At 68.1% G+C, this 57,671-nt stretch carries 50 protein-coding genes and 3 pseudogenes (1 of these 53 running past the window's edge); 27 read left to right on the forward strand and 26 right to left on the reverse strand.

What is annotated here, in order from left to right; all coding sequences use genetic code 11:
* The first annotated feature begins 353 nt into the window (after positions 1-353).
* Entirely contained in the window at positions 354-1,175 is an 822-nt protein-coding gene (locus RB628_RS22345; protein WP_318322284.1) for a peptidoglycan-binding protein, read from the forward strand.
* Positions 1,172-2,032 carry a helix-turn-helix domain-containing protein gene (locus tag RB628_RS22350; protein ID WP_318322285.1) on the forward strand — a complete coding sequence of 287 codons (861 nt, stop codon included), beginning with the start codon at positions 1,172-1,174 and terminating at the stop codon, positions 2,030-2,032. Before RB628_RS22345 ends, RB628_RS22350 begins: the two co-directional genes overlap by 4 nt.
* Positions 2,033-2,106: 74 nt before the next feature.
* Here RB628_RS22350 and RB628_RS22355 read toward each other — a convergent pair whose 3' ends face one another.
* From RB628_RS22355 to RB628_RS22365, 3 genes are all read right to left on the reverse strand, one after another.
* Positions 2,107-2,673: a hypothetical protein gene (locus tag RB628_RS22355; RefSeq protein ID WP_318322286.1), complete on the reverse strand. Its 567-nt coding sequence runs from the start codon at positions 2,671-2,673 to the stop codon at positions 2,107-2,109.
* A gap of 34 nt (positions 2,674-2,707) precedes the next feature.
* Complete coding sequence (locus RB628_RS22360; RefSeq protein ID WP_318322287.1) at positions 2,708-3,154, reverse strand: hypothetical protein; 447 nt, start codon at positions 3,152-3,154, stop codon at positions 2,708-2,710.
* 119 nt (positions 3,155-3,273) lie between these two features.
* Positions 3,274-3,429 carry a hypothetical protein gene (locus RB628_RS22365; protein ID WP_318322288.1) on the reverse strand — a complete coding sequence of 52 codons (156 nt, stop codon included), beginning with the start codon at positions 3,427-3,429 and terminating at the stop codon, positions 3,274-3,276.
* A 410-nt stretch (positions 3,430-3,839) separates the two neighbouring features.
* On the opposite strand from RB628_RS22365, the gene RB628_RS22370 reads away from it, so the two are divergent.
* On the forward strand, positions 3,840-4,046 hold the full coding sequence (locus tag RB628_RS22370; RefSeq protein WP_318322289.1) for a DUF397 domain-containing protein: 207 nt from the start codon (positions 3,840-3,842) through the stop codon (positions 4,044-4,046).
* Between the two features lie 898 nt (positions 4,047-4,944).
* Here RB628_RS22370 and RB628_RS22375 read toward each other — a convergent pair.
* Positions 4,945-5,859, reverse strand: coding sequence for a helix-turn-helix transcriptional regulator (locus RB628_RS22375; RefSeq protein WP_318322290.1), 915 nt, complete (start codon positions 5,857-5,859; stop codon positions 4,945-4,947).
* A gap of 552 nt (positions 5,860-6,411) precedes the next feature.
* Here RB628_RS22375 and RB628_RS22380 point away from each other — a divergent pair.
* The 9 genes and pseudogenes from RB628_RS22380 (at position 6,412) to tgmC (ending at position 11,903) form a co-directional block, all read left to right on the forward strand.
* A complete protein-coding gene (locus tag RB628_RS22380) occupies positions 6,412-6,564 on the forward strand; it encodes a hypothetical protein (RefSeq protein ID WP_318322291.1) in 153 nt (50 codons plus the stop codon).
* A 176-nt stretch (positions 6,565-6,740) separates the two neighbouring features.
* A pseudogene (locus RB628_RS22385) lies at positions 6,741-7,064 on the forward strand (aminoacyl--tRNA ligase-related protein); the annotation flags it as partial.
* Positions 7,065-7,306: 242 nt separating this feature from the next.
* Positions 7,307-7,498 (forward strand): hypothetical protein, encoded by a 192-nt coding sequence (locus RB628_RS22390; protein ID WP_318322292.1) that lies wholly within the window; start codon positions 7,307-7,309, stop codon positions 7,496-7,498.
* Positions 7,482-8,006 (forward strand): DUF6879 family protein, encoded by a 525-nt coding sequence (locus RB628_RS22395; protein ID WP_318322293.1) that lies wholly within the window; start codon positions 7,482-7,484, stop codon positions 8,004-8,006. The genes RB628_RS22390 and RB628_RS22395 overlap by 17 nt, the downstream gene beginning before the upstream one ends.
* On the forward strand, positions 8,003-8,833 hold the full coding sequence (locus RB628_RS22400; RefSeq protein WP_318322294.1) for a helix-turn-helix transcriptional regulator: 831 nt from the start codon (positions 8,003-8,005) through the stop codon (positions 8,831-8,833). Before RB628_RS22395 ends, RB628_RS22400 begins: the two co-directional genes overlap by 4 nt.
* 367 nt (positions 8,834-9,200) lie before the next feature.
* A pseudogene (locus RB628_RS22405) lies at positions 9,201-9,467 on the forward strand (hypothetical protein); the annotation flags it as partial.
* The gene (gene tgmA / locus RB628_RS22410; protein ID WP_318322331.1) at positions 9,462-9,728 is read left to right on the forward strand and encodes a putative ATP-grasp-modified RiPP; all 267 of its coding nucleotides are present in this window, start codon (positions 9,462-9,464) and stop codon (positions 9,726-9,728) included. The pseudogene RB628_RS22405 and the gene tgmA, both read left to right, overlap by 6 nt.
* 5 nt (positions 9,729-9,733) lie before the next feature.
* Positions 9,734-10,705 (forward strand): ATP-grasp ribosomal peptide maturase, encoded by a 972-nt coding sequence (gene tgmB / locus RB628_RS22415; RefSeq protein ID WP_318322295.1) that lies wholly within the window; start codon positions 9,734-9,736, stop codon positions 10,703-10,705.
* A complete protein-coding gene (gene tgmC / locus RB628_RS22420) occupies positions 10,689-11,903 on the forward strand; it encodes an ATP-grasp peptide maturase system methyltransferase (protein WP_318322296.1) in 1,215 nt (404 codons plus the stop codon). The genes tgmB and tgmC overlap by 17 nt, the downstream gene beginning before the upstream one ends.
* A gap of 134 nt (positions 11,904-12,037) precedes the next feature.
* Here the strand turns inward: tgmC and RB628_RS22425 are convergent, their stop codons facing one another.
* From RB628_RS22425 to RB628_RS22435, 3 genes are all read right to left on the reverse strand, one after another.
* The gene (locus RB628_RS22425; RefSeq protein ID WP_318322297.1) at positions 12,038-12,799 is read right to left on the reverse strand and encodes a PIG-L deacetylase family protein; all 762 of its coding nucleotides are present in this window, start codon (positions 12,797-12,799) and stop codon (positions 12,038-12,040) included.
* A gap of 84 nt (positions 12,800-12,883) precedes the next feature.
* Complete coding sequence (locus RB628_RS22430) at positions 12,884-13,099, reverse strand: DUF397 domain-containing protein (protein WP_318322298.1); 216 nt, start codon at positions 13,097-13,099, stop codon at positions 12,884-12,886.
* Positions 13,096-13,944, reverse strand: a complete 849-nt coding sequence (locus tag RB628_RS22435; RefSeq protein ID WP_318322299.1) for a helix-turn-helix transcriptional regulator — start codon at positions 13,942-13,944, stop codon at positions 13,096-13,098. Before RB628_RS22435 ends, RB628_RS22430 begins: the two co-directional genes overlap by 4 nt.
* Positions 13,945-14,169: 225 nt before the next feature.
* Between RB628_RS22435 and RB628_RS22440 the strand changes: the two genes are divergently transcribed.
* Complete coding sequence (locus tag RB628_RS22440) at positions 14,170-14,796, forward strand: ATP-binding protein (RefSeq protein WP_318322332.1); 627 nt, start codon at positions 14,170-14,172, stop codon at positions 14,794-14,796.
* Positions 14,797-14,889: 93 nt separating this feature from the next.
* Here RB628_RS22440 and RB628_RS22445 read toward each other — a convergent pair whose 3' ends face one another.
* From RB628_RS22445 to RB628_RS22485, 9 genes are all read right to left on the reverse strand, one after another.
* Positions 14,890-16,248: a DNA cytosine methyltransferase gene (locus tag RB628_RS22445; RefSeq protein ID WP_318322300.1), complete on the reverse strand. Its 1,359-nt coding sequence runs from the start codon at positions 16,246-16,248 to the stop codon at positions 14,890-14,892.
* Between the two features lie 9 nt (positions 16,249-16,257).
* Positions 16,258-18,087, reverse strand: coding sequence for a DNA cytosine methyltransferase (locus RB628_RS22450; RefSeq protein ID WP_318322301.1), 1,830 nt, complete (start codon positions 18,085-18,087; stop codon positions 16,258-16,260).
* Positions 18,084-18,773 (reverse strand): hypothetical protein, encoded by a 690-nt coding sequence (locus RB628_RS22455; protein ID WP_318322302.1) that lies wholly within the window; start codon positions 18,771-18,773, stop codon positions 18,084-18,086. The genes RB628_RS22450 and RB628_RS22455 overlap by 4 nt, the downstream gene beginning before the upstream one ends.
* Positions 18,774-18,979: 206 nt before the next feature.
* Positions 18,980-20,974, reverse strand: a complete 1,995-nt coding sequence (locus RB628_RS22460; protein WP_318322303.1) for a hypothetical protein — start codon at positions 20,972-20,974, stop codon at positions 18,980-18,982.
* Complete coding sequence (locus tag RB628_RS22465; RefSeq protein WP_318322304.1) at positions 20,971-21,996, reverse strand: PD-(D/E)XK motif protein; 1,026 nt, start codon at positions 21,994-21,996, stop codon at positions 20,971-20,973. The genes RB628_RS22460 and RB628_RS22465 overlap by 4 nt, the downstream gene beginning before the upstream one ends.
* The gene (locus RB628_RS22470) at positions 21,993-24,545 is read right to left on the reverse strand and encodes a Z1 domain-containing protein (RefSeq protein WP_318322305.1); all 2,553 of its coding nucleotides are present in this window, start codon (positions 24,543-24,545) and stop codon (positions 21,993-21,995) included. The genes RB628_RS22465 and RB628_RS22470 overlap by 4 nt, the downstream gene beginning before the upstream one ends.
* 275 nt (positions 24,546-24,820) lie before the next feature.
* On the reverse strand, positions 24,821-25,213 hold the full coding sequence (locus tag RB628_RS22475; RefSeq protein WP_318322306.1) for a very short patch repair endonuclease: 393 nt from the start codon (positions 25,211-25,213) through the stop codon (positions 24,821-24,823).
* Between the two features lie 232 nt (positions 25,214-25,445).
* Positions 25,446-28,076, reverse strand: a complete 2,631-nt coding sequence (locus RB628_RS22480; RefSeq protein WP_318322307.1) for a valine--tRNA ligase — start codon at positions 28,074-28,076, stop codon at positions 25,446-25,448.
* A gap of 259 nt (positions 28,077-28,335) precedes the next feature.
* The gene (locus RB628_RS22485) at positions 28,336-29,535 is read right to left on the reverse strand and encodes a serine hydrolase domain-containing protein (RefSeq protein WP_318322308.1); all 1,200 of its coding nucleotides are present in this window, start codon (positions 29,533-29,535) and stop codon (positions 28,336-28,338) included.
* Positions 29,536-29,961: 426 nt separating this feature from the next.
* On the opposite strand from RB628_RS22485, the gene RB628_RS22490 reads away from it, so the two are divergent.
* Together RB628_RS22490 and RB628_RS42675 are read left to right on the forward strand one after the other, a co-directional pair.
* Positions 29,962-31,602, forward strand: coding sequence for a serine hydrolase (locus RB628_RS22490; RefSeq protein WP_318322309.1), 1,641 nt, complete (start codon positions 29,962-29,964; stop codon positions 31,600-31,602).
* A gap of 33 nt (positions 31,603-31,635) precedes the next feature.
* Positions 31,636-31,779, forward strand: a pseudogene (locus RB628_RS42675) (DUF6228 family protein); the annotation flags it as partial.
* A gap of 39 nt (positions 31,780-31,818) precedes the next feature.
* Here RB628_RS42675 and RB628_RS22495 read toward each other — a convergent pair.
* The gene (locus RB628_RS22495) at positions 31,819-32,367 is read right to left on the reverse strand and encodes a hypothetical protein (RefSeq protein ID WP_318322310.1); all 549 of its coding nucleotides are present in this window, start codon (positions 32,365-32,367) and stop codon (positions 31,819-31,821) included.
* A gap of 77 nt (positions 32,368-32,444) precedes the next feature.
* Complete coding sequence (locus tag RB628_RS22500; RefSeq protein ID WP_318322311.1) at positions 32,445-35,963, reverse strand: ALF repeat-containing protein; 3,519 nt, start codon at positions 35,961-35,963, stop codon at positions 32,445-32,447.
* Positions 35,964-36,405: 442 nt separating this feature from the next.
* Here RB628_RS22500 and RB628_RS22505 point away from each other — a divergent pair, with 442 nt between their 5' ends.
* Together RB628_RS22505 and RB628_RS22510 are read left to right on the forward strand one after the other, a co-directional pair.
* Positions 36,406-36,873 (forward strand): hypothetical protein, encoded by a 468-nt coding sequence (locus RB628_RS22505; protein WP_318322312.1) that lies wholly within the window; start codon positions 36,406-36,408, stop codon positions 36,871-36,873.
* 173 nt (positions 36,874-37,046) lie between these two features.
* Positions 37,047-39,170, forward strand: coding sequence for an FG-GAP-like repeat-containing protein (locus RB628_RS22510; protein WP_318322313.1), 2,124 nt, complete (start codon positions 37,047-37,049; stop codon positions 39,168-39,170).
* A gap of 160 nt (positions 39,171-39,330) precedes the next feature.
* Here the strand turns inward: RB628_RS22510 and RB628_RS22515 are convergent, their stop codons facing one another.
* Together RB628_RS22515 and RB628_RS22520 are read right to left on the reverse strand one after the other, a co-directional pair.
* Entirely contained in the window at positions 39,331-40,350 is a 1,020-nt protein-coding gene (locus RB628_RS22515) for an SEC-C domain-containing protein (protein WP_318322314.1), read from the reverse strand.
* A gap of 147 nt (positions 40,351-40,497) precedes the next feature.
* Positions 40,498-41,973, reverse strand: a complete 1,476-nt coding sequence (locus RB628_RS22520) for a beta-1,6-galactanase (RefSeq protein ID WP_318322315.1) — start codon at positions 41,971-41,973, stop codon at positions 40,498-40,500.
* Between the two features lie 573 nt (positions 41,974-42,546).
* Here RB628_RS22520 and RB628_RS22525 point away from each other — a divergent pair.
* The 4 genes from RB628_RS22525 (at position 42,547) to RB628_RS22540 (ending at position 45,601) form a co-directional block, all read left to right on the forward strand.
* Positions 42,547-43,353 carry a class E sortase gene (locus RB628_RS22525; protein WP_318322316.1) on the forward strand — a complete coding sequence of 269 codons (807 nt, stop codon included), beginning with the start codon at positions 42,547-42,549 and terminating at the stop codon, positions 43,351-43,353.
* 66 nt (positions 43,354-43,419) lie between these two features.
* Positions 43,420-43,743 carry a DUF6412 domain-containing protein gene (locus RB628_RS22530; protein WP_318322317.1) on the forward strand — a complete coding sequence of 108 codons (324 nt, stop codon included), beginning with the start codon at positions 43,420-43,422 and terminating at the stop codon, positions 43,741-43,743.
* 122 nt (positions 43,744-43,865) lie between these two features.
* Positions 43,866-44,651, forward strand: a complete 786-nt coding sequence (locus RB628_RS22535; protein WP_318322333.1) for a YidC/Oxa1 family membrane protein insertase — start codon at positions 43,866-43,868, stop codon at positions 44,649-44,651.
* Between the two features lie 92 nt (positions 44,652-44,743).
* Entirely contained in the window at positions 44,744-45,601 is an 858-nt protein-coding gene (locus RB628_RS22540) for a fumarylacetoacetate hydrolase family protein (RefSeq protein ID WP_318322318.1), read from the forward strand.
* Here RB628_RS22540 and RB628_RS22545 read toward each other — a convergent pair.
* The 4 genes from RB628_RS22545 to RB628_RS22560 form a co-directional block, all read right to left on the reverse strand.
* Positions 45,588-47,123 carry a condensation domain-containing protein gene (locus RB628_RS22545; RefSeq protein WP_318322319.1) on the reverse strand — a complete coding sequence of 512 codons (1,536 nt, stop codon included), beginning with the start codon at positions 47,121-47,123 and terminating at the stop codon, positions 45,588-45,590. The genes RB628_RS22540 and RB628_RS22545 overlap by 14 nt on opposite strands.
* Positions 47,124-47,239: 116 nt before the next feature.
* The gene (locus RB628_RS22550) at positions 47,240-48,127 is read right to left on the reverse strand and encodes an LLM class F420-dependent oxidoreductase (RefSeq protein WP_318322320.1); all 888 of its coding nucleotides are present in this window, start codon (positions 48,125-48,127) and stop codon (positions 47,240-47,242) included.
* 112 nt (positions 48,128-48,239) lie between these two features.
* Complete coding sequence (locus RB628_RS22555; RefSeq protein WP_318322321.1) at positions 48,240-48,770, reverse strand: heme-degrading domain-containing protein; 531 nt, start codon at positions 48,768-48,770, stop codon at positions 48,240-48,242.
* Positions 48,767-49,867 (reverse strand): Gfo/Idh/MocA family oxidoreductase, encoded by a 1,101-nt coding sequence (locus RB628_RS22560; protein WP_318322322.1) that lies wholly within the window; start codon positions 49,865-49,867, stop codon positions 48,767-48,769. The genes RB628_RS22555 and RB628_RS22560 overlap by 4 nt, the downstream gene beginning before the upstream one ends.
* A 109-nt stretch (positions 49,868-49,976) precedes the next feature.
* On the opposite strand from RB628_RS22560, the gene RB628_RS22565 reads away from it, so the two are divergent.
* The 6 genes from RB628_RS22565 to RB628_RS22590 all read left to right on the forward strand — a co-directional run bounded on the left by RB628_RS22565 (position 49,977) and on the right by RB628_RS22590 (position 55,035).
* On the forward strand, positions 49,977-50,285 hold the full coding sequence (locus RB628_RS22565; RefSeq protein WP_318322323.1) for a hypothetical protein: 309 nt from the start codon (positions 49,977-49,979) through the stop codon (positions 50,283-50,285).
* A 239-nt stretch (positions 50,286-50,524) separates the two neighbouring features.
* Entirely contained in the window at positions 50,525-51,268 is a 744-nt protein-coding gene (locus RB628_RS22570) for a hypothetical protein (protein ID WP_318322324.1), read from the forward strand.
* Positions 51,269-51,372: 104 nt separating this feature from the next.
* Positions 51,373-52,152, forward strand: a complete 780-nt coding sequence (locus RB628_RS22575; protein ID WP_318322325.1) for an HAD-IIA family hydrolase — start codon at positions 51,373-51,375, stop codon at positions 52,150-52,152.
* A gap of 116 nt (positions 52,153-52,268) precedes the next feature.
* A complete protein-coding gene (locus RB628_RS22580; protein WP_318322326.1) occupies positions 52,269-52,850 on the forward strand; it encodes a hypothetical protein in 582 nt (193 codons plus the stop codon).
* A 5-nt stretch (positions 52,851-52,855) separates the two neighbouring features.
* Positions 52,856-53,527, forward strand: coding sequence for a class F sortase (locus tag RB628_RS22585; protein WP_318322327.1), 672 nt, complete (start codon positions 52,856-52,858; stop codon positions 53,525-53,527).
* A 476-nt stretch (positions 53,528-54,003) separates the two neighbouring features.
* Positions 54,004-55,035: a glycoside hydrolase family 6 protein gene (locus tag RB628_RS22590; protein WP_318322328.1), complete on the forward strand. Its 1,032-nt coding sequence runs from the start codon at positions 54,004-54,006 to the stop codon at positions 55,033-55,035.
* A 125-nt stretch (positions 55,036-55,160) separates the two neighbouring features.
* Here RB628_RS22590 and RB628_RS22595 read toward each other — a convergent pair whose 3' ends face one another.
* Complete coding sequence (locus tag RB628_RS22595) at positions 55,161-57,098, reverse strand: kelch motif-containing protein (RefSeq protein ID WP_318322329.1); 1,938 nt, start codon at positions 57,096-57,098, stop codon at positions 55,161-55,163.
* Positions 57,095-57,671, reverse strand: the 3' end of a protein-coding gene (locus tag RB628_RS22600) for a glycosyltransferase family 2 protein (RefSeq protein ID WP_318322330.1). It continues 1,457 nt past the right edge of the window; 577 of the gene's 2,034 nt are visible here — the last part of the coding sequence; its start codon lies beyond the right edge, outside the window; it ends in the stop codon at positions 57,095-57,097. The genes RB628_RS22595 and RB628_RS22600 overlap by 4 nt, the downstream gene beginning before the upstream one ends.

A 57,671-nucleotide genomic window follows, 5' to 3' on the forward strand; every position in this document is an offset into this window, starting at 1 on the left:
TCCCGACCGCGGCGGTGGCACTGACGAGTGCCTTCGTGAGAGCTCGCATGCTGTTCTCCTCAGTTGACGTGCGATGAGCGGAGCCGACCGCACCGGCCGGCTCCGGAACGAGACTGCGGGTTCGGCGTGACGTCCGGCCACAGTTGACGCGGAAGTGGCGTCATCCCGGGGCGCCCCATGCCCTGACCTGCGGGGATGTCGCCCGCCGAGTCGGTACGGCGGGACGACCGTGAGCGGGGACGGCCGATTCTGCACGGGAGTGGTGGCCGTTCCGTGAGCGCCGTGACGGCTGATGCAGAATGAGACCGGGATACGGGGGCCGGACCAGCGGTCCCTGACGGGAGCGGGGGAACATGTCGCGTTGGAAAGAGCTGCCTGCTGAACTGCATCCACACGTCCGCCAGTTGATCGTGCCTTTGCGCAAACTGAAGGACCGCAGCGAACTGAGCACGCGTCAACTGGCCGCACGGACCGGGTACAGCGCGAGGTCGTGGCAGCGGTATCTGAACGGCAGGTCACTGCCGCCCCGGGAGGCCGTCGAGGCGGTGGCCCGCATCGGCGGTGACGATCCGGCCCGGCTGCTGGTGCTGCACGAGATCGCCGCCGAACGCTGGGCGGAGGGACGCGTGGTCACCACCGATGCCCCGGAGAGCGCCCCGGAGGGCACCCCGGAGAGCGCCCCGGTGACGCCGCACGACGCTCCCACGGAGCAGCAGCCGTACGGGCGTTACCTGCGCGCCGCGGTCACGGCGGGAGCGGTGGCCCTGGTGCTGTCCGTCTCCGCGGCGCTCCTGCTGGCGGTGCGGCTCGCCGACGCCCGCACCCAGCTCGCGCACGACCGCGCCGATACGGTCGCGGCGACCCCGGCCGTCGTGTCGGAGTCCATGGTGCCGGTCATCTACACCTGCCGACTGGAGCAGCGTGACGGCCGCTGGTACGCGGGCCTCAGCCGTACCACGAACACCATCCTGGCTTACACCCACATCGGGCTGGAAGTGGCCGAGGCGCAGTGCCTGCTGCGCCGGGCGGGCTTCTCCCCGGGAGACATCGACGGCGTCTTCGGCCCGAAGACACATCGCGCGGTCAAGCGCGTCCAGACACGGGACGGGCTGGTCGTGGACGGTGTCATCGGCCCGCGCACCTGGAAGGCCCTACGGGAGGCGGCACCGAAGTGACCGCGGAACGCACCCGGCTGACCGTCGCACTGCGGGAGCTGCGGGCCCGTACGGGTCTGAGCCTGGCGGCGCTGTCGGAACGCACGGCGTACAGCAAGTCCTCCTGGGAGCGCTACCTCAACGGCAAGAGCCTGCCCCCTCGTCAGGCCGTACAGGACCTGTGCCGGGTCGCGAACGAGCCGGGCGGGCGGCTGCTGGCCCTGTGGGAGATCGCCGAGTCGGACTGGAGCGGACGCGCGGCGGTCCCCGCCCCTGCCGCCGACGAGCCCCGGCCGCCGCGGCCGCAGGAGCCGCCCCGGCCCCTCGAAACCAGGCGGCCGCGCGGGCGCGGGGGCAGACTCATGGTGGTGCTGGCGTCGGCGTACACCGTGATCGTCGGTGGTGTGGCACTGGTGCTCGTCCTGCCACCGGACAGGGAGGCCCCGGAGGACGAACCGCTGTCGGCCTCCGCCCCGTTCTCTCTCGCCCCCCAATGCCACGGAACCGCCTGCGAGGGCCGGGACCCGATGCGCTTGATCTGCGGCATCAGCCCCGAGTCCCTCACCACGTACCGCACCGCCACCGGCGCCCGCGTGGAGCTGCGCTACAGCGAGAAGTGCGGCGCGAGCTGGGCCCGGACCTGGGGGACCCGGATCGGCGACCGGGTGGAGGTCACCGCGGGCGGCCCGACCCACGACGTGCGCGTCGAGGACAGGACCGACACGGAAACCTACGTCTTCACCGAGATGACCGCGGCCCACCCCGGCAGCACGGTCCGCGCCTGCTTCATGCCCGCGTCGGCCGACGGCGAACGGGAGTGCGTCGAGGCCCGCGTGGGCGGGACCACCACCACGCCCCGGCCGCCCTCACCACCTTGAGTCAGAGATGTGCCTTCTCGCAATCCTTCGTGCGGTCACGGGGGCCGGAACTCTTCCAACCGGCCTCCGACCGCTCAGGGTTGCTTCTCGACGTCCTTCACCGAGGTCGGCCCCAACTGCCTGGCACTGGCGTACTCCGGCATCGTCATGGGTTTGTCGAACAGGAAGAACGACTGGTTCGTGCCGACCGTGAACTCCATGTACGCGCCTGTCGTGGCGTCGAATCCGTAGTAGGCGTTGCAGGTGGAACCCGTCGTGTAGGCGCCGTCCATGCCGGGCTGTGAGAGGACCGCGACGCCCTCGGTGTAGGACTCCACCCTCTCTGTCGGAGTGAGCATCTTGCAGCGTGGCACCGGCAGACCCTTCATGATGAAGTACCCGTACTCGCCCTTGGCGTTCTGGATGTAGACGTACGAGAGTTTGCCCCGCTGCCCCCACGTCCTGACCCACTGGTTGATCGCTTCGCGGGTCGGCGAGTACTCCATGCGGCCCGCCGGCTGCAGAGCCACGAGGCGGTCGTAGCTGTCCTGCTTGGCCTTGTTCTCCTTGTCCTGGCTGGAGTCGTCGGTGCAGGACGTCAGGGCGAGGCCCACAACGAGCGCGACAACGACGGCCAGGGCCATGCGTGCGAGATTCTTCATGCCGTTCTGCCCTCTTCCCGGGATGAGACGGGGATCAGTTGGTGCATGTCGTGCGCTCGGCGCCGGCATCCAGCCGGTACGGCAGATCCTTGTCATGGAAGGGCGCGCGGTGCTCCTGGGCGGCCTTCGAGTTGTAGGCGTTGACCGACTCGATCCGCGTTACCTTCAGCGCGGTGACCGACTGGTCGATCTGCGTCGTGCGAGTCTCCGAAGCGGCCTTCCGCTCCTCCTGGAGCACCTGGATCGTCCCCTCGGCGTTCTGCACGGCCTCGCACAGATCGAAGAACTCCTCGTACGTGGTCTGCCGGAACTCGCCCGAGGCGACGGTGTTCTCACGCTTGTCCACCTCACCGCGGAACGGCGCGGTGATCCACATCGCGCCGCCGAAGGCGAACGCCCCTATCCCGTACAACACCGCCAGGCCGATGACCCCGACGACAGCCCAAGCCCCTAACCGTGCCCCCTCGCGTACTTGCCCCATAGCCATCCCCCTTAAGGGTGGTTCCGTGGCGTGGAACCACCTGTGATGGAGGACACAGCACCCGCTGAAACGGTTCCGCAGGCGCGACCGGCAGGAAGGTGTCTCCCTGTCAGACGTACTCAGACCATGAGTTCTGTCTGTGCTGCCGCCGCGGGCACGGGGTCGTGGCGGATGAACCACTCGGTGGAGAGCAGCCGTTCCCGTTCGGCGCCGGAGAGCCCGGCGACCAGCCCGGGGGCGGCTCCCCGCGCCACCTCGGTGCGATGGGCCAGCACGGCGGCGACCTTCCAACTGCCAGACAGTCGCTGGGCGTTCGGTAGTGCTGACGGTCGTCAAGCCGAGCCGCCACGAGGAGCCTCCGCAGGAGTTCCATTTGAACCGCTCACGGGTGCTGACGACGTCAAGTGGGCGCCCGATGACTCCATGGACACTCATGCAGGATGGAACGAAGGCGGCCATCACGTACTCGATACGGACGATCTTTCGCTGATGACTGCGCGAGGCAGGGCGCGACGGTAACCTCTCAACGCCGTGTGGAGTTTCTCCTGATGCGGCGAGTGTGTGGGAGCCGTTTGTGAGGGAAAGCGCCGATCATATAGGCTCATATCGCCTCGGAGCAGGCAAATCGGGCGATTGGGTGGTCACGCACAATGCCGTGTGGTGACTGTGAGAGTTAGGCGCGTGCATGGGTCCCTCGTGGTCGTGGCGGAAGTCCTCCTACAGCGACATGCAAGGCAATCAGTGTGTTGAGATCGCACGGATCGAGGGTGGCGATGTCCTGGTGCGCGACACGAAGGACACGTCCAGGGGGCGGCTGGCCTTCACGGTCCAGTCGTGGAGTCTCTTCCTGGCCGCACCGAGTGAACAGGGGCGCGCCACGGCTGGCAGGTGAGGGAGACACAAAGTCGCTGCGGGTGCCGGTGATGTGGCGCCGGTTCCCGCAGCGTCCGAGTTTGGTGCGGGTGGGTCAGCGGGGCGGGCTCCCCAGTCGTCCGGCGAGGGCCAGTCCCGCGGTGGCGACGGCTCCTGCCGCTGTCGGGCCGGACTCGCCAGGCACCATGACGAGAATGATGATGGCCGCGGCCAGTGTTGCCACTGCGACAATTGCGGCCGCGATGACGTGGGCGCGTGGTAGATCGGTTATGCGGTGGGTGTCTTCTGAGGAATTCTCCGGAAGGTATTCGTGGTCGGACACGGGTGCACTCCAGATGGCCCGGGACTTTATGGGACACAGTTGCACCGCTTGCAGGCGGTGAACTGCCTGCAAGGCCAATGCCCGGCCCGTTGCTTGATCATTCATGCGCCTATGGTTGCCACCGACGCGGAATAAGGAAATCCGGCACGGCCGAGAAGAAATACCTGAATCATTCGGATGTGCTGCTGATGGCGATCTGGCCAGATGCTACCTATCAGATTGATGGTTTATGAACCGGCCGGGCTGAGCACACCCTGTACATACGGTTCGCCGGTCGGCCAGTTGGGGCGTTGTTCACCAGCAACGATTGCCAACGCGCCGGGGATGCGCGACCGTGGTACACACGCTGGTCTCCGGTGGCCCGGGCGATCAGCATGGGGGCGCATCCCGTTGCAGCGGTTCTGCCCCCGCTGTGGCTTCGCTGAAGCGGAGCCACAGTCATGTCCGGCCATGATGGCTGATGAGCCCCATCCTGCTTCCATGCGCCCCCTCCTGACTGCTGGGCGCCGGGGAGTGTCACCCGCTCGCCTGTACGCGGATCCCGTACGAAGCCGGCTCGGGGCACGGCCGTGTCCTGGCGGGCAGGGGTGTGATGTCAGACGTCCTGCGACGGTGCTGTGGGGGGTGGGAGCACCAGGTCGTGCGGCTCTGTTTCGATGTGTTCGGCCATCTGCAGCAGAATCGGGGGCACGTCGTCACCCCTGATGGAACGTTCCTCCAGTTCCCAGAACACTTCCAGATGTTTGACGAATTCCTCGGTGGCCGTGCTGACGTCAGCGGGACCGCGCAGGTTCTCCAGGTAGACGAACGGCTGCATACCCTCTTCGAACTCGAAGAGGGTGAAGGGACCTTGAGACGCGGGGGTTCCGCTACCGAAAGGAAAGATCATGATCTGGCGACGCGGATGCGCAGCGAGCTCCGCGAGTCGGCGAAGCTGCATGCGCATCACTCTCGGCCCACCGACCTGTCGACGCAGTACCGCCTCGTCCAGGATGAAGTAGGACTCGCCGTCATCGCGTTCCAGCGTTTCCTGGCGCAGCATGCGGCCTTCGAGCATGCGCTGCAGTTGGGGTGCGGAAAACTCGTCCGAGCTGTACGCCCGGATCATCTCCGCGGCGTACTCTTCCGTCTGCAGCAGGCCGGGCACTGTGAGCGGCTGAAATGCCCGTGCCACGAAGGCCGATGATTCCATGGCCAAGAAGCTCAGGAACTGCGGTCCGTAGATGTCCCGGTACTCGGTGAACGGCATCTTCCGACTGCCGCGCGCCAAGCCGAGAAGTCGCTCGACGGTCCCGTTGTCGCTGATCCGGTACAGGCTCAGTAGCGGACGAAGATCATGGATGGATATGCCTACTTCGCCTGCCTCGATACGCAACAACTTGCTCGGTGACCACTCCATGGCCCCAGCCACCTGCCGTTGCGTGAGCCCAAGTTCCTTGCGGGCTCTTCGCAACTCGGTGCGCAGTTGCAGGCGCTGAATCGCCGGCCTTCCTGGACGGGGTGTTGCCATGTGTCGTCCCCCTGTCTGCTACACCGCTGATTGTGGCATCACCGACTGGGAAATGTCTGATCGCCAGAGAGCATAAAGCTGGCCGTCTTTATGCGGGATCACCTCTGACTCTCTGCTGGATTTCCGTCTCATGTCCCCCATGGCCACCCTCGGCACAAAGCCGCCCTGCAGCATGAGGTGCGAGCGTGCCCTGGTTCCCCTCTCCCTGCCACCGAGAGGCCCCTCGGACATCTCCATCGGCCGTCTCGAATAGGCGCTACGCACAGACTGCGGACCGTGCTACGGGCTGTCCCAGGCGTGGACTGCGGTGCGTCCGGGCAGCGGTGCCCCGCGCGGCGCGGCGTCGAGGACACGGGGGGCGAGCAGCATGGAGCAGAGCGGTAGTGCACTCAAGCGATGTCCCCGCCCATATTGGACAACCGGCAGCAGAGCTGGCGGACCAGGGGCCGGGTCTCCTCTTCCACACCCCCCCTGCGCGACTCGGGTATGTCGAGGCCATCGCGCTCGAGAAGCTTTGCGGGAACTACGAGTTCGAGGTGTACGGGCCGACAGTTGCCGGCCACGCTGGTACGGGTTCCGGAGGTCGACGGCGCGTTCCTTGAGGTCGAGACGCTCGGCGAGGAGGGCGACGAGTCCGAGGTGAACGCGGCCTTGACGGCATCCGCGCGACTTTCTCTGGCCTTGGCGTCGGACCGGACGACCTGACGCGAGAGACGTGCGCGGGTGCGGTCGCCGCCCAGCGACGTTGAGAGCGCAGTCGATCCGCTCGGGCTCGCTGAGACGGTTGCTTCCTCGCCTCAGAGCTTTGGCTCGACAGCGACGGGCAGTTTGTCCGCCCAGCTGGCCAGAGCCTTAGCCGCGGTTTCCCGGGCTTCTCCACCGCCGGTGACACCGGCTTCTCCGCACAGCTCACGTACGACCTGGAGGTCTGGCTGCCCAGCCAGAACACCTACCGAGAGATCTCGTCGGTCTCCGACTTCGGCACCTTCCAGGGCCGTCGCGCCGGCATCCGCACCCGCGACGAGAACGGCAAGCCCACCCCGGCTGCCACGGTCAACGGCTCGGGGCTGCCTATCGGTCGCACCCTGGCCGCCGTACTCGAACAGCACCAGCAGGCCGACGGCTCCGTCTTGCTGCCCGAAACCCTCGTCAAGTACCTCGGCTTCCGCCGGATCAAGGCGGACGGAACGCCCTCGGAGGCATAGGTGACAGTCGGCGTCTGCGACTTCCCCAGCAGCTACGCATTCCCCCGGCCGGACACGGCGGGATCGAACGATGGCTCTGGGCGGTCGCGGAAGGCGCCCGAGCCGCAGGCGGCGCCGACGTAGGGCGGGTTACGCGGTTTCCCGTTCCGTCAAGCGTGATCGCTTGACCCGTGTGCCTCGGCCTCGGGAGCATCGAGTCAACGCGGAGAACTGGCAGCGGCATGGAGAGGGGAACCCGGACGTTGAAGGTCACCAAGCTGGTCAGCACGTGCGACCTCAAGGACTGCCCGACGATCTACGCCACGGATCGCGGCACCCTGTTGGTGCAGGGCGAGACGCCGACCGACCACGGGCTTCAGATTCCCGCTCACGAAACCCTCGTCGAGATTCCGGTGGAACTGATTCAGAAGGCCATCCGTGACAACCTCATCTAGGACTCTCGGGGACCTTTTCGACACGTTCGAGCGGGAGGCATTCCGTCTGGAAACGCTCGACGACTACAGTAAGTCCGGGAACGTGGAGGCCTATCACGCGTTCCTGGCCGGAGAGCCACAGCCGGACGACTACAACGCGGGCTGGGTCGAGGAACTGCGCTCCAACACCGAAAAAGGGAAGCGGATCTATCGGGTACACGTTCTGTCGCGCCCGCTGACGGACTACCTCAGGTTCGAACTCGGGTGGGGATACCAGAAGAACATGTCTGGGGGCGAGGAGTTCTTCATCCTCGACACCACCGAAAGGCCCAACCCCCTCGAGAACGTGCCGGACTTCTGGTCCTTCGACTCCGAGTCCGTAGCCCTGATGAACTACGACGGAGCCGGAAAGTTCGTGGGCGCGGAAGTCCTGTCGCCGGAAAGAACAGCCGAGTTCATCCGCCACCGTGAGACGGCACTCGCACACGCGGAGCCGTTCATTGATTGGTGGGCCAAGTACAGGACGTGAACAGAGCACAGCTTGGATCCGCGCTGCGGGCCTTGCGAGTGGCGTCCGGCAAGGAAGCCAAAGCAGTGGCCCGCAGCGCCCTCATGTCCCCGTCCAAGTTGTCGAAGATCGAAAATGCAAGGCTCGCAGCCAGCGCGACGGACGTTGAGCGCATCCTGACCGCCCTCGGTGTCTCTGCCGAGGTCAAAGCGGAGTACACAGAGGCCGCACGAGCGTCAGCAACGGAAGCAACCGCGTGGCGCCTCCTGAAGCGGATCGGCATCCATAAAGGCCAGCAAGCAGCCAAGGCCCTTGAGGCTCAGATGTCGATGCTGAGGTTGTTCCAACCGGCGCTGGTACCCGGCCTGCTTCAGACGCCGGAGTACATTCGGGCCGTTCTCCGTCGCCATGACCTGAGTGAAGACGCTCTCACGCGGACAATCAACGGAAGGCTTGAACGTCAAGCGGTCCTGTACGAAAACTCCAAGTCGCTGCGGTTCATCATCACGGAACCCGTCCTGCGGTGGCGAATCGTCCCACCTCAGATGATGGCCGCACAACTCGATCGCATCGTTTCCATGTCGCGGCTCCCTCATGTGGACATACGCGTGGTCCCTCTACGGATTCAGCAGCACGACATCGCGAATCACGCGTTCGTCATCCGAGACGACCGAATGGTCACGATAGAAACGGTCCATGCTGAAGTGGTCGTAACGGACCCCAGGGATGTAGGAATCTACGTCGAAAAGTTCGACGGGTTCGTACAGGTGGCGCTGTCCGGTGATGACATGCGGAGTCTGGTCGAGGGTATCCGTGACGACTTCTTGCGGAAACAGGAAACAGGCTAGAGACGCTTATTCGACCCGTCGAAGATGGTGTCATGGAGAGCGAAGAGAGAACTTCGGATCCTGAGGCCAAGTCCACGACAAGGAGGCAGTTTTCCGAGCTGCCGCGCGAACCGTCACCCAGACCCGGCTGCTCCGACTGCCTGTCGCTGTCGGTGGCCCGAGGCAACGCGCGGTCCACAGGCGACTTCAGCGCCGTATCCGACATGAACGTGAAGCTGCGTCACCATCACACACAGGCACACGAGTCATGAGCAAGAGAACAGACGCGGAGCTCTCCGCCGACCGGTCCGTGATGACGATGCGGGTCTCGCGTGACTTCGGACAGTCCTGGGAGCGTCGACGAGCCGTTTTTGGCGATGATCACCTGCCGGAACTGATCCAGCGATACCGCGAGATGGCCGCAGAGTTCCCTGTGGTGGATCTGCCACCGCTGGAGGCGTCTTACTGGCTGGTGAAATCCCGAACGCTGGTCCGCGGCACATGGGATGAGCCGAAGGAGGCAGCGGCGTGGATCGGGGAACGGCTGGCGGAGTACGCGCCCCGGTTCGCCTCGGAGACAGAGCGCGACACAACCCACCTGTCACTACTGGTCAACGCTGTTGCTGAGCGGCTGGCTAAAGGAGGAACCATGACCGTCCACCCCACTGCCGATCAGCTCCGCCCCGCCCGCCCGTGGGGTGTTGGCCGCTTGGCCCCGTATCCGACAACGTTGAAGCTGCCGTTCACCACCGTCACCATCGATCCCACCACACAGACTGGTGTGTTCCGCGATCGCTTCGGACAGGTCGTGGAGATGGGCAAGCACGGCACCAGTTCCGCCACGGCCACGTCCACCGCCACCAACCTCGACTCGCAGTCCGACCAGGGCCACGACCAGGACAGTCAGCAGGACTGACGACCATGGCAGAGGAAGAGCCCGTACTGGTGCTCACCGAAGCGGCCGATGTCACCGCCGACATGGTGATCACTCACCTGAACCGCCGGGGCGTGCCCGTGGTTCGCTTCAACGCGGCAGACATCGGAACGGACCTGACGATCTCGGCACGGTTCGGCGTCGGCTCGACCCCGATGACCGGGCAACTCCGCACCTCGTCGAGGACCGTAGACCTTGAACGCGTACGAGCCGTGTACTGGCGTCGGCCCGCCTGGCCCGGGTTCGGGCATCTTCCGGATGCCGACGCGGGGTGGGCAGCCGCCCAGGTTCGATACGGACTCGGCGGCACCCTCCACGCCATACGAAACTGCCTGTGGGTCAACCACCCGCTCAGAAACGCCGCCGCCGACTACAAGCCCGCGCAACTCGCACTCGCCCACCGGACGGGCCTCACGGTGCCGCCGACACTCGTGACGAACGACCCCGGCGAGGCGCGCCGTTTCATCCGGGACCACGGCCAGGTGATCTGCAAGACGCTCCGATGGACCCCGTACCAACGAGACGGCGTCAGCCTCACGTCATGGGCGGAGCCGGTCCAGGCCGACGAACTGGACGACACCCTCAGAGTCACCCCACACCTGTTCCAGGCACGCGTGGACAAGGCGGCGGACCTGCGCGTGCTGATCGTCGGACGGCGTGTGTTCGCCGTCTGGATCGACTCCGACCTCCTGGACTGGCGCCGGGACTACAGTGCGCTTACCTACAGCGTGGTGGATCTGCCGGACCGCCTGGAGAAAAGTCTGTGCGCCTACCTCGATCACTTCGGACTCGCCTCAGGCTCCTTCGATCTCGCCGTCGACCACGCAGGCGAACTCCACTGGCTGGAGCTGAACCCCAACGGTCAGTGGGGATGGCTGGAGGAGAGAACGGGGCTGGAGATGGCAGCCGCGTTCGCCGATCTGCTCGTTCAAGGAGACGTCGATGTCCTTGCCCCATAGCGCCCCTCAGCGACGGACGCTCGCCGATCGGCTGGAGACGGCCGGAGCTCTCAAGAGCCCGGAATGGCGAGCAGCGGCCGAAGCCGTCCCCCGTGAACTGTTCCTCAATCCTGGAGTGTTCCTCCCGTCCGAGGCCGGGCACTGGCGCCCGGTGACCGCACTCGGCGCAGACCTGCAGGAGTGGTTGGAGATCGCCTACGACGATCAGTCGCTCGCTACCCAACTCGACGGCCATGTGACCGCTGACCAGGCAGCCGGGCCCGTCACCGGGGTCCCCACGTCCTCCTCCACCACACCCGTGACCGTGGTCGGCATGCTTGAGGACCTGAAAGTGGACGACGGACACATGGTTCTGGAGATCGGCACCGGCACCGGCTACTCCACCGCATTGATGTGCCACCGTCTCGGCGAGGACAACGTCACCACGGTCGAGGTCGACCCGCAGGTCGCCTCCCGCGCGGACGCGGCCCTCGAAGAGGCCGGCTACTCCACCTGGACGGTGACCGGCGACGGCCTCCTCGGCCACCCGGCCCGTGCTCCGTACGACCGGATCATCGCGACCTGCGCCGTACGCCGCATCCCGTACACCTGGGTCCGCCAGACCAAGCCCGGCGGAATCATCCTCGCCACGGTCGGATCCTGGCCTTACGGAACAGGCCTGGCCAAGGTCACCGTGAACGAGGACGGCTCGGCGACGGGACGCATCATCGGCCGCTCATCCTTCATGCAGGCCCGCTCACAGGCCACCACACCGCTGGCGGGGGACTTGTCGGCCCGTACGGCATACCCGGACACCGAACGTCCTACGAAGGTGGCTCCCCGTCTGCTGGACGAGTGGATGCCGGCCTTCCTTGCCCAACTCGCGGCGTCTGGAGCCCAGTTCGTTGGAGCCACGGGCAATGATGGCGCTCAGTTGCTGTACCTCTTCGACCCCGAACGGGAGTCCTTCGCGGCCTTCACGGAGGAGGCCTCGGGCTGGACGGTTCGTCAGGGAGGTCCGGTTGCCCTCTGGGACGACGTTGAGCAGACCCTCACGGCTTGGCAGGACGCCGGCCGACCCGACATCAGCACGGTACGGGTCCACATCACCGAGCGCGCCCACACGTACTGGATCGGTGGCGAGAAGGTCACCGCCGAGGGCCACTCGGCTTGGACCGGGGAGAAACCTCTGTTGCGGTGGGAGCACTGTCTGACCTGAGGCCGGGGCGCTGGATCGACGGAATCCGGGGCGCCCCGGCCTCACCACACGGTCTCTTGCCCTTCCTATGGGCCTACGGGTGCATCTGTCCTCGGCGCTGGTCGTCCGTTCCCCGGTGCTGTCGGCTGCCACGCTCAGGCCGTGAGCTCTGTCTGCGCGGCCACCGTGGAGACGAGGATGTGGCGGATGTACCACTCGGTGGAGAGCAGCCGTTCTCGCTCGGAGGCGGACAGGCCGGCGATCAGCCCCGGTGCGGCTCCCCGCTCCACTTCGGTGTGGTGGGCCAGCACGGCGGCGACCTTCTGTTCCAGCCAGGGGCTGACATCGACGGTCGCGGTGACCAGCTCGTCCGGGACGCTGCGCATCGCCTTTCCCGTAGGCGCCAGCTGTCCGCCCCACACCGGGATGGCCGAGTGCGGGTGCGTGGCCAGGTACAGGGCGCTCGGCTGCCAGGGCTCACCGGCGTCCGGGTAGAGCCGTTCAAGCCCGGCCGCCTGGGCCGCGAGCAGGGTCACCCGGTGCGTGTGCAGATGGTCTTCGTGGCCGGTCAGCCCGCCGTACGCGTCATGGGTGACCACGGTCTCCGGGCGGAACTCCCGGATGTGCGCGACCAGTTGACCTACTGCTTCGTCGAGCGGGGCGTCGAGGAACCGCATCCTGCCCGGGGCCGACTGCGGCACACGGGCGTCGGCGTAGCCGAGCATCCGCGGCGCGCCGGCGCCGAGGATCCGCAGCGCCTCGGCCAGCTCTGCGGCGCGCTGGGTGTCTGCGGCCCAGGTCGCGGTGACAACTGCGGTACGGGCGCCAGAGGTTGCGTGCCGGGCGAGGGTGCCGCCTGCTGACAGGGACTCGTCGTCTGGGTGGGCGAAGACTGCGAGCAGGCTTGGGGCGGGCACAGCGGGCTGCCTTCCGGTGTGGGACATACGGATCACGCGGGCGTGGTTGCTGCGCAGCGCCGTTGACGTACGAGCCTTCCTTGGTCAGCCCTCCAAATTCCCCTGGAGCAGCGCTCGTACGAAGGTCTTCCAGCCCTGACTTTGAACGGCGATCACAGGTCCTCCGCCACTCTTGGAGTCACGGACAAGGGCGCCGTCACTAGTGAGCGCACACTCGACGCATTCGCCCCCCGCGCCGTTGCTGTACGACGAGGTGAACCACGTAGGGAGGTCGTCGACCTCGGATCCCGCAATGCTCATCTTGCGTATTCCTTCAGAACGGACTTGATCAGCTGACCGGAACGTTGAGGGCTCAAGGCGGCAGCCCTGAGCCCGTCGAAGGCCCGGGTGTACTCACGGACATGATGCTCGCCCTCAAGGTAGACGGCATCGGTGATGCCGTCCCGGTACACGATGTCCGGGTCCGCCTGATCGGGGAATCCGAGCATCGTGAACGAGCCGGTGGCCGGGTAGGTGCCCGAGTCGAAGGCCAGGACCTGCAAGGTCACGCTCGGCAACTCGGATGCGTCCAGGACGCGTTCAAGCTGCTCCCGCATCAACGCTCGATCGCCGATGACATTGCGCAGAGCACCCTCGTTCACGATGAACCACGCGTCAGGGGCGCCGGGCTGCGTCAGCATGGCTTGGCGCTCCATGCGTACACGGACCGCACGGTCTATGTCCTCGGCGGACATGTGCGCGCCGGTCTTGTGGAGTTCGGCCGTGTAGGGCGTGATCTGCATCAAGCCCGGCAGTAGTTCGCACTGGTACTGGCGGAGCGTCGAGGCGTCCTGTTCCAGACCGATGTAGATGTTGAACCACTCCGGGACACCGGCGCCGTGCACCTGCCACCAACCACGCGTCTTGGCCTGTCGGGCCAGCGCCTTGAGGAATTCGCGCAGCTCGTCGCTGGTGCCGTAGAACCGGCACAGGGCATCGATGTCGGACGGCTGGACCCTGCCGCTGCCCGTCTCCATCCGGTTGACCTTGGAGCCGCTCCAGTCCAGCGCTTCGCCGACCTGGGCGCAGGTGAACGCGCTCCTCTCACGGAGCTTCTTCAGCTCGATCGAGAGACGACGACGGCGTGCCGTCGGTGAACCGGCCACTTCAACCTTCTTTCGGATAGCGGGCGTTCAGTCTTGCGCCAAGAGGGCCGCCTGCCAATCACTCGGAAGTGGGAATCCCGCCGTGCACATTGCATGAAGGGATGCGCTCAGGTCATCCTTCCAGTGACGCGACTCACTGTGAGTGCGTGTAGCGCTCCGCTGATCAAGCCGGGTCGGGGGAGATGGCATGCGACGAGAGGGGTCTTCGTGATCCGGGAAGCGTGTATGTCACGAAAGCCGTGGGACCTTCACTTTCTGGCGGAGCCCGAGGAAGTGGCAGGCCTACGGCGTGTACTGCGGGTCCACTTGGGGCTCTGGGGCCTGGACGAGCTCGTTGATGCGGCCCAACTCTGCGTCAGCGAACTCGTGTCCAACGTGATCACCCACGTGGGTCCTGGCACTCCCACGACCCTCGCGGTCTCCATGAAGGGCACCCACCTGCGCATCGAGGTCCACGACCCCGACACTCGGGCTCTGCCCACGCTCCTTGATGAGGACGTCAACTCCGAATCGGGGCGCGGTATGGAGCTCGTAACTTGCACTGCTGACCGGTGGGGTGTCCAGCTTCTTGCTGACCAGAAGGTGACGTGGTGCGAGCTCTCCACCGGCCTGACCTCGCCCAGCGGCCATCGCAGGGGGCCTCACGTGACGAGGGCGGAGCGCCTGCTTGGTCTCTACTGCGGGGCAAAACTGCCGACCGCAGCCAGCACGGGTCGGCTGAGTACGGCTACGGCGGAGGAGGTGGTGATCGGCGCCATTGCTGACCTTCTCCACTGGCTCCGGGCGCACGGCCGTGATGCGGATGATGTCTTGGACCGTGCCCAGATGCATTTCGAAGCGGACGAGGTGTGAAGAGCGACACGGCGCGAGACGCAGCCTCGCTGCGATCTCGGAGGAGGTTCACAAGTCCGGCAGGATCTATGCTTCAGCTTCCCGCTCAAGGGGTCATCCGCGCAGGTACGCGTGAATTGCCTCGCCGATCGCTCTCCCGAGTGGGATGGGCACGGCATTGCCGATCTGGGTGGCGATCTCTGTCTTCGACCCGCACCAGCGAAAGTCGACAGGGAAGCCTTGAATGCGAGCGGCTTCGTAATGGGTGATCGGACGGGGGTCGGTTGGGTGGAGGTAGCGGCCCTTCTCCGGTTTGAAGAACTCGGTCCGAATGGTGACCGAGGGCTCCTCCATGCGTAGCCGGCCCATGACGTCACCGGTGCCGGTGTTGTGGTTGTCCCAACTCGTGGTCGAGAGGTAGTCGACCGGTGTCCTCACGCCGGTGGGCACCGGGGTATTGAAGAGATGGATTTCGCCGAATTCATCCACTGTGTACCATTTGTCACGCAGGTTCTTGCGGTTGCCGCCCTCCGGGATGGCGCGGTAGCGGGCCCTCGAGAGGGGTTCCGGGTTGCGCCCGAAGTGCAGATCGCGAGTGGTGAAGATGCCTGGGACCATGGCGTCCACCTCGGGGATGTGGTCCTTGCCGTCCGGCAGCTCGGTGCCTCGGATCTCAAGTTCGGCCGACTCGTCGAACACGCCCTTCACTGCTCGCCAATACGAGGGCGTCACATCGACGCCTTCGAGCGGCTGAGCCGGGAAGCCTGCGCTGCCCTTCGGGCGTCGGACATGAGTCGCGGAGGGGTATGTCATCCTGCGTTCGTTGTCGTTGTTGTCGTCGCGGAGCACTCCGATGACGATCGCTCGTCGACGCGCTTGGACTGCCCCGTAGTTGGCGGCGTTGAGCAAATACCGCTTGTTCTTCTGCTCAACGGTGTCGGTCGGTTCGTGACCAGGGGGATCGACAAGTTCGTAGTCGGCCAGTAGGCCGCCTTCCTCGACCTGGCTGAGCAGGTTGCCGAACTCGTCGGACTTGAGGAAGCGGTCGACGTTCTCGATGACGAAGACCTTCGGGCGAATCGTGGCGACGATGCGAACGTATTCTTCCCACAACCGGTTGCGATCGCTACCCTTCTTGGCGCGGTTCAAGGCCGAAAAGCCCTGGCAGGGAGGCCCTCCTACCACTACATCGGCGTGGAGGGCCTCAGGGGTCGGTTCCCACTTCTCGATGTCGCCGAAGTGGACGACGGTTTGCGGGAACGCCTTGTCGGGCCGTGCGCTGCCAAAATTCGCGGCGTACGTGGCAACCGCTGCGGCGTTGTGCTCGACTGCCGCGATGCTGCGGAAGACGGGGCCACCGTCCTCCGCACCCTCGGGACGGAACTCGTGAAACCCCTGTGTGAAGCCACCGCAGCCGGAGAACAGGTCGACGACGCTGATGGGTTCGGGGTCGAGGGGGTGGCGATTGTACATGTGGCGATCTTAGCTTTCCAGGGCGACTGCAATGGCTCGGCCCAGAACAGTGGCGAGAGGAGGTGGCATAGCATGACCAATTTGGCGATATCTGGATGTTTTTCCTCCGAAGAAGCGCCAGTTCTCCGGGATTGCCTGGATCATCGCGGCTTGATCAACGGTCAGCTTGGGGTGTTCGTCCGAGGGGAAGTCGGCTCCCGGGGGTTCATCGCCGAGGCTGTTGCCGTTCACACCCAGTGCAGCCCACGCCTTCTTGCTGCCGGTGGGACCGAGGTCGGCGCCGCCCCGTCGATCGGAGCCGCCGACGAGTGCCGGGGCGATTCTGCCCGCGCCCTTGATCCAGCGTTCCGCGCCGGGCCAACCGCGTGAGGCCATGGACGGGCCGAGAACCTGGCCAACGGTCGGTGACAGCACCCGCTCTGGTTCGGGCCAGGAGAAGCGGGAGAAATACGGCTCCTGCAGGGCGACCAGGAACCCGCTACTGCGGTTCTGCGGAACACCGAAGCCAGCCGCATTGAGGACTCGCCAACTCGACCGGTAGCCCGCATCCCGCAATGCGGATTCGATCCACAAACGATCGGCCTCGAAGTGCGGGCTCTCGACCAGGTCCGGGACGTTCTCCAGCAGCACGGCCTTCGGCCGTATGACACAAGCCAGTCCGATCGAGGCCCGGAGGACTCCGCGCTCCTCCGTGTCCTCGGTACGACCGACGGTCGCCGTGGACTTCACGCGCGGGAGTCCCCCGCTGAGCAGGTCGACGCCCAGCGTCTCCTGCCGCATGTTCGGGTGGAACTGGACAACGTCCATGCAAACCACGTCCCAGGCGGGCCGGTTGAGGTCGATAGTGAAGCAGGCATCCGCTTTGCTGTCGACGAGTAGTACCGGGTCGAACCCGGCTCGCTCCAGTCCGAGTGCCTGCGCTCCGGCTCCGGCACAGATCTCCACCGACCTGAAGCGACGGGACTCGACTACAAGGGCAGAGACGGGAGGTAGTGGTTCCGCCTCCTGGGATGCGGCGATGGCCGGTTCGACGACAACCGGAGCGGTCTGTCCGGACCGCGTGGTGTCGGCCACCGGGGGAGAAGGCGTCGGTCGTTGGGCATCTACGGACTCCCCGGCGACAGCGAGTAGTTCGTCGTCCAGGGCATCTTCCGCGATGCCGTCGAAGAGCACGAACGGGGCGAGCCGCAACAACCTCTTGAGGAAGTCACGAAGGGTGTCGCGCTCGTTGAGCCCAGCCAGGTCCAGGTCGTTCCAGACGCGGAGAATGGAGCGCACCAGGTGGGGACTCCCGCCAAGTGCGGCCCGGCGCGCGTAGATCTGGTCGAAGGCGGCCTCACCGAGGATGTTGAGGGCGCTGTACGGCTCCGGAGCGTCGGGAGAGCGTACGAGCTGAGCTCGCCACCACAACCGACCGAACGCGTGCCGGGTGAGGTCCGTACCGAGAACGCGATCCTTGGGCGGTTGGGGATAACGCCAGAAAGCCACGTCAGGAAGCAGGACGAGTGCCAGAAAGGCCCAGACGTCGCGGGAGGCTGCCTCGGCCGGCACCATGCCCGTCTCGGAGTGCAGGAGAGCGGCGAGACGGAGGTCAAACTCGGCATTGCGCGTACGGTCGGAGTCGTCGGGGAATCCTGCTCGTTCGGCGAGGTCGACAACACCTGTCCGCAGCTCTCGAAGCCGGTCGGCCGAGATCCGGTCTCCACCGGTGGCCACATACACGGCGGACTCATGGGAGACAGTTGCTCGACCGGTCAGTTCGACTATCGACAGGTGCCGGTATTCCTCGAACAGCGGTCTGGCCTGCTCGGCTAGCAAGCGAGGGTAGAGGAAACTCATCGTGACACCTCGAAGATCTTGACCGCCGCCTGCAGATCCGAGGCGAACAGGGCAGGTGACTGGTGTCGGCGCAGCCGAATGTCAGTGATCGACTGACCAGGGAACAACTGGTCGAACAGGCTGACCAAGGTGGCGCCCAGTGAACCGTCCGGAAATTCGCCGTCCTCAGCGAAGTCGTCCATTCCCAGGGCGTGCTCGATCAAGGTTCGAGCGGCATCCGCGTACACCGCGGAGAGCACGATCCGGTCGACTGGTCCGGGCTTGCCCGCGTTCTTGAAGGCGGTTGCCGTCACCGTGTTCCGCTCGTTGATCAGCAATAGCAGAGCCCCCATGGTGGCGCTCTCCAGGCTGCCGCTGATCTGAAGGTGCCAGGCCGCGCTGTCGGGGAAGGAAGTACGGGCGAAGTCGATCACAGCCATCGGGAACTGTGGTGCATCGCCCTGGAGCCGCAACGTGTACCGATCGCTCCACAGTACGGAGCCTGCCCGACGCGGTGAGGAGGGGCGGGCGTCACTCCGCTGCTCGGCCAGAACGAGGGCAGTGTCCAGGAGGAGCAAACCGCCCAGATCTGCACCACGCAGTCGCACATCCAGGTCCACTTTGCGCATGTCGTCGTCGGTCAGCCGTACGTGCTGCGCCGGCCCGCTGAGATTGGAACCGGTTGCCGTCCATACGGCCGCGAGCATGAGCGCCGCATCGGTCGGAAGGCCGGACTGAGAGCGGGCCCGACGCAGATCGACTCGGACGGTCCTGCGTAGGTGCAGGTCCATCTGGTAGTCCCAGTCGGGCAGGGCGTCGGGTACGGGAATTTCACCGTCCTCGGTCACCAACCGCCAGGGTTCGACGACAACGACGTCTTCGGAAGGAGAGCGATACGGAAGGGCGCGCCGTGTCACGAAGCCCTCACCGCCTCGACCTTGATGCCGATCTCGGTCATGGTGTCCGGTGCCGGACGCACGAGCGCACGCCAGACGGCCTCGCCGCCCTCGATCACACACGTCTCCGAGGGGTGCACGAGTCCGTTGCCGTCCTCCCAACCGAGAAGCACAGGCATGCTCGCCCCGATCGGCGGATCGGTCTCGCGTCCGCCCGAACCGGGAAGCGTCACGGCAAGATCGATCCGGACCCGTTGGGGTCCTGGGACGGGTAGCCGGAACTCCTGGACCAGCACAGAGGCGTCGTCATGATCGTCGTAGTAGGGATCGCCGACATACTGCACGCGCGGACGACGTCGTGGCATGTCGGTTCCGCCGTGTTCCGGCACGCCGTCGAACGATTGCCGGTCGGTGTCGAAACCGCCTGAACCGACCGCATCACCGGCTGCGGACTGCTCCTTACCAGACGGTGTTTTCGGAACGGGACGGCCAGCGGTTGAAGAGGCGGCGTCACCCTCAAGCTCCTCAGACCGTGAGGCGCGTGTGAACGTGCTACCGGGCTTGGCGTAAGCGGTGGCTCCGCCGATTCCCCACGCGCCACCCACCAAGCCCGAAAACATTGAACTGGCCGCCCCCAGAGCGACATTGCTGGCTCCAGGGCGGGCGACTCCGCCGAGGGAGAGCAGGCTGTCCAGCGCCTCGTTGATGCGGCTGAAGGTCGTCTGCACGTAGGTGCTCTCGGGCTTTTCGAGAGACTGAGGGTTCCAGGCGTCGTGTGTGGGCGGTTCGGCCTTGGCATAGATCTCGTCCATGCTCACGTCGGCTCGGAAGACACCGGCATAGCCCTGGTTCTCGCTCGGAGGCTTCGGACCGGGCCGGTAGGTGACGACGAGCTCTGCCGGGCGCATGAGACACACGTGGTGGACCAGGTTTTCAATGTCGAGAATCCGGGACGCGCGCGTCGGTTCCAGCGGCGGCATAATCCGCTTGACCAGTCCGAGGCGTCCCAGATGCCGTCTGGGCCTCCTGCACTCCAGATCAATGCCGGCCGAGTCGGTCATCGCCTCGTAGGCGGAGACGAACATGTTCAGTGGCCGGATCTCCTGCGGATCGGGCACGGGGTGTTCGATGCCGTCGCAGGCGACGGAAAAACGCATGGCAGGTGACTTGTTGCCCACGGAGATCATCTTTGGCCACAGATGCCAGGTGATGGTCTCAGCCAGGTAGTTGGCTGCTTCGTTCGGCGCGAGGTCGTCAAGGTTGGGGTCGATGACAACAACGGCCGTGCCGGTCTCGTCGGGACCGAAGGGTCTCAGACCCAGGCGCTGGGCAGTCGTCTCCGCCTGCTGGCCGACCAGAGGTTCGACCACCTCTCCAGAGGTATCGCCCCACCAGTGTCGACCGGTGTAACGGCGGTCTCCCCGCGGCTCGGTGGCCTTGTAGCTCTTCCACAAGGTGCAGCCGATGAGCCGGGTTTCAAGGCCGCCCAGTGCGGTTCGGCAGCGCGAGTGCACGAGGACGGTGCCGGACTTGGAGAGCAGATAGAAGATGCCCTTGCCGAAGCCGTAGGTGCCACCGCCCAGTGCTACGTCTCGCGGTTCGCCGATGTTGCGGATGAAAGAGACGAAGTCACGGTCGGTTCCCGCGGCATCGTCGGCGCGGGTGGGGCCTCCGAGTCCGCGAGTGCCCCGGTCGGAGACGGCCAGGAACCGGATCTGGCCACGTCGGAGGGTGTCGCGCAGTGGGAAATTCTCCGCGTTGTCGGGTGCACCGTCGAGCAGCAGTTCTCGCCAGGCGCCCGAGTGGGCGGGACCGACTGTACGCATGTCGATGCGGAAGTCGACGGGATCGGATGAAGAGGAGAGGCGGGCGTCCCAGCTGTTCTGGGCGGACTCACGGACCAGGATGGTGAGCAGGTCGAGTTCGGGCCGGCCGAGCTGGTTGCGGATGCCCTCGGCGGCGCTCGCGCCTTCCGGAGGATAGGGCTGGGAAAACCAGCTGGGCAACGTCACACGGACTCCTGGATCATAAAGTCGATCACTCGGGACACCTGGTCGGCTTCCATGGGCGCCGGAGTCTCACCGGACAGGTCGATGGTGTACTCCACGTCCAGTATCGAAACCGGTACACCCGCCGCGACGAGCGCTCTGCCCGTCAACCCGGGGAAGCCGGGACCCACGGAGTACCACTGCTCCTCGCTAACCAAGAAGCGCACGTCGTGGTATCGATCGGCGTCCGCAGGGCGGTAGCCGGCTTGCGCGAGAAGTTCGAGAAGAGCCCCCTCGTCGTCACACAGTCGAAGCGCGCGGTCGACCAGTTCCACCACCGCAGTGCCGGAACCATTCATCGTGGTGCGTTGCAGACGGAACCAGACCAGGCAGAGTTCACCGCCACCTGGTGCTTCGAGTTGGTCGAGTCCGTGGATCTGTGGTCTGCGGCCCTCAGATGCGGTGCTTGCCTTTACCTCGACAGCAGTGACGCCAGTCGAGAAGTCATGGCAGTGTCCCTCGGGACCGCGCCAGAGGCGGTGCGCGCTCGAATCCTTCTCAAGTAGGCGGTTGAGCAGCGTCAACTCGCCGAACAAACCAGCAAGTTGCTCGGGCCCAAGGGGAGCCTCCTGCGCTCGAAAGAGTGCTCTCCAGCGGTCGAGCACTCGGTAGAGCGCCTTAACCGGATTCTCGGACAGTTCCTTCGAGGCTTCCAGCACGTCCACGCACAGCTCCGTGAACAGATCGCTGAGGTCGTCACGCAAGCACGCGAGATCGGCATAGGTCTGGTACGTGTCCTCGTCCTCCAGCGCCCGCTTACGCAACTGGAGTACCGGTCCGTCCAAGCCGGGACGGATCTTTCGATGTGTGTGGATCGGGACCAGGAGATGGCGGTGTCCTCCGTGGTCCACTCCTACTGCCAGGGGGCCGTTATCGCGGGTGACAGGCAAGTGGGAGACCCGCAGGCGACGTTCACCCGTGGTCTGCTCGGCTTCCAGCGCCGTCCAGCGTTCCTCGACGAGTCTGCGGAGGGCGTCGTCGTTCATGCCTCCTCGCTGTCGATGAGGCTGTAGTCCTCTTCCTCGATCCGGACCTCGGACAGGTTGGCGGAGATGTACTTCTCGACCGCGCTGTCCCTGTCCCGAGGCTCGGGGAAGATCAGCCCGACGCCGATCACGTGCTCCTCGGCGTTCAAGGGCGCACGCGCTGTCTTCGTGGGGTCCGGCTCGGACACCTTGTCGATGGGGTACAGAACGAGGAGACCTGTGTCCGGGAGCTCGACACGGCGCCTGTCCATGATTCCCTTCTCGTTCAACTTCGAGGTGCCCTCGGCCAGGTCCACCGCCGCGTCGCGACGGCTCATCAGGGTCTTGATGTCGGCGAAGTCAGGGTCGGCGTTGCTGACCGCGAGTCGGGCACGGTTGTTGCGCCCGACAGTCACACCGGGGGCAAAGGTGAAGCCGTCCCCCTTCGGGTTGCCGACGACCGCGATGTTCCATCGGCGCAGTGACCCGGCTGCGGCGACTCGCTTCCGGATGTATGCGGTGATTAGATCCGCGTCGTTCTCGGGGGATTTCTCATGGAACTTGTACGCCGACAGAAACCCGATCACGAGGTCGTGGGGAACGTTGCGAAAGATGTAGCGGCCGTCCGTGGGGCGCCGTTCCACTTTGGTCGCACTCGCGGCGGAGGCAGCGACCAGACGACGTGCCGCGTCGATGTTCCCGGCCAACCAGTCGGCGTTGGTGTGGAAGTAGTGGGTCTGGACCCGCTTGCCGCCGTAGGACGAAGCTGCCGTGACGGCGTCGCGCATTTTGGCGGCTGCGGTCACACGCAGGGAGGGATGAGTGCGCAGGCGGACGGCGAACGTGAGAGGTGTTTCGTCCTCTGTCATATAGGTGTCGATGTCCCGGCGCATCTCGGTCTCGACCGTGGCCAAGTGCCGGAACCACTCCGCCAACTCGTCCGTCATCCAGATCCGGGGCAGATCGGCGTAGCCGTTCCGGAAGCCGAACCAACGTCCCATCTGGAGCAGAGTGTCGTAGGCCGAGACGGCGCGGACGAAGTAGCTGACCGACAGGCCCTCCAGGGTCAGGCCCCGCGAAAGCGTGTTACCGCCCACGGCGATGGCCACAACCGGACCGTTCTCGTAGTCGAGGCGGTCCTCACTGCTGGAGTTGTCCATGATGATGCGGCAGCTGTCCAGGACTCCGGACAGTTCGGGCATCAATTGCTCGAACGGCACCTTCGTCTCACCGAAGTCCCCGGCCCGGACGCGTTGGGTCTCCCGCTCCCAAAGACCCCGCAGCCGAGCGAGGAAGTCAGCGTCCGTCAGCGACATGGAGGCCTGCTCACGCAGACGTGCGAGAGGCCTCTTGAAGCTGTTGTGCACTGCGGTGTTGACGCTCGTGTGGATCAGCATCGTGCTGTGCTCATTGCCAGTACCGCGTACGCGTCGGGCGGCCGTGACGAGCCAGAAGTACTCAACCGCGCTGCGCAGCGTGTCGGTGATGAAGGGCTCGAACCCTTCGACGTCGGCCCGAGTCTCCGGGCGCACGTACGGAACATCCTCGTCCGGGATCGAACGGATCATGTCGTAGCCGTCGTCGGCCTGTTCCGGATCCTCGCCGTCTAGCGCGTAGCGTCCGAAGAGGACCTCCGTGCCGAAGTGACCTTCGGGCTTCGGAAGGTTGACGACGAAGTCCTTGGGATACAGGTCCTCGGCACTCGGGTCGATCAGCAGATTGGCGAACGGCGAAGCCGTGTACCCGACGTAGGCGGATCTAGGCAGGCAGCCCATGATGTCCAGGATCAGCGGGTTGATCGATGATGTGGCCACGGTGGCCTGGTCTGCCTCGTCGTCGATGATCAGGGCCGGACAGTCCTGGAGGTAGTCCGATGCCTTTTCGAGCCATCGGGCGAGCTTGCGCAGAACCGCCGCGTTCTTCTTCACCACGCACAGCACGCGCGTCTTGTTGCTCCCCCCGAAGTACGAGGCCGGGTTCTCCTGAGGGGTGAAGTCCTTGTCCAGCCCGGTCAACTGGGACCACATCGAGGGGTTCGGCTCCACGAGTTGCTGTACCAGTCGGGCCTGGGTCTGTCGGCGGAGGCCGTTGTGGATGCCGGCAAGGACGATGAACAACTTGTAACCGCGGTCGGCGGCCTTGGCCATGACCGAGGTGAAGTTGGTCGTCTTGCCGGACTGAACGTAGCCAACGACGAGGCCGCGAGTGGAGAACGCTTTCTCCTTGGGGTGGTTCAGCAGCGAGACGACGCGGGTGGAGGAGTCGTCCAGGGCTCTGATCGCGGGTTCCTGGGGCCAACCGTCCTTGCCGAGGAGGTCCACGATGGCGGGCCAGCACTTGTCCTTGGCCTGCGGGCCCGTGTACCAGGTGTCACGGTTGCCCAGGACCACCGCGTGCGGCTCTTCGAGCTCCTTGATACGGACGGTCTGCTGCTCGTGACGCTCCCGGATCTGCTGGACAACGTCCGGATGGATCCCGAATTGTTCCAGTCGCTTGACTGATTCCGAGGGGGGAAACGAGTCCAAGAGTGCTTTGAACGTCTCGTACATGTCGTCGAATTCATCGGTCATGGGAGTCGACCGTTCCCCGCTCTCGTTCGCCGAAGCCGTTCGCACTGCGGAGCCCTACTGCCTTCGTGGATCACTTCACGAATGGCACAGCACTGCGAGGCGCTCATCGGCACGTCATTGTCGTACAGGACCTACACACTATTGGGTGAGTTGGGTGTGGATAGGGGAAAGTAGTGCCCCCGATCGATTTGCACGCCGGCGATGGCGAACTCGCGGCGGAGCACCCGCCGATGCCTGCCCGCCGCGGAGGACGAGTCAGGGCTGAGAGGTTTGATTCAGGGACCACCCAGTGGTTGCTGCTTGGAAGCCACAGCGATGGCGATCCGGCGCGAGACATCCTCGGCGGACTCGTGTTCCCAGAACCTCAGGACAGTCCAGCCCGCAGAACGCAGGAGCTCGGTCGTCTCGCGATCACGTGCCATGTTCCTGTCGAGTTTGGTGCGCCACCACTCCGCATTCGCCTTTGGATGAGTTGCGTGCTGGGGGCAGCCGTGCCAGAAACAGCCGTCCATGAAGACTGCGACCTTGGTCTTGCCGAAGACGATGTCGATGGTCCGCCGTGCTGCGCCGGGCACGGGCACGTTCACCCGGTAGCGCATCCCCGCAGCGTGCAGGAGTCGCCGGACCGCGACCTCGGGAGCCGTGTCGCGAGAACTCTGTCGGCTCATGCGGGCGGACACGGAGGGAGAAGACGGGTCAGGGGCAGGCACGGAGGCATTCTGCCGGCGTTTGTGGTCGGGCGGTTCAGAGAAGCGATCAACCCTCCGTGCGCCGGGCCCGACCTTGCGGAGGAAGTTCTCTCTGAGGAGTTTGTTCGAGCGCTTGGGAATCCCGTAACTGCCGTGTACTCATGCAAGGAGCCCCGGACCACGGTCCGGGGCTCCTTCGCTGGCCTGGCCGCTAAGCAGACGGCAGGCCGTCGATCTGACCCTGGAGCCGGACGATGTCCCCCTCCGCCTTGGCCAGGCGGGTCCGGATCTTCTCCACCACGTTGTCCGGGGCCTTCGCCAGGAACGCCTCGTTGCCGAGCTTGGCCTGTGCCTGGGCCTTCTCCTTCTCGGCCGCGGCGAGGTCCTTGGCGAGACGCTTGCGCTCGGCCGCGACGTCGATCGTGCCGGACAGGTCGAGGGCGACCGTGGCGCCGGCGACGGGGAGGGTCGCGGTGGCGTTGAAGTCGTCGCCCTTTGGCTGGAGGCGCAGGAGTTGGCGGATGGCGGCCTCGTGGGCGGCGAGCTGTGTGCCCGACAGGTCCAGGCGGGCGGGGACCTTCTGGCCAGGCTGGAGGCCCTGGTCGGAGCGGAAGCGGCGGACTTCCGTGATCACCTGCTGGAGGTTGTCGATCTCGGCCTCGGCCGCCGGGTCGCGGAATCCGCTGTCCGTCGGCCAGTCGGTGATCACGATGGATTCGCGGCCGGTCAGCGTCGTCCAGAGGCTCTCGGTGACGAAGGGGACGATCGGGTGAAGGAGGCGCAGGGTGACGTCGAGGACTTCGCCCAGGACGCGGCCGGAGACCTTGGCCTGCTCGCCGCCCTCGAAGAAGGTGGTCTTGGAGAGCTCGACGTACCAGTCGAAGACCTCGTCCCACGCGAAGTGGTAGAGGGCGTCGGCGAGTTTCGCGAACTGGTAGTCGTCGTAGTAGGCGTCTGCCTCGGCGACGGTGGCGTTGAGCCGGGACAGGATCCAGCGGTCCGTGGCCGAGAGCTTCTCGACGGGCGGGAGGTCGCCCTCGATCGTGGCGCCGTTCATGAGCGCGAAGCGGGTGGCGTTCCAGATCTTGTTGGCGAAGTTGCGGGACGCCTGGACCCAGTCCTCGCCGATCGGCACGTCCGTACCGGGGTTGGCGCCCTTGACCAGGGTGAAGCGGACGGCGTCCGAGCCGTACTTGTCCATCCAGTCAAGGGGGTTCACGGTGTTGCCGAAGGACTTCGACATCTTCTTGCCGAACTCGTCGCGGACCATGCCGTGGAACGCGATGGTGCGGAACGGGACTTCGCCGTCCATGGCGTACAGGCCGAACATCATCATGCGGGCGACCCAGAAGAACATGAGGTCATAGCCGGTGACGAGGACGGAGTTCGGATAAAACTTCTCCAGGTCCGGGGTCTGTTCAGGCCACCCGAGGGTGGAGAAGGGCCACAGGCCGGAGGAGAACCAGGTGTCGAGGACGTCCGTGTCCTGGGTCCAGCCCTCGCCGGCCGGAGGCTGCTCGTCGGGGCCGACGCAGACTGTCTCGCCGTCCGGGCCGTGCCAGACCGGGATGCGGTGGCCCCACCACAACTGACGTGAGATGCACCAGTCGTTGAGGTTGTCGACCCAGTCGAAGTACCGCTGGGACATGTCGGCGGGGTGGATGTTCACGCGTCCGTCGCGGACCGCGTCCCCAGCCGCCTTGGCGAGCGTCTCGACCTTGACCCACCACTGCAGGGACAAGCGCGGTTCCAACGTCGTCTTGCAGCGCGAGCAGTGGCCCACCGAGTGGACGTACGGGCGCTTCTCGGCAACGATCCGGCCGTCGGCGCGCAACGCGGCGACGATCGCGGAGCGGGCCTCGAAACGGTCGAGGCCCTGGAACGGGCCGTGCACGGTGATGACGCCGCGCTCGTCCATGACGGTCAGCGACTCCAGGCCGTGCCGTTGGCCGATGGCGAAGTCGTTGGGGTCGTGGGCGGGGGTCACCTTGACCGCGCCGGTGCCGAACTCGGGGTCGACGTGAGTGTCCGCGACGACCGGGATCGTGCGGTTGGTCAGCGGCAGCTTGATCTGCTTGCCGATGAGCGACGCGTATCGCTCGTCGTCGGGGTGGACCGCGACCGCGGTGTCGCCGAGCATCGTCTCGGCGCGGGTCGTCGCGACGACGAGGGTCTCGTCGCCTTCGCCGTACTTGATGGAGACGAGCTCGCCGTCGTCGTCCTGGTAGTCCACCTCGATGTCCGAGATGGCCGTCAGGCAGCGCGGGCACCAGTTGATGATGCGCTCGGCGCGGTAGATCAGGTCGTCGTCGAACATCTTCTTGAAGACGGTCTGGACGGCCCTGGAGAGACCCTCGTCCATGGTGAAGCGGTCACGGCTCCAGGCGACACCGTTGCCGAGGCGCTTCATCTGGCCGGCGATCTGCCCGCCGGACTCGGCCTTCCACTGCCAGACACGGTCGACGAAAGCCTCACGGCCCAGGTCGTGGCGGGACTTGCCTTCCTTGGCGAGCTCACGCTCGACCACGTTCTGCGTGGCGATTCCGGCGTGGTCCATGCCCGGCTGCCACAGCGTCTCGTAACCCTGCATGCGCTTGCGGCGGGTCAGGGCGTCGATCAGCGTGTGCTCGAAGGCGTGCCCGAGGTGCAGGGAGCCGGTGACGTTCGGCGGCGGGATGACGATGGTGTACGCGGGCTTGTCGCTCTTCGCGTCGGCCTCGAAGTGACCCCGGTCTACCCAGCGCTCGTACAGCTGCCCCTCTACCTCGGCCGGCGCGTACTGAGTCGGCAGTTCGGGGGAGCTGTTCGGCCCACTGTCGGGGCGCTGAGTGTTGTCGGTCACGACGGCCATTCTAGGGGCCCGGCGTCTCTGCCCTCGCCGGACTTTCTCTCCGCTCGCGGGCCGTAGCCAGGGCATGAGAGTGGCCGCACGAAGGCAGTCCAAGTGTGACCAAGAACGCTCTCGTGCGGCCGCTCGCTAGCTTACCCCCGCCGCGGCCGCCGAGGGATTGCTCGATTGCGCCCGGCGGTCAGTCGAACATGAGCTCGGTCGGGCAAGTTGGTGCCCCACCGGCCCCAGCTCACCTCACCCGGCCAAACACCTACCGCGGCGAAACCGCCCCGTCATACACGTTCTCCGGCGTGACAACCCCCGTGATCGCCCGTGCGAGGAGTGTGGACGGTTCCTGGCCCTGGCTGAGGGAGTCCGTGTTGATCATGATGACCAGAGTGGCCTTCTTCGAGGGCAGATAGACGGTCACCGTCTCGTAGCCCGGGATTGAGCCGTTGTGCCCGATCCACCCGCCGGTCTTGAAGATGCCGAGGCCGTAGCTGAGGCCGGGGAATCCGGTCGGCAGCGTCTTGAGTCGCTGTGCCTGGGTCTGGGGGCTGAGCAGTTCCCCGGTGGCGACGATCGGCGCCCAGCGGCGCAGGTCGTGCAGGTTGGAGATCATCGCCCCGGCCGCCCAGGCCCAGCTGGGGTTCCAGTCCGTGGCGTCGGCGACCGAGCCGCTCAGCGTCTGGTCCGTGTAGCCGCGCGGATGCGGCTCGGGGAACTCGGCTCCCTGGGGGAAAAGGGTGTGGTGCAGGCGGGCCGGCCGCAGTACCCGCCCGTCGATGAAGTCGGCGAGCCGCTGACCGCTGACCTTCTCGATCACCAGGCCGAGCAGGACGAGGTTGGTGTTGGAGTACTGGAACTCCTTCCCCGGCGCGAAGGTGTTCTTGTGCTTGAAGCCGTACGCCAGCACTTCCTGAGGCGTGAAAGAGCGCTCCGGGTTGCTCAACAGGTCCTGGACGAAGTCCGGATCGGAGGTGTAGGGGAACAGGCCGCTGCGCATCCCCGCGAGCTGACGCAGCGTGATCCGGCCGCCGTTCGGCACGCCGTGGACGTAACGGGAGACCGGGTCGTCCAGCCGGATCCGGTGGTCGTCGACGAGCTTGAGCAACGCGGTGACCGTGAAGGTCTTGGTCTCGCTGCCGATCCGCACGAAGCCGTCGGTGGTCATCGGCCGGCGGGTGACGGTGTCGGCGACACCGGTCGCGCGGACGTAGCTTCCCTTGCCGGGCATCCACAGTCCGACGACGACACCGGGGATGTCGGCCTGTCGGCGGACGTCCTCGATCGCCTTGTCCAGCCGGGCGCTCACCTCGGGGCCGAGACCGTCCGGCGGGCAGTCGTTCCGGTCATGCCGGTCGGCTTTCGCGGCCTGGACGGCCGCGACGGGAGCCGCTGCCATCGGGACCAGGGCACACGCCACGAGCAGCGTTGCGGCGAGCATCCGGCGGTGGGGGGTACGTCGCATCTGGGGGTGCCTCTTCCAGTCACGGGCAGTCACAGGCTCGGACGGCAACATCACCATCGGCAACTTGTCGCAACGGCCCCCTTCCGGTCGCGTACCGGCGAGTCCACTCGTTCGGACCGTCAACCGGGCGTTGTCAGGGCGTCAACTGGGCGTTGTCCGCGGCACGGGCATCGGCCGGGTCGATGGGCGCCCGGCCCGCCGCCGAGCTTGCGCACATGTGTGGATCTCCGGCGGCGGGAGCGACCTTGGAGCGACCTGCGGCTCGTGCCCTCGTACCCGCCGTCCGTGAGCACGTACCGCCCCTGCTGCGAGCGAGCGGCACTCTCACACGATCTGTCACGTGATCTCTCAGGTGACGCGAGGCGGCGGGCCCCCGAATGGCTCGCCGATGCGACAGGCGTCGGGGCAGGGCCTTCACTGGGGAACATGTCTCGCCTCGACCGGGCGCACGCCCGGCGCCTTCGCTCCGCTGCCGCACTGGGCCTGATCGCGGCCCTGGCCGGCGGCGGCTGTACGGGTGTCGACACCGACACCTCCGCCGCCGTCCACAGGCCGGCCGCCGCCCAGACGTCGCCGCTGCCCACCGTCCCGCCGGCCCAGCCACCGCCGCGACTCACGCGGGCCAAGGTCGACGCCGCGGTGGACCGGCTCGACGGAGTCGTACGGGACGCCATGCGCAGGACCGGTGTGCCGGGGGTCGCCGTCGGTGTGGTCCATGACGACGAGGTGCTGTATCTGAAGGGCTTCGGCGAACGGAAGGCCGGCGCGGAGGGCCGGGTCGGACCCGACACCGTCTTCCAGCTCGCCTCGGTTTCCAAGCCGGTCGCATCGACCGTGGTCGCCGCGGCCGTGGGCGAGAAGACCGTCGGCTGGGACGACCCGGTCGTCGAGCACAGTCCCGGCTTCGCCCTCAAGGACCCCTGGGTCACCCGCCACGTCACGCTCGCCGACCTGTTCTCGCACCGCAGCGGGCTGCCCGACCACTCCGGGGACCTCCTGGAGGACCTCGGCTACGACCGCTCGTACATTTTGGAGCATCTACGGTACGAACCGCTGGACCCGTTCCGGGCCAGTTACGCGTACACCAACTTCGGGCCGACCGAAGCCGCGGTCGCCGTCGCGCGGGCGGCGGGCACCAGCTGGGAGAATCTGTCCGCCGACAAGCTGTACCGGCCGCTGGGCATGGACTCCACCAGCTCCTCCTTCGCCGACTACGAGAAGGCCGGGAACAAGGCCGTCACCCATGTGAAGGAGGGCGACACCTGGCAGGCCGAGTTCGTACGGGACGCGGACGCCCAGAGCCCGGCGGGCGGGGCCAGCTCCACCGTCCGGGACATGACGAAGTGGCTGCGTCTGCAGCTCGGCAACGGCAGGTTCGAGGGGCGGCAGGTCGTCGACGGCGACGCGCTGGACGAGACCCACCTGCCGCACATCGTCTCCGAGCCGCCGCACGCGCCGGCGGGCAGGACCGGGTTCTACGGGCTCGGCTGGAACGTCGGTTACGACGACCAGGGCAGGCTGAAGCTCGGCCACTCCGGCGCCTTCGCGATGGGCGCGGCCACCAGTGTCACGCTGCTGCCCTCGGAGAACCTCGGCATCGTCGTCCTCACCAACGGCGAGCCCGTCGGCGTACCCGAGGCGATCGCCAGTACCTTCCTCGACACCGCGCAGACGGGCGGGCCCACGGTCGACTGGCTGACGTTCATCGGCCCGATCATCCAGCAGGCGGCGGCGGGCGACCGCTCCGAGACCGACTACACCAAGCCTCCGCCACGGCCCGCACCGGCCAGGGCGGACAGCGCCTACACCGGAACGTACGCCAACGACTTCTACGGCCCGATGACCGTGAGCGCCCAGGGCGACGACCTCGTCATGCAACTGGGGCCGAGGAAACAGCGGTTCACCCTGCGGCACTACGACGGCGACACCTTCAGCTACCGCACCACGGGCGAGAACGCCGTTGGGCTGTCCGGCGTGACCTTCGGCGTCGGGTCCGGCGGACGCGCCGAAAAGGTCCGGGTCGAGAACCTCGACACGACCGGCCTGGGCACCTTCACCAGGGAATGAGCCTGCGCACAGGCATCACCCTGGATCGCGTCCGTGAAATCGCCGAAGCCGTTCTCCACTCCTAATCTGGACGCTCGCGCCAACGGGGTAGTGGCCTGGGCAGGGGGAAGCGGTCTCGGGCTGTTTCTGGAAGCGCTGGCGTCGGACTACCGAGGGTGGGTCGGCACGCGGAGCTGGGGGACCGACGACACGTCAACCGACGGAGCCTCGGATGTCTCACATGTACTCGAAGTACCGGTCGTACCAGTCCGTCTTCCCCAGCTCCTCGTCATCCTCCTCGTCCTCGTCCACCGCGCCCGCGGCCACGAGCACCGCCGCCAGCTCCACGTCCCCCGCCGCCGCCAGGACCGACGGCCCGACGTACGGCTCACTGAGCAGCTCGGAGGGTACGAAGGTGCAGCCCAGCTCCGTACAGACGCCGTCGAACCACGTCGCGAACTCCTCGGGCAGGCTCTCCCCGCCGCCCGGGAAATCCTCACTCGCGACCACTCGCGCGGTGACGAAATAGCCGCCGAAGTTGCTCATCATGATGTGCAGGGGGCGGTCGAGGCCCGTCGTGTCCGCCGGGATGTCGATGACGCCGTAGAAACTGGTGTCCTGGCCCAGGCCGCTTGAGAAGGACGGGCCGAAACGTTGCTGAAGGGCGCTCACCAGCCCCGCGAAGCAGTTCCGCGAGGTCACCCGGTCGAAGTCCGCGGGGTGTTCGAGGTGGCGGGGATCGTCGTGCTCCAGCAGGAGCGCCCGGATCCGGTCGGTCGGGAGCATGTCGTGCCTTCCATCGGTTCGCGTACGGGGGAGGGTGGTGGGCCCGTAGCCCGGGCCCACCACCCTCATCCATCAGGTCAGGCGTTTCTCGGGCAGGTGGGATCGGAGGACGGGAACACGGTGACGACCCTGTCCTTCTTCTTGACGACACGGGTGACGATGCACATGTACTTCTCTCCTCCCTCGCCGATGGCTTCGTCGTAGTCGACCCGGGTGACCTTGTTCTTGTTGTTCGTGGGGACGATGGTCCCGCCCCTTCCCCAGGCTTCGTCGATCAGGCCCAGAAGCGATTCCTGGTCCTTCTCCTTGAAGACGCCATGTAGGGGCTTGTCAGGGTTGGGCCTGGTATGGGCCATGACGTGCTCGATGTAGTGCTCCGTGTCGTTTCTCCTGATATAGACCAGGCCTGCCGGCGACTGGAGTACGTCATTGCCGAAGTTCGCGAAGTTGGCCGGGCAGGGGAATGGCGTCGCCGCCAGGGCCGTTCGCCTCAGGCTCCTGACACACACCGGGAAGTCCGGGCTCTTGCCGAACAGTTTCCTGAAGAAGCCGTCCGCCTTGGTGCCCCACTTGCCGAACTTGATGCCCGCGGCGCCCCAGCCCGCGAACGGCACCATGCCGGCGCAGGAAAGACCCGCGTCGACCAGTTCACCCTCGCCGGCGTACCAGGCGCAGTTGGCGCCGTCGGCGGCCTCGCCGAAGCCCGGGATCAGGCCGAGGACATCGAGGGTGAAGTGGCCGCCCTCGGAGAGGACCTTCCCCCAGTCGATCTCCTCAAGCTGGTTCAGGTAGTCCTCGAACGCTTCGTCCTCCGCCTTGAGGCCCCGTTCCTCGGCCTCGGCGGCCAGGTCCGCGAAGTGCGCCCTGATCTCCTCCTGGAGCTTCCGGAAGGCGATGTCCCCGGCCTCGTCGGCGGCCTTGCTGGCGGCGTCGGCGTCCTTGCCCGCGGCGATGGACGAGGCGTACGCGGCGTCGGCCGCCGCCCAGGCAGAACTCGCCGAGTGCTGTGCCTGGACCGCGGAGGACTCCGCGCGGGACGCCGACAGGTCGGCGCTCCGCGCGGCGCTCTTCGCGCTGGCCTCGGCGGCGCGCGCCGACCTGGCCGAGGCCGCCGCTTCGGCTGCGGACTTCTCGGCGGCGTCGGCATGGGAGTCGGCCTGCTGGGCGTACTCGCCCGCCTGGGTCGCGGACGCCGCGGCCTGCTTGGCGTACTCGGCCGCCTCGGCCGCCGCCTTACGGGCCTCCGCCGCCACCTTGGCGGCCAGCGCGGCGTCCTGCTGCGCCTTGGCGGCGATGGATGCCGCTCCGGAGATCAGGCCCAGGATCCGCGAGACGTGAGTGGTGGTGAGCTGATCCCTGCGGACGGCCCGGAACTGCTCGACCTCGATGAACCGGTGCAGCACCTGCGGCGGTCCGGCAAGTGCGACGTCTGCCGCCGCCTTGAGCTCAGGGCCGCCGATGCTCCTCAACTGGACGGCACGGACCCGCTCGTCGCTCGTACGGGCCGTGTAGTAGCCGGAGTGGATGAACGTCCGCATCCGGTCCGGCGAGCCGGAGTCCAGCGCCTCCTGGCCGGCCTTCCGCACCGCGGAACCGGCACCTTCCATGAGCTGGGTCGTCCTGACGCGGTAGTCGTTCTTGGCCGCGTCGTGCTGCCCGGTCGCGATGAAGGCGCTGATCTGCGCGGTGTCGCCGTTGAGCGCGGTCTCCGCGGCCGTGCGGACGGCCGCGTACTCCGAGTCCCAGGCCAGGTTGACGACGCGGGCGTACTCGTCCCGCTCGCCCGCCTCCTTCCAGCCGGCCCTGATGTACTCGATGACCAGCTCCTCCGAGCCCGCGAGAGCGGCCTCGGCCGTGGTGACGCTCCAGGGGCCGCGGGTCTTCGCGAAGTGCAGCGCGACCTTACGGGCCTGTACGGCGGCGACGGCGAGATCGGTGCCCGGGCTGCTCACCTCCGCAGCGAGGCGCAGCGCCTCCGCGTCGGCAGCCTTGGCCTCCTCCCCGTCCTTCTGTTCCTGCGCCTCGCGCTCGCCGTCAGCGATCTTGTAGGCCTTGGCCTGCTCGATCTCGGTGTACCTGCGGTCGGCCAGTTCCTCGGCCTCCACCTCACGGGCCAGGTCGAAGGTGGTCCTGGCCTGGACGACCGCGGCGGTCGCGGTGTCGGCTGCCGTCTTGGCCGCCGCCGCGTGCTTGGTCGACTCGGTCGCGGCCTTGGCCGCGTCACCGGCGTGCTCGGCGGCCTCGTCGGCGGCGGCAGCGGCGTTCTCGGCGTGGACGGCGGCCGAGTTGGCGGCGTCGCGGGCCTCGCGCGCCGCCTTGGCGGCCCTGGCGGCCAGCGCCACCGCCTTGTTCGCGGCTCGCGTGGCCTCGGCCGCGTGCCTGCGGGCCTCCGCGGCCGCGGCCCTGGCCCGCGCAGCCTGGGCGCTGGACACGTTGGCGTGACCGCTGGCCTCCTGCGCGGCGGCCGCGGCCAGGTCCGCGTTGGTGCCCGCGCCGGCGGCGGCCAGGGCGGCCTTGCCCGCCTCGTCGGCCGCGTCACCGGCGAAGTTGGCGGCCTCGGCTGCCTTCTTGGCGCCCGCGGCGGCGGCACGCGCACCCTCCGCGGCCTTGCGCGCCGCGGCGGCCTTTGTCGCGTCGGTCGCCGCGTCGGCGGCCGCGCTGCGGGCGCGGGACGCGGCCTGGGCTGCGCCCGCGGCGGCGGACGCGGCCTGCGCGGCGGCGTTCGCGGCGATCCGGGCCGAGGTGTTGGCGGCGTGGGACGCGCTGATCGCCTCCTGCGCGGCCTTGGCCGCACCCTCGGCGGCGTCGGCCGCGCGTCCGGCGGCATTGGACGCCCTGGTCGCGTCGTCCTTGGCGGCCTCGGTCTCGGCGGCTGCCTTCTGGGCGGCCTCCTTGGCGAGCCGGGTCGCGGCGATCGCGCGGGCCGACGCCTCCTTGGCGGCCTCGGTCTCCACCTGAGCCTGGCGGCCGGCCTCCTGCACGAGGGCGACGAGTTCCTCGATGGTGGCCTGTTCCTGGTCGCGGGCACGCGCGATGTGCTGACCCACCTCCAGGAACTCCGTCACGTCCTCGGGCGTGCCGTTGAGGGCGGCCTGGGCGGCCTCCTTGGTCGCCGGGCCGCCCGTGCTCAGGATCTGGACGACCTGGACCCGTTCGTCGTTCTCCCGGGCCGAGTACTGGCTGTCGACGATGAAGTTCTGGACGTCGTCGGCGGTGCCGTTCAGCGCCGCCCGGCCGACGTTCTTCACCTCGGGGCCGCCGGCGCTGATGATCTGGGTGGCACGGACCCGCTGGTCCTGCTCCAGCGGCGCCTGCCAGCCGGTCTTCAGGAAGGTGTCGAGGTCCGTCGGCGTACCGGCGAGGGCCAGCTGCGCGGCCTCGCGCACTCCACGGCCGCCTGCCGAGAAGATCTGCACCGTGGCCACTCGGTCGTCACTGAGCTCGGCCACCGCCTGCTCGTTGTCGAGGAACTCGCGTACGTCCGCGTCCGTCCCCAACAAGGCAGCCTCGGCGGCCGCCTTGACGCCTGGGCCACCGGCCTTCCACGCCAACAGGACCTTGCCGCGGTCCGTTGCAGGGATGTGCGAGTTGTTCAAATCCTCGCTGTATACGGGGTCTTCGAGGGCAAGAGCCGGTGCGGACCCGAGGATTCCGGCCACGAGGGAAATCAGGAGAGCCAGGCAGATTGCCCGCATTGCCCGCATTGATCGCTTCATTCTTTTTGCGGGCCTTATTCGGCTGGTTGCACCAGCAAGGGCCCTTAATTTTTGTCTCAAAGCAACAGCACCCATTTCTCGGTCTGGCACCAACCGGCCTGCCAGGTAACGGATTTCGGCCCGGCGAGCATACGCGGAAATCCGTCGGAACACTGGTGCACCTTCAATGAACGCTTGCTATCGTGACGTGCGCGATTTTCGACGGGGCGGCAGATTCGGTGGGGGCGATATGTTGAATCTCCCCTTCCGGATTCGTTCCGTATACCTCCTGGAAGGAACTTCTCTGTTGATATCCCACGCCCGTAAACTCCTGCTTTCCGGAATGACCGCGGCGGCGATCGTCGGAGCCTCCGCTTTCGCGGTCGCCAATACCGGCACCGGTACGGACGCGGACACCGAGAACGCGGCCGCCGACGTGCCGCCGTACGCCGTCGAGGACTTCGGCTACCCGGGCGCCGACAAGATCCTCGTCGAGCAGGGCATCACCCTGAAGCGCGGCGACGGCCGTATCACCCTCGCCGCCTGTGACGACGCCGCCGACCAGCTCAAGGTCCTCACCCGCGTCGGCGCCGGCGAGTTCTGCTTCAAGGTCACCTCCAGTACCGGCTACCTCGCCCTCGAACTCGCCGATGTCTTCGCGATCCAGACCGAATCCCACCCGGTCCGTGCGGAACTGACCGCAGAGGGCGTGAGCAAGATCGTCGACGTGCCCAAGAACGACTTCAAGGGCGTCGGTGAAGGCGTCAACGAGCCCCCCACCGTGCTCCTCGAACTACGCATCACCGGCTGACCGGCTGACCGGCTGACCGGCTGACCGGCAGCCCGGTCGGCCGACCGACCAGCCGACTGGCAGGCAGCACCTCTCACCTACCTGGCACGCGCGGGCGCCCCCACCCGGACTGAGCGTCCCCCCCCACCCAGGTCACACAGCAGAACCTGACGAAAAGAACGAGGAACGCCAACGTGTCCAACAGACGCACACGCGTGGCTCTCACGAGCACCGCACTCATCACCGCCCTCGCGGCGAGCACACTCGCCGCCGCCCCGGCGCAGGCCTTAGCCGGCCCCGCGGCCTCCGGCAGCACCTACTCCTTCACCGCGCGCCTGAACCTGGGAGACGGTCAGCGCGCGTGCTCCGGTGCGCTGGTGGCGCCGGGCTGGATCGCCACCGCCGCCAGTTGCTTCGCCGCCGACCCGGTGACGGAGTCTGTGCCGGCGGGCAGGCCCGCGCTGAAGACCGTTGCCACCATCGGGACCAGCGACCTGGCCACCAACGCCGGGCAGGTCCGCGAGGTCGTCGAGCTGGTGCCACGCGAGGGCCGCGACCTGGTCCTGGCCCGCCTGGCCACCCGCACCACGGGCATCACCCCGGTCAGGCTCGCCACGACGGCCCCCGTCGCCGGTGAGACCCTGACCGCCGCCGGGTGGGGCCGCACCAAGGACGAGTGGGTGCCCCTTCAGCTCCACACCGGTGACTTCACCGTCGGCGCCTCCGACACCACCACCCTGAACCTGGCACCGAAGACCGCTTCCGCCGCCGTCTGCAAGGGCGACGCGGGCGGCCCGGTCGTCCGCGACAACAACGGCACCCCGGAGCTGGTCGCCCTCAACAGCCGCTCCTGGAACGCTGGTTGCTTCGGCTCCGACGAGACCCGCACCGGCGCTGTCGCCACCCGCCTCGACAACACCGTCAGCGGCAGCCGGCTCACCGCGGGCACTGTCCTGCTGCCCGGCGACAGCCTCGTCTCCAACTCCGCCCGCCTCACCATGGGCGCCGACGGCAATCTCGCCGTTCACTCCAACGCGGGCACGATCGTGTGGTCCACCGGCACCGCCGGCAACGCAGGCGCCACCGCCCGCTTCGACGGCAGCGGCAACCTCGCCGTGGTCGGGACCGACGGCAGCACCGTGCTGTGGGAGTCCAGGACCGCCGCCCCGGGCGGCAGACTCGTCCTCCAGGACCGCGGCAACCTCGTCATCCACAACGCCCAGGGCGCGTCCCAGTGGGCCAGCGGCAGCGCCCTCCGCCACGACTACAACGGCGACGGCCGCAGCGACATGGCCAGCTGGTACGACTACGGCGACGGCCACGACTCGGTGTTCACCATCCCCGCCGAGCCCGACGGCGGACTGAAGACCCCCTTCACCGCCTGGACCAGTCCCGCCGGCAACTGGACGGCGGGGCAGATGAAGCGCACCACCGGCGACTACAACGGCGACGGCATCGGCGACCTGGCCGCCGTCTACGGCTACACCGACGGCCAGGTGAAGACGTTCACCTGGCTCGGCAAGGGTGACGGCACCTTCCAGACGCCCTTCTCCTCCTGGGCGGTGACGTCCGGTTGGACCTTCGCCCGCATGGACCTCTACAGCGGTGACTTCGACGGCGACGGCCGCGACGACCTCGCCGTCTGGTACGACTACGCCGACGGCCACGACTCCCTGTGGACGTTCACGGCGAACTCCAACGGCGGCTTCAACACCCCGTTCATGTCCTGGACGACCCCCGCGGGGAACTGGACCCAGACGAACGGCAAGCCGACGGTGGGCGACTTCGACGGCGATGGCCGTGACGACCTCGCCGTCTGGTACAGGTACGGCGACACTCGCGCGAAGCTGTGGACGTTCACGGCCACCGCCAACGGCGGCTTCAACGCCCCGATCGGCTCCTGGGAGAGCGACACCTGGGGCTCCGCGGACCGTACGTCGGTGTTCGCGGGCGACTTCGACGGCGACGGCCGCGACGACGTGGCCGCCTGGTACGACTACGCCGACGGTCACGATGCCATCCACGTCTTCTCCGCCGCGGCCGGCGGCATGTTCGGCAAGCCCGTCCAGGCCTGGTCCACCCCGGCCGGCAACATGACGCGTGCGAACCTGAAGTTCGTCACCGGCGACTACAACGGCGACGGCAACGACGACTTCGGCGCGATGTACGGCTACAGCGACGGCCGAGTGAAAATGTTCACCTGGACCGCCCAGGGCAACGGCGGTCTCAACGCACCCGTCGGCAGCTGGGAAGCCGCCGCAGGCAACTGGACCTTCGGCCGCGGCCACATGATCGAGCGCTACAACACCGCCACATGACATCTGCCAGACCTGGACAACCGTGGTTCCGCCCGCATCACCGGCCGGGGGAACCACGGTTGTCCGTGCCTGCGCCGATGCGGTCGGCGCCTCAAGCGGTCCGGTCCGAATTCAGCTCTGGTCCCAGCTGTCCGGGTTCAGCCGGTCGTCCCGTAGCCCCCTACACCGCCACCCGCCCGTGGCACCCCTCATAAGCCGCCCCCGACCCGCACCAGCAAACAGCCCCCCGCTGCGGAGGCCACCCCACAGCCCTGCCCCGGGCCGCCAAGGTCGTCGCATACTGCGGCAGCAACGCGCCCTCCCCCGGTGAAGCCCCCTCCGACGCCGCGAACGCCTCGTAAGAAGGCACCGTCCCCGTGACGATCCCCAGGTTCGCCGTGCCGGAAGCCGCCAGTTCCCGGAGCGACGCCTCTATCGTCGCGAGGTGCTCCTCGTGCGAGGGGTATTCGTCCGCCAGGTCCGGATACGCGGCCACCAGCTCCGCCAGTTCGGCCGCCGGCCAGTGCAGCACCGCCACCGGGAACGGGCGGGACAGCGCCTCCCTGAACGTGCCCAGCTCCGCCCGCAGCCGCGAGATCTCCGCCTCCAGCTCCGCCGGGTTGTCCGAGCCCAGGGACCAGACCCTCTTGGGGTCGTGGAGCTCGTCCAGCGACACCGGCGACGAGTGCAGCGTGTCCGCCAGCATGTCCCATTCGTCGTGGGCCACGCCCAGCATCCGGCGTACGCGGTGGCGGCCGTAGAGAAGGGGGTGGGTCGAGTACGGGGGTTCCTGCGCGTCCGGGATCAGCAGGCGGGCCGCTTCCGTGAACGTCTCCTGGGCCGCCTCCAGCTCGTCGTGCGATTCCAGGGACTCCGCGACGATCACCCAGGGGGCCGGGTCGCGGGGGGCCTCGGCGCGGACGCCGTCGATGATCGCCCGGGCCTCCGCCTCGTGGCCGTACTCCCACAGGTTCGACGCCTTGAGGGCGCGTACGAGGTGGGGGTTCTCCAGGGAACCGGGGGATTGGATCAGGCTGTCGTACAGGGCTGTCGCGGCGGGGCGGTCGCCGGCCAGTTCCAAGTGGGCCGCGGCCTGCACGAGCAGGTGTTCGGCGTCCTCGGGGTAGAGGCCGGCCGTCCGTTCCAGGCGGGCCGCTTCGGCGATGTGGTCGACGTTTTCCGCAGGCGTGTCGGGGCGCATGGGATCACCGTACTGCCGACGACCGACAAAGAAGAGAGGCAGCCAGGAGAGCGCTCACCGGGGAGGGGAGGCACCCGGCCAGGCGCCTCCCCTCCCCGGTGACTCCTGGGCGGGTCCTCGGGAACGCTTCGGCGACTCCTCGGCAACTCAGATGGTCACCCCGTCCACCTGCAACGTCTGCACCGCCCCCGCCGCGAACGGCACCGCCACCGTCTTCCCGCTCAGGAACCTGTCCGAGCGCGCCGTGTAGAGGTCGCCGCCGCCACCCGTCACCGTGTTCCAGCGCGGGACCAGGCCGCCCGAGCCGCCCGTCACCGTCGTGAAGCTGCCGAGGTCGAAGGTCAGGGTCTGGGCCGACGTGGACGTGTTCAGGGCCACGATCACCAGGCGCTTCGCGCTCGCGTCGTACGCCGCCACCGCGTAGCTGACACCCGTGTCGAGGATCGTCATGCCGGGGCGGATGTGCCGGCTGAACTGGGCCATCACGTAGTGCTTCGTCTGGACCGTCGTCGGCTGGAGCGTACTCGGGTTGTACGCGACCATCGCCCAGCCCACGGTCGGATCCATGACCTGCCAGTAGGCCCATGCCGTGGGGTGCAGCCAGCGGAAGTCGTAGAGGAGGTTCGACGCCAGGGTCCGGCCGGTCCCGTCGCTGTCGCCCGTCTCCGAGTTCCAGAGCTTCTTGCCGGACGTCGTCACCACGTCAGTGTAGAGGAGGTCGCGGCGGCCTCCCGAACCCTGGTAGCCGTGCACGTTCACCTGGCTCACCAGGGCCTTCGTCGACGATCCGAAGGCCGCCCAGGTGGAGCGGGCCACGTCGTAGTTCGTCTCGTCCGAGGCCGCGATCCTGATTCCCGTCAGGCCCCGCTTGTCCAGCTCGCTTCTCATGTACGGGAGAACGGCGGCCTGGACCGACGCGTCCATGTGGCAGCCCTCCTGCGTGCCGGTGGCCGTCCACCAGCTCGCCGCGGGCTCGTTGAACGGGTCCACCGTCGCGAAGTTCACGCCCCAGTTGTTCTTCGCGTACAGGGCCACGGCGGCCAGGTGCGAGGCGTGCTGGCGGTAGTTCCACGTCTGGAGGTTGTTGCCGCCGCCCGAGGCGCCCGACGGGTTGTGGTTCAAACACATCCACCACATCGGCGAGTTGGCGAACAGTTCGGTGGTCGCCCCGCGCGCCACCGCCTTCGTCAGCGCCGCCCGCTGCGTCGCGTCCGCGCTCCAGTCCCAGGCCGAGGACGTGGGGTCCTCGTTGTTCCAGTCCTGCCAGTAGCCCTCGATCTGCTTGTACGCCGGGATGTTCGCCGACGCCACCATGCTCTCGCCGTTCACGCTGTTCCAGCTGCACGCGCCGAGGTTGTAACGGGCGATGTTCATGCCCAGGCCGGGCAGCGACGTCCCGTTGTACGTCACCGACTTGGTGGTGAAGAAGAGGTCCGCGAAATCGTCCCGGGCGCCGAACACGTTCGCCCACCAGGCGAGCGAGGTGCCCCAGCCTTCCCACGTCCCGTACGTCGTCGCGGGGTTGACGGTGATGGTCGCGTCGGCCCGTGCGGTGCCCGTCGCCAGGGCGCTGCCGAGGACAGTGCCTCCTGCCGCGGCCAGCAGAGATCTGCGTCGGATCATGGCTTCTCCGTCCGGATTCTGACCTGCCCCGTTCATGCCAAAAGGAAGCATCGGGTGTGATAGATGGGGTTGTCGAGAGTTGTGACAGCCCTTTCTCGAACCACTGGACAAAGGGGGCTCACAGGGAGCGGACGGACACGGCAACGGCAGGCCGGGCCAGGGTCAGGGCCAGGGTCGGGGGCGGGGGCGCGGCCAGGGTCGCGGCCAGGGTCAGGGTCAGGGTCAGGGGCGGGGACGGGGTCGGGGTCAGGGGCGGGGACGGGGTCGGGGTCAGGGTCAGGGACGGGGACGGGGTCGGGGTCAGGGGCGGGGTCGGGGTCGGGGTCAGGGGCGGGGACGGGGTCGGGGTCGGGGTCAGGGTCAGGGGCGGGGACGGGGTCAGGGTCAGGGACGGGGCCGGGGCCAGGGTCGGGGGCGGGGGCGCGGCCAGGGTCGCGGCCAGGGGCAGGGTCAGGGGCGGGGTCAGGGGCAGCGACAGGGCGAGCGTCAGGGGTGGGAGTAGGCCTGGTGACTTCGCGAGGTCTGCCCTATGGTGCGGGCCGACCCACGTGAGGGCGCGAGGGAGGCGTACGCATGCGGGCTCGGGTACCTGTGGTGCGGCACCGCACACTCCGTCGACGTGCCCTCCGCCGCCGCGCACTGTGGACCTGCGGCGAGCTGCTCGTCACCCTCGGTACCATCCTCGCGCTCCTCGTCGTCCACCAGTTGTGGTGGACCAACCGGCAGGCAGCGCAGGGCGCCCAGCGGGAGGTGCGGGCTCTGGAGGAGGGGTGGGGGAACCCCGCGAATCCGGTGAGTCCCGTGAGCCCGGGTGACGGCTCCGGTCCCGGCAACTCCGTTCCTCCGCAGGGCTCTTCCGGCTCCTCCGGCTCCTCCGAGCTGTCCGGCAATGCCCGCCTGGCAGACTCCCTTTCCTCCGAACCCAGTTACTTCCAGGCATACGCCATCCTCAGCATCCCCCGGCTCGGTCTCCGTGTCCCCGTCGCCGAGGGCGTCAGCAAGTCGGGCGTCCTCAACAAGGGGTACGTCGGCCACTACCCCGCCACCCAACAGCCGGGCCAGGCCGGTAACTTCGCCCTCGCCGGGCACCGCAACACCCACGGCGAGCCCTTCCGGTACATCAACCGGCTGCGACGCGGGGACGCCGTCCGGGTCGAGACGGCGGACGCCGTGTACTCGTACACCGTCGACCGGACGCTTCCCCAGACCTCCGCCCGTGACGACGGCGTGATCAGGGCCGTACCCCGCTCCCTCGTCAGGCCGGCCCACGGCTACCGCACCCCCGGCTACTACCTCACCCTCACCACCTGCACCCCGGAGTACACGTCCCGCTACCGCCTGATCGTCTGGGCCAAGCTCACGTCGATGCGGCCCCGCTGAGCCCGGTCCGGGGCATCCTGTATAACGAACAGCAGAGCAGACAGTCGTACGGAAGGGGGTGTGGGCATGATCCGGAGCCGGAGTCCGGTCCGGGTGAACCCGCGTACCGCCGCCGCGCTCTTCCTGCTCCTCATCGAGGTCGCGCTGCTCGACACCGGCAGCCTCTCCGCCGCCGTCGCCCTCGCGGCGACCGCCGCGGCCGGATCCGCGTTCGCCGCCTGCTCGCTCATCGCCTCCCGCCTCGCGCCCGCCGTGCCGCCCACCCGGGTCCGTACGGCCATCCGCGACCGGGCCCGCCGTACGGCGTTCCTGCCGCAACGCGACCCCGACGCCCGGGGCCGCACCCGCCCCCGCGCCCCCGGACACGCCCTCCCGACGGTCACCGCGTAGGGCGCGCCACCCCCCCTCTGCACACGGGGTAACCGTGCCCCCGCGCGGGCCGTCATGCCGATGATCTCTCTTCATCCCCGGCACGACGAGACCCCTCGGAGGGCTCACCCATGTCCGACTTCCTGTCCGCTTTCGCCGGCCTCGTCGAGCATCTCGCCGACCTGCTCCAGCCCCTCTTCCACGCCTCCTCGGCCGCCGCCGCGATCATCCTGTTCACCGCGTTCGTACGGCTCCTCGTGCACCCCCTGTCCCGTGCGGCGGCGCGGGGACAGCGGGCGCGCGCGGCGCTGCAGCCGAGGGTCGCCGAGCTGCGGAAGCGGCACGCGAAGGACCCCGGGAAGCTCCAGCAGGCCGTCATGGCACTGCACGCCGAGGAGAAGGTCTCGCCGCTGTCGGGGTGCTTCCCGAGCCTGTTCCAGCTGCCCGCCTTCTTCCTGCTCTACCACCTCTTCTCCAACCCGGAGATCGGCGGCGAGGCCAACGGACTCCTCACCCACCAGCTCTTCGCCGCGCCCCTCGGTGAGCGGTGGGCCGACGCGCTCGGCGGTGACGGGATCTTCGGGGCCGCCGGTGTCGTCTACCTCGGACTGTTCGCCCTCGCCGCCGCCGTCGCCACCTTCAACTACCGGCGAATGAAGCGGGTCATGGCGCTGAATCCGATGTCGGTGGGCGGCGGCGACGGCGGCGGTGAGGCGGTGCCAGGGCTCGCCTCCGCGGCCAGGTTCATGCCGTTCATGTCCTTCTTCACGCTCTTCTCCGTGGCCGTGATGCCACTGGCCGCCGCGCTGTACATGGTGACCAGCACGACGTGGAGTGCGGTCGAGCGGGCGGCGCTGTACCGCTGGCAGCTCTCGCCTCAGGCCAGTGCGCAGACCGGTACGCAGGCCGGTAGCCAGTCCAGTACGTGAACCGGGTATTGCGGACTGGACGGCAAGCTCGGAGGATCGCTCAGTCATCCGATGAATGGTGACCGAGGGCGTGACCGAGGGAGAGAGCCACCATGAAGCTGCTGCGAGTCGGTACGGCGGGATCGGAGCGGCCCGCGCTGCTCGACGCCGAGGGAACCCTGCGCGACCTGTCGGGGGTCGTCCCGGACATCGACGGACCGCTGCTCGCCGACGACGCGGCGCTCGGCCGGATCCGGGCCGCCGCCGACGCCGGTGAGCTGGCCGCGCTGGACGCGACCGGGCTGCGGATCGGGCCGCCGGTGGCCGGCGTCGGCAAGATCGTGTGTATCGGGCTCAACTACCACGACCACGCCCGCGAGACCGGCGCCGAGCCGCCCGCCGAACCGGTGATCTTCTTCAAGGCGGCGGACACGGTCGTCGGGCCGCACGACACGGTGCTCGTGCCGCGCGAGTCGACGAAGACCGACTGGGAGGTGGAACTCGCGGTCGTCATCGGACGTACGGCCCGCTACCTCGGCTCGCACGAGGAGGCGCTCGCCCATGTCGCCGGGTACGCGGTCGCGCACGACGTGTCCGAGCGCGAGTTCCAGCTGGAGCGGGGCGGGACGTGGGACAAGGGGAAGAACTGCGAGACGTTCAACCCGCTCGGACCCTGGCTGGTGACCGCGGACGAGGTGCCGGACCCGCAGGGGCTCGGGCTGAGGTTGTGGGTGAACGGTGAGCTGAAGCAGGACGGTACGACCGCGGAGCAGATCTTCGGGGTCGCGGAAGTCGTGCGGTACGTCAGCCAGTTCATGACCCTGTACCCGGGTGACGTCATCAACACGGGTACGCCGGCGGGGGTGGCGTTGGGTGCGCCCGAGCCCAAGCCGTTTCTCCGGGCGGGGGATGTCGTCGAGCTGGAGATCGACGGGCTCGGGCGTCAGCGGCAGGAGTTCAAGGACGCGTAAGCGCTCCGCCGGGTGCGGGGTTTTCGGCTGCGGGCCGGTGGGGGCTTGTCGCGCAGTTCCCCGCGCCCCCCAGGGCGCCCCTTCGGGGCGCCTCCTGGGCCACCGAGGAGATCAGCTCTCTCAGTCCGGCCACGTACAGCCGCATGTTCTTCGACGCCACGTCCGTGTCCGGGTAGCGCGCCGCGAACTGGAGGCCCTCGTGGAGGCGGGTGATCCACGCGCACACCTGGTCGCCGTACGACACCCTGATCAGGCCGTACGCCTTCAGGCCGTCCCACCGCTCCGAACCCGCGATGTCCCGTGTGTCGACGAACGACACGATCGAGTACAGGTCCGGTGAGGTGGGCCGGAAGTCGGAGCCCAGCAGCTTCAGCACCCGGGCGATGGGCATCCTCGACAGGGGCCGCTTCGCCCGCAGCGCGGTGCGGACCAGGTCCAGCGCGCCGTCGAAGTCCGACACCTGGCCCACCGGGATCTCCAGCGGCGCGCCGCCCACGTACCAGCCCACCGAGTCCGACCACTCGGACCTGGCCCGCGTGTGGAACGGCACGACGGTGCGGTAGACCTGCTGTCCGCCGATGTCGCGCACGATGAGAGCGGTCGCCGCGAGAACGCCGACCATGCTGCCGCCGTAGGGACGGCAGTACGCCTCGAACGCCGCCGCGTCCGCGTCGTCCGTGAGCCACTCACGCATCAACTTCTGTGTGGGCAGCGGCCCTTCGGGGTCGAGGCCGAGGTCGACGGGGAAGTTCGGCAGCTTTCCGTCGCACCGGGCGATGAACTTCCGCCAGTCGGCGACGATCGCGTGCGTCTCGTCGATCCCGTCGGCGTGCGTACGCTCGCTCGCGCAGAAGTCGACGTAACTGGCGACCGGTGCCGTGTCCACCTTCGTGCCGTCGAGGCCGGCGGTGTAGAGCTGGTGGATCTCGTGGGCGATGCGGAAGATCGAGTACGAGTCGACGTTGGTGTGGTCGAACGCCATGTACACGCTTGTGCTGTCGTCCCTGACGACCGCGCTGTAGATGAAGTTCGGCCAGCTCAGCGCGTCCGCCGCGATGTCGAACCGATCCTGCAGATAGCGGGGGAGCGCCGCCCCGTCCCGGAAGTCACCGACGTCCTCGCGGTGCAGGACGACGGCGTCGGGGGCGAGGGTGAAGCGCCGCAGCTCGTCGTTGAGGGAGCCGGGAGAGGTGGGAGTGCCGGGGGCGCCGGGCGGGCCGTCCGCCCAGCGGAAACCGCTGCGCAGCGTCTCGTGCCGCAGCGTCCACGCTCGCAACGCGCCTTCCAGGACGTCGAGATCGACCCGCCCCGGGATGTCGAAGGCCGTGCCGAGCCAGGTCGGTACGAACAGGCCGTCCTCGCGCACCGATCGCGCCGTTCGGACGTGTGCCTCCTGTACGTACGCGGGTGGGCGGGCATCCTCCGGCAGGCCGGCCACGCCTTCGACGGCCGTCGGATGCAGGGTCCAGGTCACGAGCCTTCCGGGCCGGATCTCGCAACGGTGGATATCGGTCAATCGCACGGGACTTCTCCGTTCGCCTGCGTGTCACCGGGCTCCTGGAACCCGCCCGATGACACGTGCAGACCAACGACCGGATACATCCGGAGGAAACGCCACCGCTTCCAGAGCTCTCCCGGCTACTTCAGCAGAGTGGCCAGGCGGCGCCAGCCGTCGCGGGGGAGGGCGCCCCTGGACCCGTCCTCGACGACCTGGAGGGTGACATGGTCCGCGCCCGCGGTGTGGAAGGCGTCGACGCGTTCGCGGATCCGGTCGTCGCTGCCCCAGGCGAACACCGCGTCGACCAGACGGTCGCTGCCGCCGTCCGTGAGGTCGTCCTCGGTGAAACCGATGCGCAGGAAGTTGTTGGTGTAGTTCGGGAGCGTCAGATACATGGCGAGGGTGCCGCGCGCGGTCGCGCGGGCCCGGTGCGCATCCGTGTCCAGCACGACCTTCAACTCCGGTGCCAGCAGCGGGGTTTCGCCCAGCGCCGCGCGGGCCTGGGCGGTGTGCTCGGGTGTCACGAGGTACGGGTGCGAGCCGGCGGCGCGGTCCCGTGACAGCTCCAGCATCTTCGGGCCGAGCGCGGCCAGCACCCGGCGTTCGGCGGGCTGTCCGGCCGCGTCCAGGGCGTCGAGGTACTCGACCATGGAGGCGTACGGGCGACGGTACCGTTCCGCCTGCCCCGCGTGGCTCACCCCGAGGCCGAGCAGGAAGCGGCCGGGGTGGGACGCCTCCAACTCCGCGAACCGGGAGGCCGTTTCGGTGGCCTCGTACTGCCAGATGCTCTGGATGCCGGTCGCCACGACGAGCCGGGAGGTCGCCTCGACGAGCGGAACGGCGTGCCGTGCGCCCGAGTTGCCGCCGAGCCAGACGGCGCCGAAGCCCAGTTCCTCCAGTTCGGCGGCGGCCTCGGCGCGCTCGGTGAGCCCCTCGGGATCCTCCGCGCGCAGCCCGGAACTCCAGACGCCGTACCGTCCGACGGTTTCCTTCAGCGAGCCGACCTGTGAGGCGCTGACCTGGTTCATCGGTTCTGTTTCCCTCCGAGTCCGGATGCCGTGCTGTGGCTTCCTGAAACGGAGGGTCCCTCGGGATAATTCCCGGCCCGGGGCGTGCGGCCCGCGAATCCCCGGACTCCCCCTACACCTTGAGGTACGTCTCCAGCGCCTCCACCACCATCCGGTGGTCCTGGAGTTGGGGCAGCCCCGACACCGTCACCGACCCGATCACGCCGACGCCCTCGACCGTGATCGGGAACGAGCCGCCGTGGGCCGCGTAGGTGTCGGGGTCGAGGCGCGAGTCCGCCTCGAACGTTGTGCCCTTGGCGCGGAACCGGGCGCCCACCAGGTAGGAGGAGGCGCCGTAACGCTCCACCACCCGGCGCTTGCGGTCGATCCAGGCGTCGTTGTCGGGGGTCGAGCCGGGCAGGGCGGCGTGGAAGAGCTGCTGGCCGGCCCGGTGGATGTCGATCGCCACCGGTGCCTGCCGTTCCCGCGCCAGCTCCACCAGCAGCGAACCCAGGGCCCACGCGTCCTCATGACCGAACTGCGGGAACACCAGGTGCCGTTGCTGTGCTTCGAGTTCCTCGACGCTCGGGGTGAGCTCGGGCGCGATGCGCGGTCCGAGCGAGGGCTGCGGGGCCTTGTGGCCGCCGGTCTTCTGACTGGTCATCGCAGTGTCACCGTCACTTTCTCGTTCGCGGAACGCCGGGCGGCTTCCAGTACGTCGAGCGCGGCTGCCGCCTCCAGGGCGGTCACCGGGTTGGGGGCGCCGTCGCGCAGAGCCGCGGCGATCGCCGAGTAGTACTCCTCGTACGCCCCCGGCAGCGTCGGCTCCGGCCGGCCGCCGCCGGTCAGCGGGGACTCTCCGGACCCGACCCGCCCCCACATGCTCTCGGGTTCCAGTCCCCAGTCGGCGTCGCCCGGTCGCCCGCCCTCCTTCAGGGCGGCCTCCTGCGGATCGAGGCCGTACTTCACGTACCCGGCCCGCGAGCCCAGCACCCGGAAACGCGGCCCGAGTTGGGCGGTGGTCGCGGAGACGTACAAGTGGGTGCGGACGCCGCTCGTGTGGGTGAGCGCGACGAACGTGTCGTCGTCGGCCTCGGCGCCCTCACGGCGGATGTCCGTCTCGGCGTACACGGAGGCGGCGGGACCGAAGAGGACCAGTGCCTGGTCGACGACGTGACTGCCGAGGTCGTACAGCAGTCCTCCGATCTCCGCCGGGTCGCCGGACTCGCGCCAGCCGCCCTTGGTCCGCGGACGCCACCGCTCGAACCGCGACTCGAACCGCCACACGTCACCCAGCCCGCCCTCGGCGAGCAGCTTGCGCAGGGTCAGGAAGTCGTGGTCCCAGCGGCGGTTCTGGAAGACGGAGAGGAGCAGTCCCTGCTGGTCGGCGAGGGCGGCGAGCTCACGCGCCCCGGCCGCCGTGCCCGCGACCGGCTTGTCGACCACGACCGGCAGGCCGGCCTTGAGGGCGGCGGTCGCCAGCGGGACGTGCGTCCTGTTCGGGGACGCGATGACGACCAGGTCCAGCTCGTCGGCGCGGGCGAACAGGTCGTCGGGCGTGGCGGCGATCCGTACGTCCGCGAACCCGGCGCGGGCCTGTGCCTGCCGCTCGGGGTTCCCCGTGACGACCGTGTCGAGGACGAGGCCCTCGGTGGCGGCGATCAGCGGGGCGTGGAAGACGGAGCCCGCGAGGCCGTAGCCGACGAGACCGATGCGCAGGGGAGTGCCAGTTGTGCCGGGTGTGCCAGTCGTACCAGTCATGTCGTCCACTCTCGCACCTCGGCGGATCGCTCGGCATCGGCCGGGTACCGCCACCGCGGCGGCGAAAACCCCGGGGGACCGGCCGCCCCGCCCTGCCATCCTTCAGCCCATGAGCGCACGCGATCGACGCAGGAAACCTCCCCGCCACCGGGCCTGGCCGCTGACCACCACCGACATCAACAAGTCCCTCGGTGAACTCGCTTCCCACATAAAGGACTTGAACTTCCTCACCGGTCCCGGCAGCGGGACGGCCGTCCTGTCGGCCGGCTGGCTCGCCCCGGAGTCCCGCAACCACGGCCGTGGTATCCACCCGGACAGCGTCGGCATCTCCCTGGACGTCCACCCGGTCGACGCGGCCGAGCGTGCCGCCACCCGCGCGATCCTGAGGGAAACCGCCCTTCCGCAGTCGCGTGCCTGAGGTCCCCCGGGCCCTCGCCGCCGACGAGACCTGACGTCAGACCTCCCACCTCCGCTGCTGGCGTCTCACCGACGGCCGCCTCACCGGCGCCGACGAGACATGACCTGAGGAGCCTCGCAGGCCGCCGGGCCGCCTCCGCCGATCGGGCGCATACGGCGAGCCCGTTCGGGGCGTAGCCGCGCGCTCCGCCGGAGCGGCGCCGTCCACCGCCCCCACCCCTCCGGCACGGTGATGTGTTTATGCGACTCCCTCTCGGTCCAGCCACCGCAGCCGCCCTCCTCGCCGTCGCGGGAGCCCCGCCCACCCCGGCGCACGCCGACGCGAAGCCCCTCACCTGCGAAGCCTCCGAGGGCCGGGCCGCCTTCCCCCTCACCACCCGCATCCACGGCGGGCCGGCCGCCTACGAAGCCGGCGGCGAACACCAGACCTGGCGCCTCGACCTCACCAACAACACCGCCCGCACCTGCACGGACATCCACCCCGTCCTCGTACTCGTCGACGAGAGCCGTGCCCTGACGCCGGCCCAGCCGCACCTGGAGTTCTACGACGGCGACCGCCCCCGCCCCTACCCCGTACGGTTCGAGGCCACCGACGCCGACGAGAACATCGGGGTCTTCGACGGCGACGGGTTTCCCGGGTTCACCGTCGGGCCCGGGCAGACCGTCTCCGTGCGGGTGCGGCTCGCGATCGGCGCCGGCGCGGTGGCCAACGACGTCGTCGCCAACGCCGCCGTCATCCAGCGGCACGCCGACGACGGCGACTGGGTCGGCCAGTCCAACGACTACCGCTTCCGCGTCGTCGCCCCCGCCCCCGTGTCGGCCGCACCCGGCGTACGGGAGTCGCCGTCGTCCGCCAGAGAGCTCGCCGGCACCGGCCGCCGCGGCGCCGCCCTCCGCCTCGCCGCCGGCATCGCGTTCGCACTCCTGCTGACCGGCGGCGGGGTCCTGCTGCTCGCCCGGGTCCGAGGCGTGGGACGGACGTAAAGCGGCCATTCCCTCAAGATCCGGGCTGTGACTAGTCTGGGCGCACGCGGCATCTCGTACGCGTGTACGGCAGGGCAAGGCAGTGCAGGAGCAGGAGACCGGACATGGCAGACCGCAAGCCCATCGACTCGTGGCTCACCGACATGGACGGTGTGCTCATCCACGAGGGCGTGCCGATCCCCGGCGCCGACGCCTTCATCAAGAAGCTGCGCGAGTCCGGCAAGCCCTTCCTGGTGCTCACCAACAACTCGATCTACACCCCGCGCGACCTGCACGCCCGGCTGCGCCGCATGGGCCTGGACGTGCCCGTCGACAACATCTGGACCTCGGCGCTCGCCACCGCGAAGTTCCTCGACGACCAGCGCCCCGGCGGCACCGCCTATGTCATCGGCGAGGCCGGCCTGACCACCGCCCTGCACGACATCGGGTACATCCTCACCGACCACGAGCCCGACTACGTGGTCCTCGGCGAGACGCGCACCTACTCCTTCGAGGCCATGACCAAGGCCGTACGCCTGATCGAGGGCGGCGCCCGTTTCATCGCCACCAACCCGGACGAGACCGGCCCCTCCGCCGAGGGCCCGCTGCCCGCGACCGGCGCGGTGGCCGCGCTGATCACCAAGGCGACCGGCAGGAAGCCGTACTTCGCGGGCAAGCCGAACCCCCTGATGATGCGCACCGGGCTGAACACGATCGGCGCCCACTCCGAGACCAGCGCGATGATCGGCGACCGCATGGACACCGACGTCCTCGCCGGCATCGAGGCCGGGATGCAGACCTTCCTGGTGCTCACCGGCCTGACCGGGCCCGACCAGGTCGAGAACTTCCCGTACCGCCCGTCCAAGATCGTCAACTCCATCGCGGACCTCGTCGACCGCGTCTGAGCCCTTCGGCACATACGCGCTCAAACCCTCCTTGACCCGTACGGAGCAGTCGTACCCGCTCCGGAGATGCGGACCGGCGTCCGGAGGAGGAGTCTCCAGATGTCTGGAGGTTCACGATGGGTTCTCTACGGATCACTCTCTGTGCCGGCGCCGTGGTAGCCGCCGCGCTCGCCGCCGTACCCGTGGCGTACGCCGCCGACGGGGGCGTCACGGTGACCCCGGCCTCCCCGGCGCCCGGCAGCGACCTACGGCTGGTCGTGCGCGGCTGCACGGGGAAGACGGGGACCGCGAAGTCGGAGGCTTTCGTCGCCGATGTGCTGCTCGCGGCACAGGGGCAGGACGGGGCGCTCGTCGGCGGGTCCCGCGTCCGCTCCTCGCTCACGCCGGGCACGTACGACGTCACGGTCGGCTGCGACGGGCAGGACGGCAAGGTCAAGGGCACGATCGCCGTGGTCGCGGAGGAGGCGCGGAAACCGCCCCCCGCCGAACCCTCCGGTGCCGCCGCCTCGCCCGTCGCCCCCGTCCCCGCCGGTGGCGGCGGCGCGGCGGCGGAACTGGCGGCCGCCGAGCGGCTCGCCGCCGACGCGAAGAGCACCGGCCCCGGCACCGGGCAGACGGTGGTCGGTCTCGTCCTCGCGGGCGTGGCCGCGGTCGTCGTGGTGGTGCGCGGGTTCCGCCGCGGCCGTGGGACGGACTGAACGCCATGTCCGACGACGACCGAGAACGGTCCTCCGGCACCGGGCGCCTGACCATGGGCGTGGCCTGGGCGCTGCTGCTCCTCGGGCTGTGGCTGTGGGGCCGCGGGGTGACCGACGTACGCCACGGCGTATCCGCGCCGACCACCGGCGACGTCGCCGCTGTCGGCCGCCCCCCGGATCCCGAACTCCCGGCCCCGCACGAGCCGTTGAACGGCGCCCTGCCGCGGCGCGTCGACATACCCGAACTGGGCGTACAGGCCCCGGTGGTGGCCCGTGGCCTCGACCGGCGTGGCGCGATCGATCCACCGCCCTTCGACCAGGCGGGCGTCGTGGGCTGGTACGCGCCCGGTACCCGGCCCGGCGCCGCCGGCACCGCCCTCCTCGTCGGACACGTCGACACCGAGAGCCGGCCGGCCGTCTTCTACAAGGTCAGCACCCTGCGGCCGGGCGCGACGATCCGGGTCGCCCGGGCCGACGGCAAGGTCGCCGAGTTCACCGTCGACGACGTCCGGGTCCTGCCCCGCGAGCGCTTCGACGCCCAACAGGCGTACGGCACACGGCAGTCGGGGCGCGCGGAACTCCGGCTCATCACCTGCGGCGGTACGTTCGACAGGGCGACCAGCACCTACGCGGCGAACGTGATCGTGTCGGCGTACCTGACGGGTACCGCTGCCTGACCTCTCCGACGCGTCCCCCGCGTCCCCACCCTGCCCGGTCGACGACCCGCTCCTCCCGGGGCCGTCGACCGGGCAGGCCCTCGACCGCGGGCGCACGGGCTGCGGGAGTGGCCCGGCGACCTGCGCGGGAGGCTCGATGCCCGCCCCTGATTGCGAACGGTGAAGCAGTGGCCTGGGGCTGGGGCCGTCGCAACGACTGTAGAGGGCGAGCGCGCTCAGGCCCAGAGGTGATTGACGCCAAGTCCCGGCCTGGTGGCTCTGCGTTATCCGCCCAGGTGACGGACAGTCCTGCGACACCTTCCCCTGCTGGTGTTCCAGTCCCCGGCAGTCACAATTCCACCCTGACCGAACAGGCTGTAACAGGTATCCGACAAGGCACTGGCGGCCTCGTGGCCGTCCGGCCGCGTATGTCAGGATTGAGGCTTACGCCACTGCATCCAGGGGGGACCAGGACAGTGCACCCGAGGGGGAGTTCGATGTTCGGCAGTAAGGGGGCGGCCTGGGGGCGGCCGTCCGTGACGGTGCTGGGGGCGGCACTGCTGCTCACCGGTTGTTCCTCGTCCTCCGGCAAGGGGGACGGCGACGACCCGGCGAAGGAACCGGAAGCACTGATCACCCAGCAGCCCAAGGGGACCAACCCGTTCTGGGTGAACCCCGACGGCAACGCGGCGGAACAGGTCGCCGCGTACGTCAAGAACGAGAGGACCACGGACGCCGAGCAGATCCGGAAGATCGCCGAGCAGCCGACCAGCGAGTGGATCAGCCCGGAGAACCCGGAGGCGGAGGCCCGCGGCTTCACGGAGGCCGCGCAGAAGGCGGACCGCTCCGCAGTCCTCGTCCTCTACAACATCCCGCACCGCGACTGCGGCCAGTACTCCAGCGGAGGCGCCGCCGACGGCGACAGCTACCGCGCGTGGATCGACGGCATCGCCAAGGGCATCGGCGACCGCGCGGCCACGGTGATCCTGGAACCGGACGCGGTACTCCACCTCGTGGACGGCTGCACCCAGGACGAGTTCCACGAGGAGCGGTACGACCTGCTGGGCGGTGCGATCGACACGCTGTCGGGGCTCAAGAACACGAAGGTGTACCTGGACGCGGGGAACGCGGGCTGGAACCAGCCCGACCAGATCTTCGAGCCGCTCAAGTGGGCGGGCATCGAGAGGGCGGACGGGTTCTCCGTCAACGTGTCCAACTTCTACTCGACGGCTGATTCCATTGCCTACGGCAAGGAGCTGTCGGCGAAGGTGGGGGGAAAGCACTTCGTGGTGGACACGTCCCGCAACGGGAACGGTCCCTATACCGGGGGCGAGCCGGACGAGAACTGGTGCAACCCTCCCGGGAGGGCGCTGGGAGAGTCCCCGACCGTGAAGACGGCGGATCCTCTTGTCGACGCGTATCTGTGGGTGAAGCGGCCCGGAGAGTCCGACGGGGAGTGCAAGGGCGGGCCGAAGGCCGGGCAGTGGTGGGTCGACTACGCGTTGAAGCTTGCGAAAGCGAGTGGGTGACTGAGGGGATGGGGGGTTCTGCGGTCTGTCGGCTGCGGGCCGTCCGTCGTTTGTCGCGCAGTTCCCCGCGCCCCTGAAGGCGATCGGGGCGCCCTTCCCCGGAAGGGCGCCCGGTCTTCAGCGCATCAGGGCACCTTGACCCACTGCGCCTTGCTGGGTGTCCCCTGGTCGTCCGTGACGAACAGCATGTACCACCCCGACTCCACCAGGTTCCGGTTCTTCGGGACCGTCACCGTTACGCCGTCCTTGGTCTTCTTCAGGTCCAGGGCGATGGAGCGCTGGTCGACGTCCGTGACGTGCGTCGAGGCGCTCGGGCGGATCAGGCGGGCCGATGTGATCGTCGACGCGTGCTGGGACCTGAAGGTGCCCGACGCGCCGCGTGCGATCGTCTGCGGCCCCCCCGACAGCGAGGGCTGCGCGTCGCGGTACAGGTACGGCGGCGTGTAGATCTCGATGCGCTGCTCGAACTCGCCCGGCTTGGTGTTGGCCTTGTCCGCGTACAGGGAGTCCGAGCCGAAGAACATGACGCGGCCGTCGGGCAGCAGGATCGAGCCCGAGTGGTAGTTGCGGCCCACCAGCGGGTCGGCGACCCGGTTCAGCTCGCCGGTCTTCGCGTCGTACATGTGGGACTGGAGAATGTTGGAGTCGCCACGCCCCCGGTAGTCCTCCGAGCCGCCCGAGATCATGACGGTGTCGTCGGGGAGGATCGAGTACTGCGGGTAGCGCGTGCCCTTCTCCAGGGACGGGCCGTCCGTGAACTCCGGGTTGTCGGCCAGGAGGTCGATCACGCGGGTCTTCTCGCTGGAGAGCCTCGACTCGCCGACCCCGCCGCCGCCGATCACCATGTACTTCTCGTCCTGCGCAGGCGGCAGCAGTACCGTGCCGGCGGTCTCCAGCATGTTCGGGTCGCTCAGACCCTTCAGCTTGGTGAACTTGTTGGTCTCCACGTTCCAGATGCCGGGGTCACGGCCCACGTCGTCGGGGCCGTAGCCCGCGTTCGCGCCCGAGTAGAACATCTCGCCGTTCTGCATCAGGGAGATCGCCGGGTACGTCGGGAACTGCATGACGCCCTTGGTGTACGTCCACTTCTTGGTCTTCGGGTCGTACACCTCGTTCTTGCCCGGCACCAGCTGGCCGATCTCGTCCAGGCCGGAGAGGCTGAGGATCCTGCCGTCCGACATGGTGGTGAGCGTGGGGTACCAGCGGGCCTCGTTCATCGGGTCGACCTTGATGTACTTCTCGGCGACCGGGTCGAACTCGAAGGCGTCCCGGATGCCCTGGAAATCCTTCTTGTCCAGAGCCAGCTTCTCGGCGATGCCGTACGTGTTGCGGGAGTCCGCGCCCGACAGGCCCTGTACGCGGTAGTTGTCCTGCGTACCGGTCTCGTACCTGGTGCCCTTCTTCTGCGCCTCGACATAGATCCGGCCGAGTCCGGGATCGTTGCGCAGGAACCTGCCCGTCGCCTTGTCGAAGACCTTCGTCGCGCGCTCGACGACGACCGGGTCCTTCGACACGAACGTCTTGCCGTTCTCCTTGCCGGTGAACTTGGTGCCCGCGGGCAAAGTGATCGGCTTGTCCGGGTTCTCGTTGTGGACCACCATCAGGCCGCCGGCCTTGGTGACGTCACCCTTCAGCTTCTCGTACCGCTTGGTGCCGCCCGCGATCAGCAGATTGCCGTTGGCGAGCTGCGTGTGACCGGTGCAGAACAGGTCGGCCGGGGTCGGGACCTTCTTGATCGTGCCCTTGACCGGATCCCAGATGCGGGTGTCGAACTTCTTCGCGTCGAAGTTGTCCGCGTTGTTGCCGGAGCCCGCGACGAGCAGGACCTTGCCGGTGTGCAGCAGGGCCGCGTGGATGGTGTTCTGCCGGTACTCCTCCGGGAAGTTCACCACCTCCCACTTGCCGTTCTCGGCCTTGTACTCCGGTCTGTTGATCTTGTAGTCGTGGTATTTCTCGGTACTGAAGCGGTACACCCACGGCCCGTTCATCCCCGCCAACGCGAGGACCACCGCCGTGCCTATCGCGAGTCGACGGGCGCGGCGGCGGCCTGCACGGTCTTTCATTCCTTACGTCCCCCAAGTCCACCAAGGGCGATCTGCATGGTCTGGTCGTTGCCCCCGCCCCCTACGCTGCCCTCGCCGGTACCGCCCGATGCGGCCCACTGGGGCTTGTGCTGCGGCGCGTGGGTGGAGTGAGGGGCGTGAGGGGCGTGCGACGTGTGTTGCGTGTGTGGCGCGTGCTGGGCCGGCATGATCGGCTGCGGCACGGACACGGCGTCCTGCGGCGCGTCGGAGCGGGCGGCGAGCTTCTTCTTCTCCTGGCGCAGCATGTGCCGCCAGACGAACATCGGCGTCGCGGTGATCGCCGTGGCGAACGTCGCCCAGATGATCATCGCGGGGTGCGAGTGCCCGAAGGTGAAGCCGGCCGCGATCGAGCCGCCGAAGATCAGGATGAAGTACCAGTGGTAGCGGAAGGTTCCGAACCAGCGGTCGGGGCTGGCCGAGTCGCCCTTTGGCGTGACCACGAACTTGCTCTTGCGCCGCAGCGCGGAGTCGATCAGGGCCTTCGCGTAGAGCGGCGCGGACAGCGCCGACATGACCATGCCCGCCACACCGCCGGAGCCCTCGGGCTCGTGC

Origin of the sequence: Streptomyces sp. ADMS, from assembly GCF_033441795.1 — a bacterium.
Lineage (GTDB): Bacteria > Actinomycetota > Actinomycetes > Streptomycetales > Streptomycetaceae > Streptomyces.

Bases quoted from the DNA above. Each gene is read 5' to 3' on its own strand.
- RB628_RS22345 (WP_318322284.1), top strand. From the start codon at position 354: ATGTCGCGTTGGAAAGAGCTGCCTGCTGAACTGCATCCACACGTCCGC.
- RB628_RS22355 (WP_318322286.1), bottom strand. From the start codon at position 2,673: ATGAAGAATCTCGCACGCATGGCCCTGGCCGTCGTTGTCGCGCTCGTT.
- RB628_RS22360 (WP_318322287.1), bottom strand. From the start codon at position 3,154: ATGGGGCAAGTACGCGAGGGGGCACGGTTAGGGGCTTGGGCTGTCGTC.
- RB628_RS22370 (WP_318322289.1), top strand. From the start codon at position 3,840: ATGGGTCCCTCGTGGTCGTGGCGGAAGTCCTCCTACAGCGACATGCAA.
- RB628_RS22375 (WP_318322290.1), bottom strand. From the start codon at position 5,859: ATGGCAACACCCCGTCCAGGAAGGCCGGCGATTCAGCGCCTGCAACTG.
- tgmA (WP_318322331.1), top strand. From the start codon at position 9,462: ATGACCGTCCACCCCACTGCCGATCAGCTCCGCCCCGCCCGCCCGTGG.
- tgmB (WP_318322295.1), top strand. From the start codon at position 9,734: ATGGCAGAGGAAGAGCCCGTACTGGTGCTCACCGAAGCGGCCGATGTC.
- tgmC (WP_318322296.1), top strand. From the start codon at position 10,689: ATGTCCTTGCCCCATAGCGCCCCTCAGCGACGGACGCTCGCCGATCGG.
- RB628_RS22430 (WP_318322298.1), bottom strand. From the start codon at position 13,099: ATGAGCATTGCGGGATCCGAGGTCGACGACCTCCCTACGTGGTTCACC.
- RB628_RS22440 (WP_318322332.1), top strand. From the start codon at position 14,170: ATGTCACGAAAGCCGTGGGACCTTCACTTTCTGGCGGAGCCCGAGGAA.
- RB628_RS22445 (WP_318322300.1), bottom strand. From the start codon at position 16,248: ATGTACAATCGCCACCCCCTCGACCCCGAACCCATCAGCGTCGTCGAC.
- RB628_RS22450 (WP_318322301.1), bottom strand. From the start codon at position 18,087: ATGAGTTTCCTCTACCCTCGCTTGCTAGCCGAGCAGGCCAGACCGCTG.
- RB628_RS22455 (WP_318322302.1), bottom strand. From the start codon at position 18,773: ATGCTCGCGGCCGTATGGACGGCAACCGGTTCCAATCTCAGCGGGCCG.
- RB628_RS22465 (WP_318322304.1), bottom strand. From the start codon at position 21,996: ATGAACGACGACGCCCTCCGCAGACTCGTCGAGGAACGCTGGACGGCG.
- RB628_RS22470 (WP_318322305.1), bottom strand. From the start codon at position 24,545: ATGACCGATGAATTCGACGACATGTACGAGACGTTCAAAGCACTCTTG.
- RB628_RS22475 (WP_318322306.1), bottom strand. From the start codon at position 25,213: ATGAGCCGACAGAGTTCTCGCGACACGGCTCCCGAGGTCGCGGTCCGG.
- RB628_RS22485 (WP_318322308.1), bottom strand. From the start codon at position 29,535: ATGCGACGTACCCCCCACCGCCGGATGCTCGCCGCAACGCTGCTCGTG.
- RB628_RS22490 (WP_318322309.1), top strand. From the start codon at position 29,962: ATGTCTCGCCTCGACCGGGCGCACGCCCGGCGCCTTCGCTCCGCTGCC.
- RB628_RS22495 (WP_318322310.1), bottom strand. From the start codon at position 32,367: ATGCTCCCGACCGACCGGATCCGGGCGCTCCTGCTGGAGCACGACGAT.
- RB628_RS22505 (WP_318322312.1), top strand. From the start codon at position 36,406: ATGACCGCGGCGGCGATCGTCGGAGCCTCCGCTTTCGCGGTCGCCAAT.
- RB628_RS22515 (WP_318322314.1), bottom strand. From the start codon at position 40,350: ATGCGCCCCGACACGCCTGCGGAAAACGTCGACCACATCGCCGAAGCG.
- RB628_RS22520 (WP_318322315.1), bottom strand. From the start codon at position 41,973: ATGATCCGACGCAGATCTCTGCTGGCCGCGGCAGGAGGCACTGTCCTC.
- RB628_RS22525 (WP_318322316.1), top strand. From the start codon at position 42,547: ATGCGGGCTCGGGTACCTGTGGTGCGGCACCGCACACTCCGTCGACGT.
- RB628_RS22530 (WP_318322317.1), top strand. From the start codon at position 43,420: ATGATCCGGAGCCGGAGTCCGGTCCGGGTGAACCCGCGTACCGCCGCC.
- RB628_RS22540 (WP_318322318.1), top strand. From the start codon at position 44,744: ATGAAGCTGCTGCGAGTCGGTACGGCGGGATCGGAGCGGCCCGCGCTG.
- RB628_RS22550 (WP_318322320.1), bottom strand. From the start codon at position 48,127: ATGAACCAGGTCAGCGCCTCACAGGTCGGCTCGCTGAAGGAAACCGTC.
- RB628_RS22555 (WP_318322321.1), bottom strand. From the start codon at position 48,770: ATGACCAGTCAGAAGACCGGCGGCCACAAGGCCCCGCAGCCCTCGCTC.
- RB628_RS22560 (WP_318322322.1), bottom strand. From the start codon at position 49,867: ATGACTGGTACGACTGGCACACCCGGCACAACTGGCACTCCCCTGCGC.
- RB628_RS22565 (WP_318322323.1), top strand. From the start codon at position 49,977: ATGAGCGCACGCGATCGACGCAGGAAACCTCCCCGCCACCGGGCCTGG.
- RB628_RS22570 (WP_318322324.1), top strand. From the start codon at position 50,525: ATGCGACTCCCTCTCGGTCCAGCCACCGCAGCCGCCCTCCTCGCCGTC.
- RB628_RS22575 (WP_318322325.1), top strand. From the start codon at position 51,373: ATGGCAGACCGCAAGCCCATCGACTCGTGGCTCACCGACATGGACGGT.
- RB628_RS22580 (WP_318322326.1), top strand. From the start codon at position 52,269: ATGGGTTCTCTACGGATCACTCTCTGTGCCGGCGCCGTGGTAGCCGCC.
- RB628_RS22585 (WP_318322327.1), top strand. From the start codon at position 52,856: ATGTCCGACGACGACCGAGAACGGTCCTCCGGCACCGGGCGCCTGACC.
- RB628_RS22590 (WP_318322328.1), top strand. From the start codon at position 54,004: ATGTTCGGCAGTAAGGGGGCGGCCTGGGGGCGGCCGTCCGTGACGGTG.
- RB628_RS22595 (WP_318322329.1), bottom strand. From the start codon at position 57,098: ATGAAAGACCGTGCAGGCCGCCGCCGCGCCCGTCGACTCGCGATAGGC.